The sequence below is a fragment of the Streptomyces umbrinus genome (assembly GCF_030817415.1).
Taxonomy (GTDB): Bacteria; Actinomycetota; Actinomycetes; order Streptomycetales; family Streptomycetaceae; genus Streptomyces; species Streptomyces umbrinus_A.
This window is the reverse complement of record NZ_JAUSZI010000002.1, coordinates 6,584,049-6,641,719: the sequence shown is the minus strand read 5'-3', so window position 1 is coordinate 6,641,719 and position 57,671 is coordinate 6,584,049. Positions and strand designations below refer to the sequence as shown.

At 72.1% G+C, this 57,671-nt stretch carries 41 protein-coding genes and 1 tRNA gene (2 of these 42 cut by a window edge); 12 read left to right on the top strand and 30 right to left on the bottom strand.

Features of this window, described 5'->3' with window-relative positions; translation table 11 throughout:
• The 3 genes from QF035_RS29305 to uppS form a co-directional block, all read right to left on the bottom strand.
• Window positions 1-639, bottom strand: the 5' portion of a protein-coding gene (locus tag QF035_RS29305) for a PadR family transcriptional regulator (protein WP_307523524.1). It extends 3 nt beyond the left edge of the window; the window shows 639 of its 642 coding nt (coding positions 1-639); its start codon is at window positions 637-639; the stop codon falls past the left edge of the window.
• 76 nt (window positions 640-715) lie between these two features.
• On the bottom strand, window positions 716-1,264 hold the full coding sequence (locus QF035_RS29300) for a DinB family protein (RefSeq protein ID WP_307523523.1): 549 nt from the start codon (window positions 1,262-1,264) through the stop codon (window positions 716-718).
• Window positions 1,265-1,405: 141 nt separating this feature from the next.
• Window positions 1,406-3,259, bottom strand: coding sequence for a polyprenyl diphosphate synthase (gene uppS, locus QF035_RS29295; protein ID WP_307523522.1), 1,854 nt, complete (start codon window positions 3,257-3,259; stop codon window positions 1,406-1,408).
• Window positions 3,260-3,593: 334 nt separating this feature from the next.
• On the opposite strand from uppS, the gene QF035_RS29290 reads away from it, so the two are divergent.
• Window positions 3,594-4,826: an FAD-dependent oxidoreductase gene (locus QF035_RS29290; protein WP_307523521.1), complete on the top strand. Its 1,233-nt coding sequence runs from the start codon at window positions 3,594-3,596 to the stop codon at window positions 4,824-4,826.
• An 80-nt stretch (window positions 4,827-4,906) separates the two neighbouring features.
• On the opposite strand, the gene QF035_RS29285 is transcribed toward QF035_RS29290, so the two are convergent.
• On the bottom strand, window positions 4,907-6,367 hold the full coding sequence (locus QF035_RS29285) for an aldehyde dehydrogenase family protein (RefSeq protein ID WP_307523520.1): 1,461 nt from the start codon (window positions 6,365-6,367) through the stop codon (window positions 4,907-4,909).
• Between the two features lie 105 nt (window positions 6,368-6,472).
• Window positions 6,473-7,297: a helix-turn-helix domain-containing protein gene (locus tag QF035_RS29280; protein WP_189843317.1), complete on the bottom strand. Its 825-nt coding sequence runs from the start codon at window positions 7,295-7,297 to the stop codon at window positions 6,473-6,475.
• 365 nt (window positions 7,298-7,662) lie between these two features.
• Between QF035_RS29280 and QF035_RS29275 the strand changes: the two genes are divergently transcribed.
• A complete protein-coding gene (locus QF035_RS29275; RefSeq protein WP_234048372.1) occupies window positions 7,663-8,139 on the top strand; it encodes an ATP-binding protein in 477 nt (158 codons plus the stop codon).
• A gap of 135 nt (window positions 8,140-8,274) precedes the next feature.
• Here the strand turns inward: QF035_RS29275 and QF035_RS29270 are convergent, their stop codons facing one another.
• From QF035_RS29270 to rpmG, 5 genes are all read right to left on the bottom strand, one after another.
• Complete coding sequence (locus tag QF035_RS29270) at window positions 8,275-8,493, bottom strand: DUF397 domain-containing protein (protein WP_307531508.1); 219 nt, start codon at window positions 8,491-8,493, stop codon at window positions 8,275-8,277.
• 370 nt (window positions 8,494-8,863) lie between these two features.
• Window positions 8,864-9,094, bottom strand: coding sequence for a 30S ribosomal protein S18 (rpsR, locus tag QF035_RS29265; protein WP_307523519.1), 231 nt, complete (start codon window positions 9,092-9,094; stop codon window positions 8,864-8,866).
• 2 nt (window positions 9,095-9,096) lie between these two features.
• Window positions 9,097-10,341, bottom strand: a complete 1,245-nt coding sequence (locus QF035_RS29260; RefSeq protein WP_307523518.1) for a GTP-binding protein — start codon at window positions 10,339-10,341, stop codon at window positions 9,097-9,099.
• Complete coding sequence (locus QF035_RS29255; protein ID WP_307523517.1) at window positions 10,341-10,640, bottom strand: type B 50S ribosomal protein L31; 300 nt, start codon at window positions 10,638-10,640, stop codon at window positions 10,341-10,343. The genes QF035_RS29260 and QF035_RS29255 overlap by 1 nt, the downstream gene beginning before the upstream one ends.
• A gap of 5 nt (window positions 10,641-10,645) precedes the next feature.
• Window positions 10,646-10,810, bottom strand: coding sequence for a 50S ribosomal protein L33 (gene rpmG, locus QF035_RS29250; RefSeq protein ID WP_307523516.1), 165 nt, complete (start codon window positions 10,808-10,810; stop codon window positions 10,646-10,648).
• Window positions 10,811-10,875: 65 nt separating this feature from the next.
• On the opposite strand from rpmG, the gene rpmB reads away from it, so the two are divergent.
• The 3 genes from rpmB to QF035_RS29235 all read left to right on the top strand — a co-directional run bounded on the left by rpmB (window position 10,876) and on the right by QF035_RS29235 (window position 12,027).
• Window positions 10,876-11,112 (top strand): 50S ribosomal protein L28, encoded by a 237-nt coding sequence (rpmB, locus tag QF035_RS29245; protein WP_307523515.1) that lies wholly within the window; start codon window positions 10,876-10,878, stop codon window positions 11,110-11,112.
• A complete protein-coding gene (rpsN, locus tag QF035_RS29240) occupies window positions 11,112-11,417 on the top strand; it encodes a 30S ribosomal protein S14 (RefSeq protein WP_307523514.1) in 306 nt (101 codons plus the stop codon). Before rpmB ends, rpsN begins: the two co-directional genes overlap by 1 nt.
• A gap of 91 nt (window positions 11,418-11,508) precedes the next feature.
• Window positions 11,509-12,027 (top strand): hypothetical protein, encoded by a 519-nt coding sequence (locus QF035_RS29235; RefSeq protein ID WP_307523513.1) that lies wholly within the window; start codon window positions 11,509-11,511, stop codon window positions 12,025-12,027.
• A gap of 125 nt (window positions 12,028-12,152) precedes the next feature.
• Here the strand turns inward: QF035_RS29235 and QF035_RS29230 are convergent, their stop codons facing one another.
• Entirely contained in the window at window positions 12,153-14,357 is a 2,205-nt protein-coding gene (locus tag QF035_RS29230; RefSeq protein ID WP_307523512.1) for an FUSC family protein, read from the bottom strand.
• Window positions 14,358-14,522: 165 nt separating this feature from the next.
• Between QF035_RS29230 and QF035_RS29225 the strand changes: the two genes are divergently transcribed.
• Window positions 14,523-15,086 carry a DUF4232 domain-containing protein gene (locus tag QF035_RS29225; protein WP_307523511.1) on the top strand — a complete coding sequence of 188 codons (564 nt, stop codon included), beginning with the start codon at window positions 14,523-14,525 and terminating at the stop codon, window positions 15,084-15,086.
• Window positions 15,087-15,110: 24 nt separating this feature from the next.
• On the opposite strand, the gene QF035_RS29220 is transcribed toward QF035_RS29225, so the two are convergent.
• The gene (locus tag QF035_RS29220) at window positions 15,111-16,262 is read right to left on the bottom strand and encodes a DUF2786 domain-containing protein (RefSeq protein ID WP_307523510.1); all 1,152 of its coding nucleotides are present in this window, start codon (window positions 16,260-16,262) and stop codon (window positions 15,111-15,113) included.
• A 91-nt stretch (window positions 16,263-16,353) separates the two neighbouring features.
• Between QF035_RS29220 and QF035_RS29215 the strand changes: the two genes are divergently transcribed.
• Together QF035_RS29215 and QF035_RS29210 are read left to right on the top strand one after the other, a co-directional pair.
• Window positions 16,354-17,085 carry a Clp protease N-terminal domain-containing protein gene (locus QF035_RS29215; RefSeq protein WP_307523509.1) on the top strand — a complete coding sequence of 244 codons (732 nt, stop codon included), beginning with the start codon at window positions 16,354-16,356 and terminating at the stop codon, window positions 17,083-17,085.
• A 151-nt stretch (window positions 17,086-17,236) separates the two neighbouring features.
• On the top strand, window positions 17,237-18,946 hold the full coding sequence (locus tag QF035_RS29210; RefSeq protein WP_307523508.1) for a bifunctional 3'-5' exonuclease/DNA polymerase: 1,710 nt from the start codon (window positions 17,237-17,239) through the stop codon (window positions 18,944-18,946).
• Window positions 18,947-19,048: 102 nt separating this feature from the next.
• On the opposite strand, the gene QF035_RS29205 is transcribed toward QF035_RS29210, so the two are convergent.
• From QF035_RS29205 to QF035_RS29195, 3 genes are all read right to left on the bottom strand, one after another.
• Window positions 19,049-22,525, bottom strand: a complete 3,477-nt coding sequence (locus tag QF035_RS29205) for a BTAD domain-containing putative transcriptional regulator (RefSeq protein ID WP_307531506.1) — start codon at window positions 22,523-22,525, stop codon at window positions 19,049-19,051.
• A gap of 374 nt (window positions 22,526-22,899) precedes the next feature.
• The gene (locus tag QF035_RS29200; protein ID WP_269652552.1) at window positions 22,900-23,790 is read right to left on the bottom strand and encodes a glycosyltransferase family 2 protein; all 891 of its coding nucleotides are present in this window, start codon (window positions 23,788-23,790) and stop codon (window positions 22,900-22,902) included.
• A gap of 77 nt (window positions 23,791-23,867) precedes the next feature.
• Entirely contained in the window at window positions 23,868-24,305 is a 438-nt protein-coding gene (locus QF035_RS29195) for a DUF3052 domain-containing protein (RefSeq protein WP_307523507.1), read from the bottom strand.
• Window positions 24,306-24,449: 144 nt separating this feature from the next.
• Between QF035_RS29195 and QF035_RS29190 the strand changes: the two genes are divergently transcribed.
• The gene (locus QF035_RS29190; RefSeq protein WP_307523506.1) at window positions 24,450-25,397 is read left to right on the top strand and encodes a M56 family metallopeptidase; all 948 of its coding nucleotides are present in this window, start codon (window positions 24,450-24,452) and stop codon (window positions 25,395-25,397) included.
• A gap of 245 nt (window positions 25,398-25,642) precedes the next feature.
• On the top strand, window positions 25,643-28,432 hold the full coding sequence (locus tag QF035_RS29185) for an alpha/beta hydrolase family protein (RefSeq protein ID WP_307523505.1): 2,790 nt from the start codon (window positions 25,643-25,645) through the stop codon (window positions 28,430-28,432).
• 78 nt (window positions 28,433-28,510) lie between these two features.
• Here the strand turns inward: QF035_RS29185 and QF035_RS29180 are convergent, their stop codons facing one another.
• The 11 genes from QF035_RS29180 to tmk all read right to left on the bottom strand — a co-directional run bounded on the left by QF035_RS29180 (window position 28,511) and on the right by tmk (window position 50,322).
• Window positions 28,511-30,436: an amino acid adenylation domain-containing protein gene (locus QF035_RS29180; protein WP_307523504.1), complete on the bottom strand. Its 1,926-nt coding sequence runs from the start codon at window positions 30,434-30,436 to the stop codon at window positions 28,511-28,513.
• A gap of 33 nt (window positions 30,437-30,469) precedes the next feature.
• Window positions 30,470-31,252 carry a thioesterase II family protein gene (locus QF035_RS29175; protein ID WP_307523503.1) on the bottom strand — a complete coding sequence of 261 codons (783 nt, stop codon included), beginning with the start codon at window positions 31,250-31,252 and terminating at the stop codon, window positions 30,470-30,472.
• A gap of 51 nt (window positions 31,253-31,303) precedes the next feature.
• On the bottom strand, window positions 31,304-32,608 hold the full coding sequence (locus QF035_RS29170; RefSeq protein WP_307523502.1) for a M18 family aminopeptidase: 1,305 nt from the start codon (window positions 32,606-32,608) through the stop codon (window positions 31,304-31,306).
• Window positions 32,605-38,484, bottom strand: a complete 5,880-nt coding sequence (locus QF035_RS29165; protein ID WP_307523501.1) for a MupA/Atu3671 family FMN-dependent luciferase-like monooxygenase — start codon at window positions 38,482-38,484, stop codon at window positions 32,605-32,607. Before QF035_RS29165 ends, QF035_RS29170 begins: the two co-directional genes overlap by 4 nt.
• A complete protein-coding gene (locus QF035_RS29160; protein WP_307523500.1) occupies window positions 38,481-41,888 on the bottom strand; it encodes a type I polyketide synthase in 3,408 nt (1,135 codons plus the stop codon). Before QF035_RS29160 ends, QF035_RS29165 begins: the two co-directional genes overlap by 4 nt.
• Window positions 41,833-43,257, bottom strand: coding sequence for an MFS transporter (locus QF035_RS29155; protein ID WP_307523499.1), 1,425 nt, complete (start codon window positions 43,255-43,257; stop codon window positions 41,833-41,835). Before QF035_RS29155 ends, QF035_RS29160 begins: the two co-directional genes overlap by 56 nt.
• Window positions 43,258-43,486: 229 nt before the next feature.
• On the bottom strand, window positions 43,487-44,662 hold the full coding sequence (locus QF035_RS29150; protein ID WP_307523498.1) for an ATP-grasp domain-containing protein: 1,176 nt from the start codon (window positions 44,660-44,662) through the stop codon (window positions 43,487-43,489).
• 360 nt (window positions 44,663-45,022) lie between these two features.
• Window positions 45,023-45,096: transfer RNA gene (locus QF035_RS29145), tRNA-Thr, on the bottom strand.
• A gap of 102 nt (window positions 45,097-45,198) precedes the next feature.
• Window positions 45,199-46,803, bottom strand: a complete 1,605-nt coding sequence (locus QF035_RS29140) for an alpha/beta hydrolase (protein ID WP_307523497.1) — start codon at window positions 46,801-46,803, stop codon at window positions 45,199-45,201.
• 181 nt (window positions 46,804-46,984) lie between these two features.
• Window positions 46,985-48,190: a DNA polymerase III subunit delta' gene (locus QF035_RS29135; RefSeq protein WP_190230608.1), complete on the bottom strand. Its 1,206-nt coding sequence runs from the start codon at window positions 48,188-48,190 to the stop codon at window positions 46,985-46,987.
• A gap of 215 nt (window positions 48,191-48,405) precedes the next feature.
• Entirely contained in the window at window positions 48,406-50,322 is a 1,917-nt protein-coding gene (tmk, locus tag QF035_RS55890) for a dTMP kinase (protein ID WP_373466987.1), read from the bottom strand.
• Window positions 50,323-50,761: 439 nt separating this feature from the next.
• Here tmk and QF035_RS55885 point away from each other — a divergent pair, with 439 nt between their 5' ends.
• Entirely contained in the window at window positions 50,762-51,112 is a 351-nt protein-coding gene (locus QF035_RS55885) for a hypothetical protein (RefSeq protein ID WP_373466744.1), read from the top strand.
• Window positions 51,069-51,485, top strand: a complete 417-nt coding sequence (locus QF035_RS55880) for a hypothetical protein (protein ID WP_373466743.1) — start codon at window positions 51,069-51,071, stop codon at window positions 51,483-51,485. The genes QF035_RS55885 and QF035_RS55880 overlap by 44 nt, the downstream gene beginning before the upstream one ends.
• Before the next feature lie 435 nt (window positions 51,486-51,920).
• On the opposite strand, the gene topA is transcribed toward QF035_RS55880, so the two are convergent.
• The 4 genes from topA to QF035_RS29110 all read right to left on the bottom strand — a co-directional run.
• The gene (gene topA, locus QF035_RS29125) at window positions 51,921-54,749 is read right to left on the bottom strand and encodes a type I DNA topoisomerase (protein ID WP_307523496.1); all 2,829 of its coding nucleotides are present in this window, start codon (window positions 54,747-54,749) and stop codon (window positions 51,921-51,923) included.
• A 368-nt stretch (window positions 54,750-55,117) separates the two neighbouring features.
• The gene (locus QF035_RS29120; protein ID WP_266761973.1) at window positions 55,118-55,315 is read right to left on the bottom strand and encodes a hypothetical protein; all 198 of its coding nucleotides are present in this window, start codon (window positions 55,313-55,315) and stop codon (window positions 55,118-55,120) included.
• A gap of 380 nt (window positions 55,316-55,695) precedes the next feature.
• Window positions 55,696-57,228, bottom strand: coding sequence for a DUF7059 domain-containing protein (locus QF035_RS29115; RefSeq protein ID WP_307523495.1), 1,533 nt, complete (start codon window positions 57,226-57,228; stop codon window positions 55,696-55,698).
• A gap of 219 nt (window positions 57,229-57,447) precedes the next feature.
• Window positions 57,448-57,671, bottom strand: the final stretch of a protein-coding gene (locus tag QF035_RS29110) for an oligoendopeptidase F family protein (protein WP_143640322.1). Its footprint extends 367 nt past the window's final position; the window shows 224 of its 591 coding nt (coding positions 368-591); its start codon lies off the right edge, out of view — the gene reads right to left on this strand; its stop codon occupies window positions 57,448-57,450.

Genomic DNA, 57,671 nt, shown 5'->3' with positions numbered 1-57,671 from the left:
GCCCGCATCCCCTGGATGGGACTCCCCCGTCGCGTACGGGTTCTCCTCGTCCTCCGCCAGCACCCCCACGAACGGATCCCCCTCGCCGGAGAAGACGTACGCGCCGCCCCTGATCCGCTCGATCAGGCCACGGGTCCACTGGGCGCCGGTGTCCGCGGAGGTGACCCAGAAGTTCATGATCTCGCCGATGTGGCCCAGCTGTTCGGGGCCTTCCTCGGGCGTGTAGTACTCGGTGACGCCCTTGCGCCACTCCTCTATGGCGCGCACTCGCTCCTCGAGCAGTTCGAGGACCTCCTCGCGGTCCAGATCGACCATGAATCCGAGCGCGGCGGTGAGCACGTCCGGCTTCTGGTCGTACGCGGTGAGGTAGTGGCGCACCAGCGTGAGGTACTCCTCGGTGCCCGCCTCCGTGATCTCGTACTCGGTGCGCGGCGGGCCGCCGGCCGTGGAGGGCGCGATCTCGTGGGCGAGCAGCAGTTCCTGCTTCGCCATCTGCTTGAGCGCGTGGTAGATCGAGCCCGGCTTGGCGTTGGACCACTCGTGCGCGCCCCAGTACTCCAGGTCGTTGCGCACCTGGTAGCCGTGGGCCCGGCCGTGCTGGCGCACGGCGCCGAGCACGAGGAGACGGATCGCTGACATGGAGCCAGCGTATGGCCCGCCTCCCCGGGGCCGGGTGGCGCCTCACCCCCAGGCCACCCCCCGGCGCCCCCCGGACTCACCCCCAGGAGGCTCCCTGCTCCTGCGCGACCAGTTCGAAGGCGGTCTTCCCGTCCAGGGACTCGCGGATGACGTCGGCGTGGCCGGCGTGCCGGGCCATCTCCGCGATCAGGCGGAGCATCACCCAGCGCATGGACACGGTCTCGTCGTCCGGGAACCAGGGCTCGTCGGGCAGCGGGAAGGTGTCGTTCAGGCTGGGCACGGTCCGGATGAAGTCCTCGGTCTGCCGGGCGATCTTGTCCCAGTGGGCGAGCATCGACTCGACGGTCTCGTCGCCGACGAGCCGGAAGCTGTCGCCCCAGTTCTCCTCGGAGCGCTGGATGTCGGGCGCCACCTGCCGGGCCCGCGACAGCCAGCCCTGCTCGGTCTCGGCGACGTGCTTGAGCAGCCCGGAGAGCGAGAGTTCGCTGGCGCTCGGCCGGGTCGCGGCCTGCTCGTCGGTCAGGCCGAGCAACGTGCGGCGGATGCCCCCGCGCTGCTCGTCCAGGAAGGCGAGCAGCGCCCCGCGCTCGTCGCCGTGAGCCTCCGCGTGCACGTGCATGACCATGGGTGGCCGCCTCTCATCGGGTCCTCTTGCCTGCTGACATCAACCAAGTTACGGACCCTTGCGGACAGCTTCTGTCCTCAAAAAGAGCCGACTCCGGGCGGAATTCCGGGACTCCGGGACTCCGGGCGGAATGCCGGGACTTCAGACCCTCGTGCCCTCCACGACCGGCGCGGCCCCGTGCCGTCGCCTGCGCTGTGTGTACGTGCCGACCGCCCGCCACAGGTCCCGGCGGTCGACCTCGGGCCACAGCGTGTCGGTGAAGTGGAGCTCGCTGTAACTGAGGTGCCAGGGCAGGAAGTTGGAGATCCGGTGTTCACCGCCGGTGCGCCACAGCAGGTCGACCTCCGGGAGGTGGGGGTGCGGCAGATGGGCGGCGAGGAGGCGTTCGTCGATATGGTCCGGGTCCAGCTCGCCCGCCGCTGCCGCGCGGGCCAACCCCGCCGCTGCCTGGACGAGTTCGGCGCGGCCCCCGTAGTTGACGCACAGCGTGAGCGTCAGCCCGGTCCGGTGACGGCTGTCGCGCGCGCTCTGCCGGAGCGCGTCGACCAGGTCCACCGGGAGCCCCTCGGGACTGCCCGCCCAGCGCAGACGGACGTCCAGGGAGCGCAGGTCCGAGTCGCGCAGGGTGTCGTGCATGGTGCGGAACAGCCGGGCGACCTCGCTCGCGTCGCGCCGCCAGTTCTCGGTGGAGAACGCGTAGAGCGTCAGATGGCTCAGACCGAGCTCCAGCGCCCCGTGGACGACGTCGCGGGTGGCGTCCGAGCCGACGCGGTGGCCCTCGCTGCGCGGCAGTCCCTGCTGGGCGGCCCAGCGGCCGTTGCCGTCCATGATGACGCCCACGTGCCGGGGAAGCCGCTCCGCGGGGATGTCCGGCGCGCACTCCCCGCTCGGGTGGGGGCGGGGCGGGACCGGCGGGAGGAACGCCGGGTCGGCCTCGCGCCTGGGCTCGGGCAGGACCACCACGGGCTCGGCCGGCTGTACGAGCGCGGCCCGGCGCCAGGCGCGTACGGCACGGACGCGGGCGGGGGCGAGCAGCCGCAGCCGTACGGCCGGGGACAGTTCGGCGGTGCGGTGCAGCAGCGCGGGGCCGAGCCGGCGGGCGGTGCGGACGCGGGCCCGGAAGAGGTCGGTCGAGGTGCGGAGCAGGACGGCCATCCCCGGGTGCACGCCCCGCTGCAGCGCGGGCTGCTCCAGCCAGTCGTCGGCCCGTTCCGTCAGGCCGGCGATCAGTGCCTCGACGGGCGGTGTCCAGCGGCGGGCGAGGAGGTCGGCCTCGGGGACCCCGTGGGCCGCGAGGGCCTCCTCCGGGAGCGTCAGGATGCCGCGGCCGAGGTCGGACGCCAGATCGGTAAAGGTGTCGGTGAGGTAGAGGCCGTCGAGGAAGGCGGGCATGGCCTCCAGGTGTTCCTGGCGGACCGTGGTGGGAACTCCGGCGCGGGTCAGGAGAGTCAGGCACCACATCGCCCACGGGGTGTTCTCCGCCTGGGTGCGCAGGCTCCACTCGCGCCAGGTCTGTGGGCGGCGGCCCGAGGCGTCCTCGCGCAGCGCGGTGAAGACGGGCGTCAACGTCTCGACGTCGAGTTGCCACGTTCGGATGGTGTCCGCGAGTGCGCGGCGGACCGGATCGCCACGGTCCGGGTCATCACCCCCGGGCCCGTGGGACCGCCCCGCGCGGGAGGGCCCCCCGGCCGACGGTCCTACAACTGAGGACCCCGTCTCCGCGAGCTCCGCGCGCAGGGCGTCCACCCAGGCCTGCAGTCTCGCGGCGCGCTCGGCCGGGCTGCCCTCCTCGTCGTCGACGAGGGCGTCGGTCGTCACGGCGGCCGCGTACATGGCCCAGCACGCGGGGCGCAGCGCGGCCGGCATCAGCTGCATGACGGAGTACTCGACGGAGCGGGAGGACCTCACCAGCCGTCGGCAGGACGCGTAGGCGGCGGCGATGTCGGGGGCGGAGGCAGGGTCGGGGGCGGCGGGCTGAGGGAGAACGGGGGACAAGGAGCCCTTCTTTCACAGCCGTCACGTCGTACGTCACGCCTGGCGATAGGTCGGAAAAGCGGTCGCCGTCGGCCCCGGAACGGCCCACGGACCGGCCTGGTGCGGCACTCTCTCAACGACCCTGCACGGCCCTCGGAACGGCCTGGTGCGCCACCCGACGGTGCCCCCTTCCTACCGGTCCCGTCGACGCGCCGCGCGGGCTCGGCGACCTTCTCGCCCGATCGTGGTACGCCGCCGGGGCGGAGAACGGACATGGGTTAGGTTCCGTAGGCGATCGGTCACAAACAGTGACGCACCTTCAACACAGGGCGCCAGCCCGGGATGTGAGCCAGGCATGAGCGATTCCGTGGACGCGATCGTCGTGGGGGCCGGCCCGGTCGGCTGCGCCGCCGCGCACGCGTTGGCCGACCGCGGTGCCCGGGTTGTGGTGGTCGAGCGCATGGAGCGGGGGCCCGCCTCGCCGTTCGCCGTGGAATGGCTGCATCCGTCCGCGGCGGACGTGCTGCTGCGCTGGGGCCTGGTGCTTCCGGAGGGCGGCCACGTCCGGGGTACGGGCGTCAGCATGCACCTGGCCGACGAGGGGCACGAGCCGGTCGTGGTGCCGTACCGGCGGGGCATGCGGGCCGTGTCCATGCCCCACGCTGAGCTGGTGGACGCGCTGCGGGACAGTGTCGTGGAGCGGCCCGGGGTGGAGGTGCTCACCTGCGCCCGTGTCACGGCGGCCACACCGGACGGCACGGTCCGGCTGACCCGCGACGGGCAGGAGACGCGGCTGCGCGCCGATCTCGTGGTGGCGGCGGACGGCCGCTCCTCCGGTGTCCGCCGCGCGCTGTTCGGGCACACCCCGCAGACCGTCGTGTCGCACTCGGCCGGTGTCGTGCTCGAAGGGCCTGGGCTGCCGGTCTACGAGTTCTTCCAGGTCGCGAGCGAGGTGCCCGGGCACGGTGTGGCCATCTATTCCATCGCTCCCGACGCGATCCGGGTGGTCCTCGACGTACCCCCGACGCATCCGCGACCGCCCGCGCTGCACGCGTATCTGCACCGTCATTTCGTGCCGCTGATGCCGGAGGTGCTGCGGCGGCCGCTGGCCGACGCCCTGGCGGCGGGCCGGCTGACGTGGTCCGCGACCGGATTTCGCCCCCGCGTGCACTACGGACAGGGCCGGCTCGCGCTGGTCGGTGACGCGGTCGGGCACATCCACCCGATCCTCGCGGCCGGCACGACCCTCGGCATCCAGGACGCGCTGAGCCTCGCCGCGCACGGCTCTGCCGAGGCGTACGCCCGGGAGCACGCGGGAGCGGGAGCGGCCACCGGGCGGGTGGCGATGGCGCTCTACCGCCTGCTGAGCCGTCAGGAGCCGGGCACCGCGCAGACGGCCAGGATGGCCGTCGACCAGCTTCGCCTCAGCCCCGCGCTCCGCGACGCGGTCGGGGACCTCCTCACCGGTGACGAGCCCGGCGCGGCCCATCTGCCGGTGGTGACGGCGTTCTCCACGATGCTCGGCATCCCGGCGCAGGACATCGCCGCCGCGTACGGGCCGGACGCCTACCTGCTCAGCCGCCGCTGAGGCGGGCCGTGCACACCGAAACGCGGCACGGGGCGCCCCCGCCGAAGCCGGCAGGGGCGCCCCGTAAGGGAGTTGGCAGGTCAGAACGGGAAGAAGCTGCGCCCGTGCTGTACCGAGATCCACTTCTGGGTGGTGAAGGCGCCGACCGTCGACTCGCCGTTCAGCCGGCCGACGCCCGAGGACTTCTCGCCGCCGAAGTCGACCAGCGGCTCGTCGTGCACGGTGCCGTCGTTCACGTGGAACATGCCCGTGTCGATCTGCTTGGCGAAGGAGACACCGCGCTCGACGTCGGCGGTGTGCACGGCGCCGCTCAGCCCGTACGGGGTGTCGTTGACGATCCGCACGGCCTCCTCCTCGCCGTCGAACGGGACGAGGAGCGCCACGGGTCCGAAGATCTCCTGGCGGAGGATGTCCGAGTCGGCGGGCAGGCCGGTCAGGACGGACGGCTCGACGAGGTTGTCGGTGGCGGTGCCGTGCACGAGGGCGGTGGCGCCCTCGGCGATCGCCTGGGTCACGACGCCCGAAACGGAGTCCGCCTGCGAGGAGTTGATGAGCGGGCCGATGACCGTCTGCGGGTCGCTCGGGTCGCCGACCTTGAGGGTCTTCACCTTGGCGACGAACTTCTCGGTGAACTCGGCCTCGATCGAGCGGTCCACGAGGACGCGGTTCGCGGCCATGCAGACCTGGCCCTGGTGCACGTACCGGCTGAAGACCGCGGCGTCCACGGCGTAGTCGATGTCCGCGTCGTCCAGGACCACCAGCGCGCTGTTGCCGCCGAGTTCGAGGACGGAGCGCTTGAAGTTCGCGGCGCAGACGGTGGCGACGTGGCGGCCGACCTTGTCGGAGCCGGTGAAGGAGATGACCTTCGGGACGGGGTGCTCGATGAAGGTGTCGCCTATCTCCGCGATGTCGGTGATCACGACGTTGAGCAGACCGGCCGGAAGGCCCGCGTCCTCGAAGATCTTCGCGACCAGGGAACCGCCCACGATCGGGGTGTTCTGGTGCGGCTTGAGGACCACGCCGTTGCCGAGGGCCAGGGCGGGAGCGACGGACTTCAGCGACAGCAGCAACGGGAAGTTGAAGGGGCTGATCACACCGACGACGCCGACGGGGACGAGGTAGAGGCGGTTCTCCTTGCCGTCGACCGGCGAGGGGATGATCCTGCCCTCGGGCCGCAGCGCCAGGTTGACCGACTCGCGCAGGAACTCCTTGACGAGGTGCAGTTCGAAGCCGGCCTTCAGACGCGTGCCGCCGAGCTCCGCGATGATCACCTCGGCGATCTCCTGCTCGCGCTCCTCGATGATCCGCAGGGCCTTCTCGAACACGCCACGACGCGCGTACGGGTTGGTCGCGGCCCATTCCTTCTGGGCGCGGGCGGCGGCCCGGTAGGCCTGATCCACCTCGTCGACCGTGGCTATCGTGATCGACGCGAGCTTCTCACCGTCGTACGGGTTGAAGTCGATGATGTCCCAGGAGCCGGTACCGGGACGCCACTCGCCGTCGATGTACTGCTGGGCCAGGTCGGTGAAGTAGGACGACATGTGATCCCTCAATCCCTTGCTGCCGCAGCAGACACCCGATCGATCATCTTCACGGTCTGATCACACGTCATCGTACTGGTGTCTCAAGGGAGTTGGAGAGCGGATTCAGGAGAGCTGCAGCAGACCCCTGAGCAAGTCACGGCTCTCGTCGGGACCGGGGCTGTCCTGCTGGAGCTCCTTCATCGCCTTCTCGTACTGGGTGACGTCCTCGCGCTTGTCCAGATACAGCGCACTGGTGAGCTGCTCCAGGTACACGACGTCGGACAGGTCGGACTCGGGGAAGCTGAGCACCGTGAAGGCCCCGCTCTCGCCCGCGTGCCCGCCGAAGCTGAACGGCATGACCTGCAGCCGCACGTTGGGACGCTGGGAGATGTCGATGAGGTGCTGGAGCTGACCCCGCATCACCTCCCGGTCGCCGTACGGGCGTCGCAGCGCGGCCTCGTCGAGTACGACGTGGAAGTCCGGGGCGCTCTCCGACACCAGGTACTTCTGGCGCTCCAGGCGCAGTGCCACGCGCCGCTCGATGTCCGCCTCGCTCGCGCCCTTCATGCCCCGCGCCACGACCGCGTGCGCGTACGCCTCGGTCTGCAGCAGGCCGTGCACGAACTGGACCTCGTAGGAGCGGATCAGGGACGCGGCGCCCTCCAGACCGACGTACGTCGGGAACCAGCTGGGCAGGACGTCCGAGTAACTGTGCCACCAGCCCGCGACGTTGGCCTCCTTGGCGAGGGAGAGCAGGGAGGTGCGCTCCGCCTCGTCGGCGATCCCGTAGAGCGTCAGCAGATCCTCGACGTCTCTCGTCTTGAAGCTCACCCGGCCCAACTCCATACGGCTGATCTTCGATTCGGAGGCGCGGATCGAGTAGCCGGCCTTTTCCCTGGTGATGCCGCGCGACTCCCGCAGCCGCCTCAGGTGCGAGCCGAGCAGCATGCGCCGTACCACCGATCCCGACTCCTGCGCGCTCACGTTCGTCCGCCTCCCCAACCCGTCTTCAAGGGCCGCAGTCTGCCACTAAAACACTCCAAGCAGTACTCGTTCGATTACAGAAACGGCAAGGTTTCAGCGGGGACACACAGGAATCGACAAGGAGAAGACAAGCCAGACACAAAAAAGCGGCAAGAAGGTCGCGGAAAAAATGACCAAGAAGCGGTATGGGAAGGTCCAATTCGGGCACGTGCACGTGCATCTGCCCTTGCATCTGCCGAACGCATTCGGAACGATGGTCTCGCGCCACCGCTGCATCGCAACGACCGCGAACCCCGGGAGTGCCTCGCATGGGGACGAATGGATCGACCATGCTCGAGCCGTTACGGCAGGGGCTTCCGCCACTGGACCCCGCGTCCGTGTCCAACGCCGCCTCCTGCGCCCTGCCGCCCCGCTACGAAGCGGTGCGCGACGCGCGGCAGTTCACCCGCCGCACGCTGGACCAGTGGGACATTGGCAACCGCTTCGACGACGTCTGTCTGGTGGTCTCGGAACTCGTCACCAACGCGCTGCGGCACGCCCTGCCCGCGGACACTCCACGCCCCTGCGACCAGGACGCGCCCGTGCGGCTGCACCTGATGCGGTGGACCGAGAGACTCGTGTGCGCGGTGCGCGACCCCAGTCACGACAGCCCGGTCGCGGGCGACTCCGAGGACTTCTCGGCGGAGTCGGGCCGCGGGCTGTTCCTGGTCGACTCGTTCGCCGACGGCTGGGGCTGGCACCCGCTCGCCGGCACGCTCAACGGCAAGGTCGTCTGGGCGCTGTTCCGGCTGGGCCCTTCCGCATGAGGAACCGCGGCGCTTTTTCGCGCCGCGGTTCTACGCGCGTTACCGACCGCCTACGGTCCGTGAACATCCCTGAATGGGGCGAGTTGCCCACACCGGCCGGCCCTCTGCCCGCACCGGCCGATCACCTGCCCTGCGTCAGCCCGCGACCAGGTGGTCGAACTCGCCGTCCTTGATGCCCAGGAGCATGGCCTCGATCTCGGCAGGCGTGTAGATGAGGGCGGGGCCGTCGGGGAAGCGCGAGTTGCGCACCGCCACCTCGCCGCCCGGCAGCCGGGCGAACTCCACGCAGGAGCCCTGCGAGTTGCTGTGCATGCTCTTCTGCCAGGCCGCTCCGCGCAGCTCCGTGGCAGCCATGCCGTTGTACACGTCGTGGTCCACAGGTCGCTCCCCGGTGGTGCATTGGCGTCTGTTGCCAGTGATGCAGTGTTGGTCAACTGCCCGGATCATAGCCGCTCTTCACATGCAGCTGCATGAGCAGATGCACGTGCACGGGGGGTGGTCCTACGGTTACACGTTTGACGGTCCCGCGGGCCGAATCGTTCCAACGCATGCCCCCGCATGGACATGAGACGCGTACCGGCCCCTTTGTGTTCCGAAACGGCCCGCCCCACCCACGGACTGAATGGGTGGAACGGGCCGCGACCCCCGCCCTCCAGGGGCGCGAGGAACTGCGCGACCAGCCACAGCCGACCCGCAGCCAGACAACTTCGCTCCCAGCGGAGCGCTATCGCGAAGAGTACGGAAGCAAAGCCATCTCCCGAGCGTTCTTGATCGCCCGCGCCAGCAGCCGCTGCTGCTGGGTGCTCACACGCGTGACCCGACGACTGCGGATCTTGCCCCGGTCGGAGATGAACTTCCGCAGCAGATCCGTGTCCTTGTAGTCGATGTACGTGATCTTCGCCGTGCCCAGCGGATTGGGGCGGGGCGCCGGCTTGCGGTCGGGTTTGCGGGGCATGGTCAGACCTCCAGGAGGGAGTCGAAGGCGGGCGGGAGCTGTTTCCAGGCGGTGCGGCCGGCGGCGTACTCCGCGTCCGTCAACAGGCAGGACTCCAGGAGCAGTTCGAGTCCGTCGCGGTCGAGGCCCGGTGACGTGAAGACGAGGTGCTGGCAGCAGTCGCCGTGCTCCGGGTGCCAGTCGAGCGCGGCCGCGGCACGGCGAACCGGTGGCACCAGCTCCCAGGCCGCGTCGGGCAGGGAGGCCAGCCAGGGCCCGGCGTTCTCCACGCACAGGGCGCCTCCCGCGGCGTCCCAGTGCAGCAGCGTGTCGGGCCGGTCGGCGAGCCAGAACCGCCCCCGGCTGCGCGCCGCCGCGCAGCACAGATCCTCCAGCGCCGCGTACAGCCGCTCCGGATGGAACGGCCGCCGCCGGTGCCAGACAAGCGTGGAGACCCCGCACTCGTCGGCCTCGGCCGGCAGCAACGCGCAGGCCGGATGCTGAGCGGCGGCGGCCGCCTCCACGTCGAAACCGCCGAACGCGGCCTCCGCGAGCGGGGACCTCCGGGGCTCCGAGTCCGCCGAGGCGAGTCCCGCCTGCCCCGCGAGGCCCGGCTCCTCGGCCGGTCGCCTCTCGAACCACGACTCCCGGTCGCCGTCCCCCCGGCCCGACAAGTCGCCGTCGCCTATCGGAACTTGGCGGGCCGTCGGGTGGAGCTGGGCCAGGAGGGCGCGGTCCTCGTCGTCGGCGTCTTCCGAGGTGGCGAGGGCCAGGACGGGCGCGTACTCCAGTTGGCGGGCGAAGGTGTCGGCGACCGTGCGCTGGTCGGTGGCGGCAGCGGCGAGGCCCGCTTCGGCGAGGTCGTCGCCGTTGCCGAGGTAGGGCAGCACCAGGGCGGGGTCGACCGCCGTGATGACGCCGGTCAGGCGGAGGTCCGCGCTCGCCACGACCTCCGCCATCGCCTTGGGCTCGACCGAGTCCCAGAGCTCGACGACCGCGAGCCGGGTCAGCCCGTCCGCCGCGAGCCGCTCCAGCTCGGGGACCAGGTCCTCGCGCAGGGCGCAGCACGCGCAGTCGTTGACGAGGGACGCCTCACCTGCGGAGACGATCCCGGTGCGGTCGCGGACCGTACGAACCACCGTGCCCCGTACGGCTGTTGCCAGGTCGTGGTGGAGCGCCACCGACCCGGGCACCTCGGCGAGCAGCCGGTCCACGGCCGCCCGGCGGGCGTCGGCGTGCAGCCCGCCCACGATGGCGACGGACAGCATCACCGCTCCCCGCGCCGGTCACCGGGCCGGTCGTCGCGCTCGCCGCCGCGCCTGCCGAACCGGCGCTCGAAGCGCTCCACGCGGCCGGCCGTGTCCATGACGCGGGCCGTCCCCGTGTAGAAGGGGTGGCTCACGTTCGAGATCTCGACGTCGACGACCGGGTAGGTGTTGCCGTCCTCCCACTCGATCGTCTTCCCGCTCCCCCCGGCGACGAGGGTCGAGCGGGTCAGGAAGGCGTGGTTGGCGGCCCGGTCCCGGAAGACGACGGGACCGTACGCCGGATGGATCTCCTCGCGCATGACGCTCAGCGCTCCTCTCGGAAGTCGACGTGCCGGCCGGCGAGGGGGTCGTACTTGCGCAGGGTCATCCGGTCGGGATCGTTACGGCGGTTCTTGCGGGTGACGTACGTGTAGCCGGTCCCGGCCGTGGACCGGAGCTTGATGACCGGACGGAGTTCGTTGCGTGCCATGTGGCTAGTATATGAAAACGAATCCCATTATCGATAACGAGGAAACAGAGAGGTACGTCACTCATATGTCCGCGCACTGCATGCTGACCGGAGCCCGGCCGGGCTTCGGGAACTCCATCTCCCACTCGCATCGGCGCACGTCACGCCGCTTCGACCCCAACATCCAGAGCAAGCGCTACTGGCTGCCGGGCGAGGGCCGGTACGTACGGCTGAGGCTGAGCACGAAGGGCATCAAGACGGTCGACGTCATCGGTGTCGAGGCCGCCGTGGCCCGGATCCGGGCCCGTGGGGTGAAGGTCTGATGGCCAAGAAGAGCAAGATCGCGAAGAACGAGAAGCGGCGGGAGATCGTCGCCCGGTACGCCGAGCGGCGGGCCGAGCTGAAGGAGATCGTCCGCAGGCCGTCCTCGACGGACGCCGAACGGTCCGCCGCCCGGCGCGAGTTGGAACGGCAGCCGCGTGACGCGAGCGCCACGCGCGTACGCAACCGGGACAGCGTGGACGGGCGGCCGCGCGGCTACCTGAGGACGTTCGGGCTCTCGCGGGTGAACCTGCGGGACCAGGCGCACAAGGGGTTCCTGCCGGGGGTCCGGAAGTCCTCCTGGTAGCTTGCTGGCGGTCGTTCCCGGTTGCATCGGCGCCACCGGCGGTACCCGGCGGGTACCGGCGACTCGTCCGGCCAGACCCTTGGGGGCTTCAGTGACTTCGGCGACCATCTCGCGCGGGCAGGCGCGGATCGCGGCCGCGGCGGCGGGGCTGGCTGCCACGCTCGTCCTGACGACCGGTTGCAGCAGCGACGACGGTGGCGGGGGCGACGACTTCCCCTCCTCCACCGGCTCGGCACCGACCGGGTCGGCCGACACCGGCGGCGGTACGGGCGGCTCCGGCGGGAGTACGGGCAAGGCCGGGCCGCTGGAGGGCAGCTGGCTGGCCACCAAGGGCGGCAAGGCCGTGGCGCTGGTGGTCACCGGCGAGGAGGCCGGGCTGTTCTCGACGGGCGGGTCCGTGTGCAGCGGCACCGCCGGTGAGACCTCGGGCATGCGCATGATCAAGCTCAAGTGCTCCGACGGGAACAAGGACCGGACCGAGGGCATGGTCGACTCGGTCGGCTCCACGACCCTGAAGGTCACGTGGGAGGGCTTCGGCGAGGAAACGTATACGAAGGCGGAGGGCGGGACGCTCCCGACCGGGCTGCCCACGGCGAGTCTGGGGTCCTGAAGGGCGGGGTCCGCGGCTCTGAAGAGCCGGCTGCGCGGTTCTGAAGGGCCGGCTGCGCGGTTCTGAAGGGCCGGTTCACATCGCGCGGGTTCACCTCTCGTCGCCTCACGTCACGACGGTTCACGTCAGCGGGTCGCGGAATCCTTCGGGTTTCGCGGCCCGTCCGGCTTTTCGGGTGCCGTTCCGTCGAGCGTCATGGGCGGTACGGCCGTGTCGAGGGCCTCGGAGAGCTCGGTGAGGGTGTCGAGGACGAGGGTCGCGGTGTTGCGCACGACCTTGTCGGTGTCCTCCGTCTCCCAGGCGTCCAGGGCCTCGCGTACCGCGTCCCAGGTGGGGACCCGGCGCTCGCGGATGGCCTTCGCGCCCTTGTGGGTCGACTCGCGCAGGGCGTCGGCGAAGCGGGCGGCGGGCGGTACGGGGGTCGCCCCGCGTTCCGGGAGGTGGGCCTCCAGGAGCATGGCCACGCGGCCCAGCTGGGCGAGCGCGTCCTCGGCGTCGTCGGCCGCGGTGCGGGAGAGGCCTCGGTGCCGGACCGGTTCGGCGGTGGCGCGGGCCACCGCCGCGTGCCAGGCCGCGCGGGCCGTGCGGGCGGTGAGCAGGGCCCCGCGGACGTCCGGGGCGTTGCTCCCCGACGGGTCCGCGTAGGAGTCGAAGACGGCTGCCACGTACGGGCCCTGCGCGGCCAGCCAGTCCGCGAGGCGGGTGCGCAGGCGCGGGGTCTCCCAGGCCGGGTAGACGGCGTACGCCAGCATCGCGAGGAGTCCGCCCATGAGGGTGAGCAGGACGCGTTCGGGCACGGTCTGGGTCCACTCCTCGCCGCCCATGCCGAGCAGGAAGACGACGTACGCGGCGATGCAGGCCTGGGTCGCGAACTGGCCCGTGCGCATGAGGAGGTACATGAGGGCGGCGCTCGCCACCGCGAGTGTGCCGGACTGGAGCGTGCCGGGGGTCGCCGCCTGTACGACGCCCGTGGCCACGGCCACGCCGATGACCGTGCCGGCCAGGCGGGCCACGGCCCGGCTGTAGGTCTGGGAGAAGTCCGGGCGCATGACCATGACCGAGGTCAGTGGGGCCCAGTAGCCGTGGCCGAGGGGGAGCCAGGTGCCGAGGATGTAGCCGGTGGCGGCCACCGCGGACACGCGGGTGGCGTGGCGGGTGATGGGGGAACCCCGGCGGAGTTCGCCGCGCATGGCTTTGAGGGCTTTGGGGATCAGGGCGAGGAAGGTGGGGCGGCGCCTCAGGGGGTGGTGGGGGGCTGTTTTCGGGCGGGTGCGGGTCTGTTGTGGCCGGTCGCGCAGTTCCCCGCGCCCCTTTGGGGCGCCTTCCTGCGGGGTGTCCTCCTGTGGGGTGCCGCCCGCCGTTTCCACCACGTCCTGGAGGAGGGTGTTGAGGCGGGTCATCGCTCGATAGGGGGCTCCGGTGAGGATGCTGCCGGTGTCCGGGGTGCGGAAGGTGGCGAGGGCCGCGGGTGGGGCGGCGACGGGCTCGCCGTGGCGGATGGCGTGGGCGGCGGCGTCGAGGAGGGCGGCGGCGGAGGCGAGGAGTTCGCGGACGCGGTCGCGGGCGGGGCCCTCGGCCGGGACGCCCATCGCGGGGTCGGCGAGGGAGGCGAGGACCGGGCGGATGCGTTCGGCGATGCCGCGGGCGCCGTGGAGTTCGGCGGGGCGGCGGCGGGCCTGGCGCGGGGTGACGGCGGCCGCGTTGCGCGCCTCCATCAGGGGCTGCGGGTCGAAGGACGCGACCGGCTCGTGGCGCAGCCTGCGCGCGTAGTCGGCCTCGGCGGCCAGGGCGTCGGCGAGCGCGTCGCGGTGGGCACCCCAGCGTCGTACGGGGAAGAGGATGATCAGCGCGGCCTGCACCAGGCCGCCCACGATCATCATCGCGGCGTGGCCCGCGGCCTGGGCGACGGAGGTCGGCAGGGTGACCGTCACCAGCATGATCGCCACGTTCGAGGAGGCGATCAGGCCGATGGTCGGGCCCGCGGCCCAGCTCATCCCGGCGGCGAAGGTCCACACCACGAGCAGCGCGAGGAAGAGCGGCTCCTTGGAGATGGTGAGGTAGCCGAGGAACGTGGACACGGCGAGGCTCGTACCGGAGGCGATGGCCAGTTCGGGGCGGGGACGCCAGCTTCGCTGGAAGGTCGCGATCGCCGCCTGGAACGCGCCGAAGGCCGAACTCGCGGCGGCCGCCGGGCCGAAGAGCCACAGGCTCAGCGCGATCACGATCGCGAGTCCCGCGGCTCCGCGCACCGCGATGAGCGGTTCGAGCCGCTTCTTCTCCACGGCGATGCCGGAGCGCGCGGTGTCCTTCAGCGCCCGTCGCCAGCTCACCGCGCCAGCGTACGCCGCGCGATGACCGATACCGGTGACCGATACCGATACCCGTGACGGTGACGGTGACCGATACCGATGACGGATGATCTACGAGCACCGCCACGCACCGGAAGTCCCCGCAAGCCGGACCCAGAAGCAGGTCCCGGAAGTCAGAGGTAAGCCATGCGCGCCCGACCCATAGCCGTCTCCGCACTCACCGCCCTCGTGGCGACCCTCGCCCTGACCGCCTGTGACGACGAGGGCAGCGGTGCCAAGGGGAACAAGGGGAACAAGAAGGCCGACAGCTCGGCATCCGCCGCCCGCTCCACCGCGTGCAAGGCGGACCAGGTCGGACAGGAGGTCGCCGCGAGCGAGGCCCCGGCCGCCGGCGACACCGGGAGCGTCTCGGTCACCCTCACCAACCGTTCCGGCGGCGACTGCACCCTGGAGGGCTTCCCCCGCGTCGACCTGAACGCGGGCGGCACCACCTGGTCCCTCACCCCGGAGGAGTCCGCGAAGCCGGAGAAGCTGACTCTCAAGCCGGACGAGACCACCGCCTTCACGATCACGTACGTACGGGGGCCCGCGGGCGACGCGACGAAGGGTGCCGCCGTGAAGACCGTGAAGTTCGGCCTGCCCGGCGCGGGCACCGACCTCTCCTTCCCCTGGAAGTACGGCGAGGTCGCGCTGCTGAGCGAGAGCGAGCCGGATGCCTCGGTGGGCCCGCTCCAGCGCGCCGGCGACTGAGCCGCCGCCCCGGGATCGCCGGGGTCACCGCAGTGGCGGCCGTGCCCTCACCTGGGCCCGGTCCGCCGCGGCGGCCCCTTCCTCCCAGCCGGCCGCGTCGTTGACCCCGCGCAGCCTGGTCGTGACGGTCGCCGGGAACATCCGCTCGGTCTCGTCCGTGACCGCCACGTCGCGGGCAGCCAGAACGGGCAGCAACTCCCCCTCGCCGGCAGTCACTTGCCCCTCCGCCGCCTCCGCCAGCCGGTCGCCTGTGCGATGGGCGTACGCGGCGAGGAACGACTGCCGGAAGGACTTCGTACGCTTCCTGCCGCCCGCCCGCTGTGCCGCCTCCGCCTTCGTCATCGCGGCGGTGGCCTGCACGAGGAGTGAGGTGTAGAGGAGTTCGACGGCCTCCAGGTCGGGTTCGAAGCCGACGACGGTCGAGAAGCCGAGGGCCTCGTTCCAGACCGCCCGGCAGCGGTTGGCCCCGGACACCGCGTCGAGGAGCACCGCCTTGGCCGTCTCGTAGGGCGGGTCGACGCCGATGCGGCAGGCGCCGGGCGCATCCTTGGCGTGCGTACGGGCCGCCAGCAGCGCCTCGTCGATGCTGTGCCGCGCCATCAGCTCCTGCGCCTTGGCGCTCAGTGCCTCCGCCTCCTCCGGGAACCCGGTCGCCTCGGCCTTGGCGAGCAGCGCGCGGATACGGGTGAGCATGCGGGAGTCCTTCGGGGCGCCGGCCGCCGCCCTGGGCGCGTCCACGTCCAAGGGCTCGATGGAGGGCAGGCGGAGCAGCAGCCGGTACAGCCCCAGTACGGCGGTGGCGTACGAGAAGCGGTCGGTGCGGGGCGGGGCCTTCGTCCCGGAGGCCCCGGCAGCCTCGGCGGTCAGCTCTTCGAGCTGCGCCGTCCAGCGCGGGCCCCGGGTCTGCTTGTTCCGGCCGCTCTCGTCGAGGATCAGCGCCGAGACCAGGCGTACGTGCGTGTCGTCCAGCTCGCGGCGCACGATCCGTACGACATCGGCGGGCTGCCAGCCGCGCCGCCAGGCTCCCCCGACGAACTCCTCGCCGCGCCGGGCCAGTTCGGCGTCGGACGCGGGGTCGGAAGCGAGGAGCGAGGCGCCGGTGTCGAGGGCCGCGTCGGAATCGGCGTAGAGGGCGGCCTCGAAGGCGCGCTCCACGGTGCTGGGCGTACTGCTCATTCCTCGATCGTGTCACGCGTCGGGGCGGGGTCGGCCCGGCGGTTGTCAACTCGGGGTTGACACCCTTTCACTGTCAACCTACGGTTGACACATGACCACGAATCCATGTGCCACCACCTCCGTACGCCTCGACGATCTGATCGAGGCCATCAAGAAGGTTCACGAAGACGCTCTCGACCAGCTCCAGGACGCGGTGATCGCGGCGGACCACCTCGGCGATGTGGCCGACCATCTGATCGGTCACTTCGTGGACCAGGCCCGGCGTTCGGGTGCGTCCTGGACGGACATCGGCAAGAGCATGGGGGTCACCCGGCAGGCGGCCCAGAAGCGGTTCGTGCCGAAGGCGGAGTCGGACCTCGACCCCAGCCAGGGCTTCAGCCGCTACACGCCACGGGCCAGGAACGTGGTGATCGTCTCCCAGAACGAGGCCAAGAGCGCGGGCAACGACCTGATCCGCACCGAGCACCTGATCCTCGGTCTGGTCGCCGAGCCGGAGGGCCTCGGAGCGAAGGCGATCACCGCGCAGGGCGTCACCCTGGACGCCGTGCGCGAGGCCGCGACCGCCGCCCTCCCGCCGAGCGCCGAGGACGTACCCGCACTCATCCCCTTCGACAGCAACGCCAAGAAGAGCCTCGAACTCACCTTCCGCGAGGCCCTCCGGCTCGGCCACAACTACATCGGCACGGAGCACATCCTGCTCGCGCTGCTGGAGCACGAGGCCGGTGCGGGCCTCCTCAGCGGGCTCGGCGTCGACAAGGCGGCGGCCGAGGCGAACGTCGCCGAGGCGCTGGAGAAGGTGCGGAAGTCCCTCCAGGAGGACTGACCGGACCCTCTGGGAAGAATGGCCGGTCTCTCCGGGGGGGGAGTGACGGGCCGCGCCCTGTGCCTGGCGCCGGACACGGCCCTGCACTGCACTGCACTGCGAGACTCGCGGTTCAGGGCCGTTGTCAGACCCTCCTGCGAGACTCGCAGTCATGACCGACCGGTGGGCTCTCGCGCCGGCCGAGGACGGCGGCGCCGAGCTCGCTCCCCTCGGCCCCGACGGGCTGCCCGCCGGACCGGTCCTGAGGGAGCCGGATCTCGCCGAGTCCGTACGGTCCCGGCCGGACGTCACCCGCTGGGTGTGGCGGGCGACGGCCGAGGTCTATCCGCGGCTGCGCGAAGCGGGCGTCCGTGTGGAGCGGTGTTACGACATGGAGGCCGCCGAGACCCTCCTCCTGGGCCACGAGGGTCGGCTCGGCGAGCCCCGCTCGGCGGCCGCCGCCCTGGCCAGACTGCGCGGCGGCCCCGTACCGCCCGATCCCCCGCAGCGCTCCGCCGAACCCGGCTCGCAGTCCTCGCTCTTCGAGCCCCGCCCCGTCCACGTACCGCTGGAACAGCTCATCGACGTGTACGGGGACCAGCAGCGAAGACACGACGCGGCCGAGCACCCCGGGCGGATGCGGCTGCTGACGGCCGCCGAGTCGGCGGGCATGCTCGTGGCGACCGAGATGAACGCGTCCGGGATGCCGTGGAGCGCGGACGTGCACCGGGACGTGCTGCACGAACTGCTCGGCGAGCGGTACACGGGCGGGGGCGAGCCGCGCCGCCTCGCCGAGCTCACGGACGAGGTGTCGGCCGCGTTCGGGAGACGGGTGCGGCCCGATCTGCCCGCCGATGTCATCAAGGCCTTCGCGCAGGCGGGCATCAAGATCAAATCGACCCGGCGCTGGGAGATCGAGACGATCGACCACCCGGCCGTGAAGCCACTCGTCGAGTACAAGAAGCTGTACCGCATCTGGGTCGCGCACGGCTGGTCGTGGCTCCAGGACTGGGTGCGGGACGGGCGGTTCAGACCAGAGTACCTGCCGGGCGGGACGGTCACCGGGCGCTGGGTGACCAACGGCGGGGGCGCGCTGCAGATCCCCAAGGTCATCCGTCGCGCCGCGGTCGCCGACCCCGGCTGGCGGCTCGTCGTCGCGGACGCCGACCAGATGGAGCCGCGGGTGCTGGCCGCGATCTCCCGCGACCCCGGTCTGATGGAGGTCGCCGGTCGGGAGACCGACCTCTACCAGTCCGTGTCCGACCGTGCCTTCTCGGGCGACCGCGCCCAGGCCAAGCTCGCCGTGCTCGGCGCGGTCTACGGCCAGACCTCCGGCGACGGCCTCAAGAACCTCGCACTGCTGCGCCGCCGCTTCCCCAAGGCGGTGGCGTACGTGGACGACGCGGCGCGGGCGGGCGAGGAGGGGCGGCTCGTGCGGACCTGGCTGGGGCGGACGTGCCCGCCGGCGGCGGGGTCGGACTCCTCGGGGGAGGAAGCGGGGATTCCGGAGAGCGAGCAGGTCGGCGTGCCGGGCGAGGGCACCGAGCCCGGGGACGCCCAGGACTGGGTGCCGGGGTACGCCTCCACCAACTCCCGTGCCCGGGGCCGCTTCGCGCGCAACTTCGTCGTGCAGGGCAGCGCCGCCGACTGGACCCTCCTCGTGCTCGCCGCGCTCCGCCGAACCTGCCGGGACATGGCGGCCGAGCTGGTCTTCTTCCAGCACGACGAGGTGATGGTGCACTGCCCGGCGGCGGAGGCCGACACCGTGGTCGAGGCCATCCGGGAGGCGGCGGAGCTGGCGGGGCGGCTGACGTTCGGGGAGACGCCGGTGCGGTTTCCGTTCACGACGGCGGTGGTGGAGTGTTACGCGGACGCGAAGTGAGGGGGAGCCTGAACCGGGTCGTGAGCTTGAGCGAGGTCGTGAGCTTGAGCGGGAACAGGGGTCCGAGTGGGTGCGCTCCCCGCCCGGTTGCGATGAGGCCGCTCAACTCCCCTGTAGTGAAGGCCCGTTGAGCCGGATGAGCAGCAGCTCCCGCAGTTCGTCGGTCACCGTGCTGTCGGTGCCGTCCAGGTCGTCGAGGGCCAGTTCCCACTGCTCGTACGCCTCGTCGTTGCGGCCCGCCGACCGGTGCAGCAGGCCCTGTTGGTGCCGGGCGAGACCGGCGGTGTAGCGGTCGGCGCGCAGTTCGGCGCGGGCCAGCAGCAGGGCGCACTCGCGGGCGGCCCGCTCGGTGCGGTCGAGGCCGCGCAGCGCACGGACGAGACCGAGGCGGGTCTGGGAGCCGCTCTGCCAGTCGACACCGTCCGAGACGCTCAGGGCGCGGTCGAAGTGCTCCAGCGCACGGGCCGGTTCGCCGAGCGTGAGGTGGGCGTACCCGATGTTGCAGTGCCCTGACTCACGGACCCGGGAGTCGCCCATGGTCTCGCCGAGCGCGAGGCTCCGCTCGTGCCACTCGATGGCGGCGCGCGGATCGGAGTGCTCGTAGAGGTTGCCGAGATTGCTGTAGGCGACGGCCTCGCCGTCCAGGTCGCCCAGCTCCCGCGCCAGCTCCAGGCTTTCCCGCAGGGCGAGTTCGCACTCGACGTACCGGCCCAGGCTCTCCAGCAGCAGCCCGCGGTTGTTCAGGCAGCGCTGGATGCGCGAGACGACGCCGAGGCCTCGCCAGCGCGTGAGGGCCTGGTCGGTGAGGACGAGCGCCTTGCCCGCCTGTCCCTGCATGAAGTAGAGACCCGCCAGGTCGGACAGCGCGATCGCCTCGGCGGCGTCGTCCCCGAGCAGCCGCGCCACCTTCAGCGCCCGCCGCCCGAGCACCGACAGCTCACGCAGCCGGCCGCGGCGCTGCAGATACGGGAAGAGGGCGCGTACGAGGACGGGGATCAGCGGGGACGCGGCGGCGTGGCCCTCGACGAGCGCGACGACGTTCGCCACCTCGCGGTCCCCCCAGGCGACGGCCTCGGCGGCCGTCGCGAACGGCACGGCCTCGCTGCCGGTGGCGCCCGAACGCTCCGACTCGGCCGGTGTCGTACCCAGCCGGTTGTCGCGGTCGACGCCGGAGGGGATCAGGGCCGGTACGCACCGGCGGGCGGAGGCGATGTACCAGTGGAGGGCGATGTCGGTGGGATCCGGGTCCGTGGAGCTGGACCCCGTGGGGACGGAAGCCGTGAGCTCGGAGTCCGTTGGGCCGGGGGCCTCCCCCTCCGCCGCCTCCCGGGCGACCTCGCGGGCGAAGTCGCGTACGAGGTCGTGCGGGGCGTAGCGGCCGTACGCCGTCTCGTCGAGGAGGGCGACGTCGACCAGGCGGTCGAGGGCGCCCTCGGTCCGGCGTTCGCCGGTGCCCAGGAGCCGGGCGAGGAGCGGGACCCCGTACGTCGGCAGGTCGAGCGCGCCGATCCGGTGCAGGGCGCGGGCGGCGTCCCGGTCGGCCTCGCGGTCCGAGGCCCGCAGCGCGTCGAGGGCCACCGCGAGCGAGCGGCGCACGCTGAGGTCGTCGTATTCGAGGTGGTGCAACCGTCCGTCACTGGCGGCCAGTTGACCGGCGAGCGCGTCCGGTGTGAGGACCTGGCGGGCGGCGAGCCGGGCCGCGACGATCCGCAGTGCGAGCGGCAGCCGTCCGGTGAGGCCGACGAGAGGGTGCGTACCGTCGAGGCCGTCCCGTCCGGAGACGGCCCGCAGCAGTTCGGCGCTCTCCTCGTCGGAGAGGGGGGCGAGCGGGAAGCGGGTCACGCCGTCCAGCGCGGTGAGGGGCGAGCGGCTGGTGACGATCACCGCACAGCCGGGGCCGGCGGGCAGCAGGGGGCGGACCTGGGCGGCGTTCACCGCGTCGTCGAGTACGAGCAGGGTGCGGGTGGGCGCAAGGAGTGAGCGGAGCAACGCGCTTGCCGCGTCCGGGTGTTCGGGGGCGCCCCGCGGTTCCACGCCCAGGTCGCGGAGCAGCGCGGCGAGGGCCTGCCCGACGGTGAGCGGCGGCACGCCGGGCGTGGCCCCGTGCAGTCGTACGTACAGCTGGCCGTCCGGGAACTCGGCCCGCAGCCCGTGCGCCACCTGCACGCCCAGCGCACTCTTCCCGACGCCCGCCATGCCACTGACCACGGCCACGCGGGGGTGCCCGTCTCCGGCCGGGACGAGCGTGGCCCGCAGGCTGCCGATGGTCTCGGCGCGACCCGTGAAACAGAGGGGAGCGGGAGGGAGTTGGGCGGGGCGGGGGACGGGGACGAGGACGGGGCCCTTCGGAGGGGCGGGGGTGGCAGGGATGCCAGGGGTCGATGGAGTCACCGGGGCGGACGTGGTGTCCGGGGCGGCCGTAGCGGCCGAGGCAGCGTGGGCGGCTTCCGCGGAGGGCGGGTGGTCGGCTCCGCGCGGATCAGGATCAGTACGGGTGGACGCCGACTCGGCGGGCAGCGGGGCGGAGACGCCATCGCCTCCGATGGCCTGCCGCCCGGCGGGAGCCGCTGTCTCGGCAGGAGCCGCCGCCTCAGCGGGAGCCGTTGTCTCGGCGGCACCGGTCTCATCGCGGGCGGACGCATCCGGGCCCGATCCGGATCCCGGTCCCGGACCCGACCCTGCCGCTGACGCCGGCCCTGAACGCGAGCCCGGGCCCGATCCAGATCCCGGCCCCGGCCCCGATCGCGAGCCCGACCCCGCCTCTGCCCCTCCCCCTGCTCCAGTCCCCGCCCCCGCCCCCGTCCCCGAATCCTCGTCCCGCAAGATCTCCAGGTGGGCCTCCCGGACCGCGAGGCCCGGTTCCACGCCGAGTTCGCGGACGAGGGTGCGGCGCAGGTCGCGGTGGACGGCGAGGGCCTCGGCCCTGCGGCCCGTTCGGTGGAGGACCATCATCAGCTGGCGGTGGAAGGCCTCGCGGAGGGGGAACTCCGCGACCAGCGCGGCCAGTTCGGGTGCGAGACCGGAGAGCCGTACGTCCCCGTCGGACACCCCGCGGCCCAGCTCCAGTTCCGCGTCGTACCGGCACTCCAGGGCGAACAGCCGTGCCTCCTCCAGCCGTTGGACGAGGGAGAGTCCACCGAGCCCGGGAGGCATGCCGGTCAGCGGGGTGCCGCGCCAGAGCCCGAGTGCCGCCATGGCCTCGGTCACGGCCCGCTCCCAGTCCCGCCGCGCGTGTGCCGCCCGGGCCGCGCCGATCCGGGTCTCGAAGAGGCGTACGTCCAACTCACCCTCGGAGACGCGCAGTTGATAGCCGGGCGGTACCGACCGCAGCCGGTCCGGGTCGTCCAGGAGGCGTCGCAGACGGGTCACGTGGTTCTGCAGCGACGCGTGCGCGGAGGCGGGCGGTGTCCCGCCCCACAGCGCGTCCTTGAGCACGTCGACGGAGACGACCCGGCCCGGTTCCAGCAGCAGAGCGGTGAGCAGTACCCGCCCCTTCGCGCTGCTGACCGGCCGTGGCACACCGTCTGCGTCGTACACGACGGTCGGCCCCAGGAGCCCGAAACGCAGCCCGGATCGCAGCACGGACCGCACTCCGGAACCCGGCTCGGGCGAGGACGCGGGTATCGCCCCAGGTGACGGTCCGCCCGGGCGGCCGGGCGATCGACCGCGGCGCAGCCTGGCGCCCCGTTCCGACCGCTGTCCGCCGCCCACGTGTCCGCCTCTTCCCATCGGCGGCCGTCAACGGCCTGAACTCGCCGCTCCCGCCACCTCCCAGGCGAAACTCTGTGCCTCGCCACACCGTTCGCCCCATGTTAGCGATCGGTTGGCGTGGCCTGATTTGATCACCGTTCGGACCTGGTCGTTCCGGTACGCGGTTGGCGTCGTAGGTCGCCGCGGCTCGGGGGAGTGTCGCCGTAGCGGCCGGGTCCGAAAACCCGTGGGTGGGGGCTGGCTCAGACGACCGGTGGCCGCCCCAGGCGCGTGAGCCGCCAGACAGTCCCCCAGCGCATCGGCCGCCGTTCCCCCGCCGAGACCCGTAGCCCCTCCACGAAGCCGCCGAACCATGCCCGCAGCCCGCCGACAGAGCGTGTCCGCAGGAGAGTCAGCGCGATCCAGACCGCCAGGTGGACGGGGATGAGCGGGAGCGGCAGGCGGCGCCGGACCAGCCAGACACGGTTGCGGGCGGTGACGCGGTAGTAGATGGCGTGCCGTGCGGGCGAGGTCTTGGGGTGCTGGAGCAGCAGCTCGGGCTCGTACCGGATGGTCCACCCCGCGTCGGCCGCCCGCCACGCCAGGTCGGTCTCCTCGTGCGCGAAGAAGAACTCGGCCGGCCAGTCCCCGGTCTGCGCGAGCATCTCCATGGAGAGGGCGTGTCCGCCGCCGAGGAAGCCGGTGACCTCCCCGCCCCGCATCGGGTCCTTGGCGCCGAGCCGGGGCACGTGCCGCCGCTGGGTCTCGCCGTGCTCGTCGGCGATACGGAATCCGACGATGCCGAGGCGCGGATCGGCGGCGTACAGGTCCCGTACGCGCCGCAGGACGTCCGGGTCGACGAGCAGACCGTCGTCGTCCAGGTCGACGACGACGTCCACGTCACCGAACTCCCGCAGCCGGCGCAGCGCGACGTTCCGGCCGCCCGGGCAGCCGAGGTTCTCGTCGACCTCGATGGCGGTGACCTCGCCGGGCAGCCCCAGCCGGTCGGCGAACTCGGGCAGCGGACAGCCGTTCCCGACGATCACGATCCGCGTGGGTGCGACGTCCTGCTTGGCCACCGACGCGAGCAGCGCGTCGACCTCCTGGGGCCGTGTGCCCATCGTCACCACGGCCACCGCGATCCGCGGCTCCATCGGCACGGCGCCCACCCCCACCACTCGACCTCGTTCGACAACAAGGGGCGATGCTAGCCGTTCACGGTAAGGACTCTTCAAATACGCCGATTCTCCTTGCGGCGTACGAACTTCAGCCCCGACCAGTCGTCCCCGAGCGCGGCGACCTTCACATCGACGACACCCAGCGGCAGGAACAGCTCGCGCAGCCCGTTCTCGGTGAGGTCGCTGACGTGGCCGGCGGCCTTCCGCGGCCAGGCGATCCAGAGCATCGCGGAGTCGGCGAGCGCCTCGACCAGGCCCGGTCCCTCGGCGGACAGAACGGTCGCCTCCCGGTAGAAGGCCACGGTGACGTCCGCCCCCTTCGGCCCTCCTTCGGCGACCTCGCAGCCCTCGGGCAGCCCGGGGATCGCCCACCCCTCCCCCGGCGCGTGCAGCAACCGCACCCGCTGACCGGCCTTGATCCCGATCTTCTTGGCCAGGGGCGTACCGGAGTACCCGCCGCTCGCCCCGCGCCCGGCACTCGCCCCGCTCACCGCGCCACCACCGTCCATGCCCTCATGCGCTCACGTGCTCATGCGTCCATGGTTACTCGCGGTTCGCAGTCGTGCCGGTCATTGCCGTCATGACCCCGCTGGCAGGTAGCGTGTCCACGGCCGCTTCCCGAAGGAGCCCGCGACATGACCGTATCGATCTCCCTCCTCCTGATGGCGGTCGTCGCATTGGCGGCGGCGGTCGCGGCGCCCCGTGTCCTGACCCGTGCGGTCTGGCCCGACCGGGAGCCCGTGCTCGCGCTGTGGGTGTGGCAGTGCCTGGTCGCCACCGTGCTGCTCTGCTGCCTGACGTCGCTCGTGCTGAGCGCCTCGGCGGTCTTCCACACCGTCCGTGTCCATGTCTTCGCGCCCGCGCCGCCCAGGGTCACCGCGGCGTACGACCTGGCCGCCGCCCCGCCCTGGACCACCGCGCTGACGCTGCTGCTGGCCGGCGGTGCCGCCTGGACCACGGCCATGCTGGCGCGGGAGGTGGCGGAGGCCCGCAGGCGCGGGCGGCTGCGCCGCGAGCACCTGCGCGAACGCGCCCCCGAGCTGCCGGCCGGGCTCAGCGACTCCCGCGGCCCGCTCCTCGTGCTGGAGGACGAGTACCCGGACGCCTGGTGGATGCCGGGCAGCCCGCCCCAGCTCGTCGTCACCACGGGCGCGCTGCAGCGCCTCACCGACCACCAGCTGGACGCCATCCAGGCCCATGAGCTGGGTCACGCCCGGGCCCGCCACGACTGGCTCCTGCACCTCTCCCAGGCCCTGGCCTCCGGCTTCCCGGGCATCCCGCTCTTCACCCACTTCCGCGACCAGACCCACCGCCTGGTCGAGCTCTCCGCCGACGACACGGCCTCCCGCCGCTGCGGCCACCTCACCACCGCCCTCGCGCTGATCGAGCTGAACCAGCACCGGGGCGTCCTGTCCTGCGCCACTCCCCGCCCCCTGCTCCACCAGCGGGTGGAGCGCCTCCTGGACCCGCCGCCCCGCCTGCCCCGGACCCACCGCCGCGGTACGACGACGGCCGCGGCCCTGGCCCCGCTCATCCCGTTGCTCATCGCCTTCGGCCCGGCCCTGGCGACGCTCGGCTCCTAGGGCCCGGCCCGGCCACTCCCACCCCCGCAGTCCGCCGACGGCCCCGCACCGGGCGCACCGGCGCGCCGGGTCAACTCCGCTTCTCCAGGCTCCACTTGAGGCACCCGCCTGCCTCGACCCGACGTCGACTCCGAGCAACCCCGTGGCCCCGATTCTCATCTTCTTCTCAGGGACGAGAGAGATGCCCGGGACACCTGGGGCGACTGAGATGCCCGGGCGCAGGAGCCAACAGGAGGAGAAGGACGTTGATCCATGCCCGGCGCACATTGGTCGCCGCTGCGGCGTTGTTGGCGGTGGTGGTGGGGTCGCAAGGAGTCGCGCAGGCCCGGCCTGCCGCCGAACCCGTACCGCCCACGGCCTCGGCCGACCCCGACGGCAGACTGCCGGCGGGCTGGCAGATCACCGAAACGAGATCCGGTCAGCACCTGACCTGGCGTTCGACCACACCCGTACCCATGGGAGACGCCGCCGTCGAGTTCTACTCCGGCGACCGGTTCCTGGGCCGTCCCCTCGCCGCCAAGGACGGGCACACGTTCAAACTGCCCCTCCAGGGCGTGGAGCTCGGACCGGCGAAGGACCTGCGGGTCCGGGCAGCCGGTCGCCGCCTCGACGAGGCCGGCATCGAGGCCGACTCACGACGACGTTCCCCCAAGGTGCCGGTGAAGCCGTCGGCCCTGCCGCCGGCCAACCCCGTGGACCCCGGCGTCCCCGGCCCGTACCGCACGGTCAGCGGCGAGTACGAGCTGAAGTCCGTGAAGCTGCCCGACTTCCCCGAACCGGTGGAGATGCGCGCGGTCGTGGTCGCACCGGCCGGCGCCCAGGGCAAGCGCCCGCTGGCCCTCTTCCTGCACGGCCGCCACCCCACCTGCTACACCGGGGGCCCGGACGGCGAGTTCGTCGGCGACTGGCCCTGCCCCACCGGTTCGAAGCCGATACCGAGCCACCGCGGCTATCTGCACGACCAGAAACTGCTGGCGTCCCAGGGCTATGTGACGGTGTCCATATCCGCCAACGGCGTCAACGGCCAGGACTTCGCGGCGGAGGACGGCGGCGCACAGGCCCGCTCGTCCCTCGTACGGCAGCACCTCGCCCGCTGGGCGAACTGGTCGGGAGCCGGACGGACCTCGGCACCGGAGATCGTACGGAAGGCCGCGCGGGCCGACCTGCCGCGCGTACTGCTGGTCGGTCACTCGCGGGGCGGCGAGGGCGTGAACCGGGCCGCGATGGACAGCCTCTCCAAGCCTCCCGCCGACCGGGACGGCTACCGGGGTCCGGTGCGCTGGAAGATCCGGGGGACCGTCCTCATCGGCCCCACCATCTTCGGGCAGAACCCCGCTCCCGAGGTGCCGTCGATGACGATCCTGCCCGGCTGCGACGGCGATGTGTCCGATCTGCAGGGTGAGATCTACGTGGACGGGACCCGCGGTGTCAGCCGTGGTGCCGCCCTGCACAGCGCGGTCTACATGGTCGGCGCCAACCACAACTACTTCAACACCGAGTGGACGCCGGGCCAGGCCCAGGCGCCCGCCAACGACGACTTCTGGAACGACGAGGAGTCGCCGGACGCGGTGTGCACACCGGGCACCGCGACGCGCCTGACCGCCAAGAAGCAGCAGGCCGCCGGCTCCACCTACATAGCCGCCGCGGCCCGGGTGTTCGTCGCGGGCGACGACCGGGTCCGGCCGCTGCTGGACGGCTCCGGCGTACGCGCGAAGTCCGCGGGTTCCGCGCGCGTCCTCACCCACGCCGTCGGCGCCCGTCGTGGCGGCGCGTTCGTGCCGGACCCCTCGGTGAAGGTGGACGGCGGCCGGCTGTGCGAGCAGGTCGACCCCGACCCGGCCACGGCCTGCCTCAACCCCGACGAGCCCGGCGGGTCACCGCACTTCGCCGGCTGGGAGACGGACCGGGAACCGGGCCGCAACGCCGTGGCGCTCGGCTGGTCGACACCGGGTTCCGCGGTACGGGTACAGCCCGAGCGACCGGTCTCGGTGACCGGAGCCAAGTCGCTGGCCCTGCGGGTCGTCGTGCCCCCGAACACCACCGGCACCCGCATGGACGTGTCCCTCACCGACACGGCGGGCCGACGGGCGAAGCTCGGCGACATCCGCCTCGACGGACTGCCCGGCACCGAGCGGACGACCTCGTACTGGGGCCAGGAGGTACGCGTACCGCTGACCGCCGCGACTGCGGCCGGGCTGGACCTCAAGCAGGTGAAGTCCCTGGAACTGACTCCCCGCAGCGGATCCGGAAAGGCATGGCTGATCGACGCCTGGGGCTGGCGCCCCGGCATGGCGGACGTACGGCCGGTCTCGCCGCCCCGCGTCGACATCGGCCGGCTGACCGCCGACGAGGGCGACTCCGGAGTCAAGACCTACCAGGTGCCGGTACGGCTCTCCGGGCAGGGCAGTGGTCAGATCCGGCTCTTCGTCGCGGACCCCGAGACGCGTGAGACCACGTCCCGGGTGGTGACCGTGCGCCCCGGCACCGAGAGCATCGACGTGCCGGTCGACGTGCCCGGCAACACCCGCTACAGCTACGGCACGGCGTACAACGTGTTCGCGAAGGCCGTTCACGACACGGTGGTCGGCAACCACCTCGGCGGCGTGACCGTGAGGGACGACGACCCGATGCCCACGTTCAGTGTGACGCCGGTTCCGAGCCGGGTCACCGAGGGCCAGAGCCTGACCTGGCGGATCACCCAGTCCGCGGTCGCCGACACGGAGATCTGGATCGACTCCGCGTTCGCGCCGGTCGGCGGCGCCGAACTGTCCACCACCGACGTCGCCCCGGCCTGGCTCGAGGAGACCACCGGCGAGTCACCGAACCCCTCCCGGCCGCTGTCCGGGCTGGAAGGGCTCTATCTGCCCCTCGCCATCCCCCAGGGCGAGCTGAGCACCGACGTGACCATTCCCGTCGTCGCGGACGGCGTGACCGAGCCGGAGGAGTCGCTGCGGATCCAGCTGTCCCTCTGGACTGCGGAGGGCGAACAGGTGGAGGGGCCGGTGCTCGACGGGACGGTGACGGACGCGCCGTAGCAGCTCAGTAGCATCTCCGTACGGAACGAGACGCGGGGGCCCGGGAGTTCCGGGCCCCCGTTTCGCGCTCCTGATTCCTTAGAGCTCCCGGGTTCGGTCCGTGGGCCCGTGCGCCATGATGCGGCGCAGTTCGTCGCTGAAGTCGGCCGCTGTCGGCTCCAGCAGCAGCGCCGCCAGGGGGATGTCCGCCCGCAGCCGTTCCCGGAGGGTCTCGACGACGCGCAGCACCTTGAAGGAATCGCCGCCCAGGTCGAAGAAGTCGTCGTCCCGGCCGACCTCGGAGACCTGGAGGACCTCGCACCACACCTCGGACACGACGCTCTCCACGTCCGGATCCGCGTGCACGGACGCGTCGATGGGGGCGCTCTGCACGGGCCGGGCGGGCGCGGATTCGGCCGACCGCTTCGCCGCCCAGGTCTCCAGGAGACGGCGGTCCAGCTTGCCGTTCGCCGTCAGCGGCAGTTCGTCCGCCACCTCGATGGCCGACGGCACCATGTACGGCGGGAGCCAGGTCCGCAGAGCCTCGCGTACGGACGACGGCAGGCTGCCCGGTTCCGTGCCGTTGTCGGGCACCACGAACGCGGCGAGACGCTTCTCGGCACCCGAGCCGTGTGCCACGACCGCCGCCTGTCCGACCCCCGTACAGCGCTTGGCGGTCTCCTCGATCTCGCCGGGCTCGATGCGGATGCCCCGGATCTTCACCTGCCGGTCGGCCCGGCCCAGGAACTCCAGCGCACCGCCGGGCCGCGCCCTGACCAGGTCACCGGAACGGTAGAGGCGGCTGTCCGGGCTCACCGCGGGGACGTTGGGAAGACGCTCGGCGTCGAGAAAGCGCTCGGCGGTGAGTTCGGGCCGGTTCAGATAGCCGAGGGCGACGCCCGCGCCACCGATGTGGAGCTCGCCGGGTTCCCCGTCGGCGACCGGAGTGCCGTTCTCGTCGAGGATCCACAGTTCGGTGTCCTGGACGGCGGGACCGATGAGTACGGTGTCCAGGTCGGGATCGCGCGGCAGCACCCAGGCCGTGCAGTAGATCGTGCACTCACTGGGCCCGTAGATATTGGTGAGCGACGCGGTGGAGCGCGAGTGGAAGCGCTTGACCAGGTCGGGACCGAGCACTTCGCCGCCGGTGAGCACCTGCCGCAGCCCGTCGTACCGCTCGGCGGGATCGCGGGTCAGCAGGAAGAGTTCGAGCTGGGACACACCGAAGTAGACCGTCGTGATCCCCTGGTCGCGTATCAGCTCCGCGAGATGGTCCGCGTCACGGTGACGGCCCGGGGCCGCGATGACGACGGTGGCGCCGGCGAGCAACGGCCAGTACAGCTCGCCGAGATGCATGTCGAACGTGCACACCGTGTGGTGCATCATCCGGTCGCGCTCGTCCATGCGGTGCGTGGTCTGCAGGGCCGTGATCCGTGAGACGAGAGCGCGGTGGCTGATCAGCGAGGCCTTGGGGCGGCCGGTGGATCCCGAGGTGTAGATGACGGCGACGGGGTCGTCCGCCGAGGCATTCCTCCGTACCGGTTCGAGTGTCGGCGGGTACGTGGCGCACTCCTCGTCCGTCAGGACGACCAGGTCCGGCAGGCCCGAGGGATTCGACAGGTCCAGTACATCCGAAAAGCGGTCGCGCAGCGCCGAGTTGGTGAGCACGGCCCGGGGCGCGCAGTCCTGGACGGACCGCAGGATCCGTTGCGGCGGGTCGTCCACGCCGAGTGCCGCGTGGGCGGCGCCCGCGAACATGGCGCCCAGCACGGCCACCACGAACTCGACGGAGCGATCGTGGTGGATCACGACGCGGTCACCGGCCCGTACGCCGTGCGCGCGAAGGGCCGCGGCGGTCCGCAGGACCCGTTCCCGCAACTCGCCCACGGTGAGGACGGTGTCGCCGGAGACGATCGCGGGGAGTCCGGGATCGCGCTCCCACCGTTCGAGCAGGAGTGCGTCGAGCCGGTGGTCCGCATCGGTCGACGGGCGGTCGGCGGAGGCGGAGGCCTGGACGGTCGTCATGGAGGTCAACCTCGGTCGGTCCGGATGCGGGAGCTAGGACTGTTCTGCCGCGAACTGGTCGAGATTGCCGACGACGGCGTCCACCACCAGGGCGGGGCTCTCCGTCAGCAGCATGTGTCCACCCGGCAGCCAGACACTGCGGGTGTTCTCGCTGAACAGGGCCCAGTCGGCGGTCCGTTCCTCGGGGCACAGCGGGTCCTCGTCCCCGAACACGGTGAGGAGCGGACATCTCAGAAGGGGGTCGGGGCCCGACGAGTAGTCCTCGACGGCACGGATGTCGGCCACGATCGTCGGCAGCACCAGCTCGAGCATCTGCTCGTTGGCGGCGAGTCTCTCCGGGACTCCGCCGAACCCGTCGAGGATCGCCAGTACGCCGTCGGTGTCGTCCGTGTCGCGCAGCAACCGGCGCTCGGGGTCGGGCTTCTCGGTCACCGCCCACTGCGAGACGGCCACCATGCCGGCGACGCGGACACTGTCGTCCCGCTGCACTGCGCGCACGGCTTCCAGGCCGACGATCGCGCCGAAGCACACCCCGACGACCAGCAAGGGGGCGGTGCCGGGCAGCGCACGGGCCGTGGCCACGACGTCGTCGACCAGACCGGGCAGCTCAGGAACGCTCTCCCGGATCCGCGTCTCCCTGCCGGGCAGCCGGGCCGTGGCCACCAGCCAGTCGGCCGGGGCGTGCTCCGCGAAGCCCTGGCCGCTCGCCGCCCCGGCGCCGGCGTGCGGAACGATCAGCACGCGTATCGAGGCGTCCTGGGGGTCGGCGCCCTTGAGCGCGAAGGTCTTTGCCGACAACGTTCTGTCACTCTCCATGGTTGGTGTCCGGTGCCTCGTGCCTCGTGTCGGATGCCCGACGTCCCGTTCTCAGCTCGTCGTGACGAACTCGGCGAGCGCCTGCGCCAGATAGCCGGGGTCCCTGGCCCCGACGAGTTCCCGTGCGGAGTGCATGGACAGGCCGGGCACGCCCACGTCGACCGTCGTCACGCCCAGGCGGGCCGCGGTGATCGGCCCGATCGAAGTACCGCAGGGCATGGCGTTGTTGGACACGAACCGCTGCAACGGCACCCCGGCCCGCTCGCACGCGGCGGCGAACGCGGCGAGCCCGGTGCCGTCGGTGGCGTACCGCTGGTTGACGTTGACCTTCACCACGGGGCCGCCGTTGGGCAGCGGGTGGTTGTCCGGGTCGTGCCGCTCGCTGTAGTTGGGGTGGACCGCGTGGGACATGTCGGCCGAGACGCAGAGCGCGCCCGCGAGGGCCCGCGACCAGTCCTCGCCGCTGCCGCCGCGGGCGGCCACCGAGCGGTTCAGTACGCGCTCCAGGAGCGGGCTCTGGGCGCCGGTCTCGGAGCCGCTGCCGACCTCTTCGTGGTCGAAGGCGGCGAGCACCGGAACCCGGAACGACTCGGCGCCCGCGTCCTGCGACCAGGCCTCGGTGGCCGCCGTCAGCGCGGTGACCCCCGCGTGCACGGACACCAGGTTGTCCAGGCGCGACGACACCAGGAACTCGCGCTCCGCGCCCAGGTGTCCGGGTGCCTGGATGTCGTGCAGCATCAGGTCCCAGCCGAGGATCTCCGTGGGTTCCAGATCGGCCTCGTACGCGATCCGGCGCAGCAGCGCGCCCTGTTCGGGTCTGCCGAGGGACCAGATCGGCTGTGTCTGGCGCTGGCGGTCCAGGGCCATGGACTCGTTGACCGAGCGGTCGAGATGGATGGCCAACTGCGGTACGCGGAACAGCGGTTCGTCGACCTTGACGAGGGTGGAGGTGCCGTCGCGCAGTGTGAGACGCCCCGAGATTCCCAGGTCGCGGTCGAGCCAGGTGTTGAGCGGGACGCCTCCGTAGATCTCCACGGCGACCTGCCGCCACCCCGCGGAACCGGTGTCGGGCCTCGGCTTGACCCGCAGGTTGGGCGAGTCGGTGTGCGCGCCGACGATCCGGAAGGGGGTGTGGGCGGGCGCGCCCTCGGGGACGTACCAGGCGATGAGCGCACCGCCGCGGGCGACGAAGCAGCCGCCGCTGCGCCCCGTCCACTCCTCGGTCTCGCTCAGCTCCGTGAAGCCCGCCTTCTCCAGGCGGCGCGCGGCCTGGGACACGGCGTGGTAGGGCGAGGAGCTGCCCTGGAGGAAGGCGAGCAGGTCCTCGGTGTGGCTGGGGTCGGTGGCCAGGGTCATTCGGCGTCCGCCTTCCGGGGCGTTGTGTGCGGGTCGAGCAGTGCGGCGACCGGACGGTCGGGCTGCGCGCACAAGTCTCCGATCACCGAGACGTACTCGGCGAGCAGGTCTTCGGCCGATTCCCGATCCCAGAGATCGGCCGAATACTCGAGGAAGGTCCGGTAGCCGAGGCCCGGATCACGACGCGGCGCGAGGCCGAAGACGAGTTCGGCCCGGGCGACCGGCGGGGCCACGTCCTCCACTTCGACGTCGAGGCCGGGGATCTCGATGTCGGAGTCGGCGTAGTTCTGGAAGGCGAGGCCGTTCGGCACCCGGTCGGGGACCTCGGTCGCGCCCGCGTCCCGCATCGCCTGGAGGATGCGGGCGGTGGGCAGCACGTTCGCCATGATTCCGAGAGCGCCCGCGCCGGTACGGGTGACCAGCTCGGCGACGGTCTCGGCCGGGTCGATCCGCACCCGGACCAGGACGGCCGTGGAGACCACCGACACGAGCGACTCGCAGTCCAGGTCCTCGCGGTTGGCGTACGGGACGCTGAGCAGGACGTCCCGCTCCCCGGAGAGCCGGGCGAGGTGGATGCCGAGCGCGGCGGCCGCCACCGCGAACGGGGTCACGTGCCGGTCGGCCGCCAACTTCTCCATGGCCGAACGGAGTTCACCGGACGCGGATCCGCGTGCGGTGCCGCCGTCGCCGCTCAGCCGTTCGGGCCTGGGGCGGTCGGTCGGGGTGTCGAGCCGGCACGGGACCCCCTCCAGATAGGCGGCGCAGTGTGCGGCCCGCCGGTCCTCGGCCGACGGGTCCTTCGACTCAAGCTGGCGGCGGGCGTAGTGCGTGGCCTGGACCGGGGGCGCGTCGAGTGCGTGCGCGGTACCGGCCGCCGCGGCCGTGTAGAGCTCGGCCAGCTCCGCCAGGAGCACGGAGTGGGCCCAGCCGTCGGCGCAGATGTGGTGCATGACGAACATCAGCACCCACTCGTCGTGCTCGACCCGGAGCAGCCTCAGCCGGGGCAGCGTCGGACGGGTGAGGTCGACGGGTGCCGCGGCCATCGCCCGGCACACCTTGTCGACACGGGCGGCACGCTTCCCGGGTTCGAGCCGGGTGAGGTCGTCGATCTGCAGCCGCAGCGGCGGCGCGGCGACCACCTCCTGCCACCAGACTCCTTCGCCGGACCCGGACCCGGACCCGGCTCCGGCTCCGGCTCCGGCCTCCCGCACGAAGCGGGTACGCAACGAGTGGTGGCGCTCGATCAGTTCGGCGAGGGCCGAGCGCAGGGCGTCCGGGTCCAGGGCGCCCCGGAAGCGGATCCTGGTCGGCACGTTCCAGACCTGCGCCTGGGGAACGGCGTAATGGCCTGCGATCATCCGGTTCTGCTGGTCGCTCGCGGGGGCGCGGTCTACGACCTCGGGGTTGTCGGAGGGGGTGGGGGCGGGCTCCTGGAGGCCGGCGCCGCCCAGTTGACGTGCCATCGCGCCCAGGGTCGCTTCCGCGAAGAAGTCGGCAAGGGCGATGTCCACGTGCAGCGCGTCGCGTACGCGGTTGACGAGCCTGATCGCCGCGATCGAATTGCCGCTGAGATCGAAGAAGTTGGAGTCGTCGGCCACATCGTCGACGTCGAGGACCGACTTCCAGACGGTACGGAGTGTCTCCAGGACGGAGGGGGCCGATGGGGCCGAGGCCGGAGCCGGGTCCGGGGTGGGCGAGGCCGGCCGCGTCACGTCCCCGGGCTCCGGCGGCCGCACGGCGGTGTCCCGCACCAGTACCGCCCCGCCCGACATCATGGCGCCCAGGATCCGGTCGAGGTCGCCCAGACAGTCCCGTACCGTCGCCGCGTCGAAGAGATCGGCGTCGTAGCGGATGCGCAGCCGCAGCCCCGAACCCGTGCGGACGGCCATCAACCCCATTTCCAGCGGCGCCGATTCGGAACCGCCGTCGACCGCTTCGGCGTACAGCCCCGGCAGCCGGATCCCGGCCAGCGGAGCGGTGTCCAGGTCCGCCGAGACGGTGATCAGCGGGCGCGGGTTGCCGGGGTCGGGGTTGACGGTGGCGAGGAGCGCGTCCAGGTCGACGTGTTGATGGGCGTCCGCCGCGAACAGCGCGTCCCGGGTGGCCCGTACGGCGTCGGTCAGCGGTGTCGACTCCGTGAGCGTGGCCCGCAGCGGGAGGAACGCGACGTGGAATCCCACCGTGCCGGTGGTCTCCGGAGTGCGCCGCCCGAAGGTCGAGCCCACGACGAACTCGTCCTGGCCCGAGCGCTCGCGCAGCACCAGTTGCCAGGCGGTGAGGAGCGTGGCGAAGAGCGTGACGCCCTGTCGGCCGCTCCACTCCTGCACCTCCGCCGTACGGACACCGTCGAGACGGATCTCGGTGGCGGCCCCGCTGCCCGCCACCCGACGGCCGCGCGGGCGCCGGGTGGGCAGCGCGGGCACCGGCGGCAGCGGGTCGAGGTACCCCCGCCACCACTCCAGGTCTGCCGGGTCCCTGTCGGGTTCGGCGGCGCCGACGGTACTGCCCGCGGACGCCGCGAACCGCGCGGGACGGCCCTCGACCGCGGCCTTGTAGAGCTCCTCCAGATCGGCCGCCAGGATGCCGGCCGAGTGGGCGTCGGTGACGATGTGGTGCAGCCCGAGTACGAGCACGTGGTCGTCGTCCGCGAGTGTCAGGAGCCGTGGGGTGAACAGCGGCCCCTCGGCAAGGTCGTACGGCCGCGAGCTCTCTTCCCGCAGCACGGCCGCGACGACCGCGTCGGGCTCCGGCCCCTGAGCAGGCCCCTGGGTAGACCCCTGAGCATCGGTCAACCGCCCCCGGACATCGGTCACTTGGAGCGGAACGCGCCGTCCGTGCCGTACGACCTGCAGTACGGTCTCGTCGCCGCCGCCCGGGCGGAACACGGTCCGCAGGCCCGCGTGCCGCTCGACCAGCCCGTCGACCGCGGCGGCCAGCGCCTCCGCGTCCAGCGGGCCGCGCAGCCGCACCGCCTGGATCTCGTTGTACGCGGCCGGGTCGCCGATCAGCTGGGAGGCGAGCCAGATCCGGCGCTGGGCGTCGGTGGCGGGCGCGGAGACATCGTTGCCGGGAGGGGTGGCCGCGGGCCCCGCGCCCTGGTGGCGCTCGCGCAGCGCGTCGAGGTGTTCGAGCCCGGAGCGCATCAGGTCGGCGGGCATGCCGAAGTCGACGAGCGCGGCGATCTCGTCGACGCCCGCCTCGTAGAGCGCGTCCACCACGGGCGCGCAGGTCTCCGGCGTACCGATCAGGGCCCGCTCGTCGCAGTACCCGTCGTACGCCCGGCGGAAGAGGTACTCCAGGTCCTCCTCGCTCGCCGTGGCCACGTCCCGCGGATCGCCGCCCAGCGTGCTCGCCGCGGAGCGCATCTGCAGCGAGGAGCGCAGATAGCGGGTCATCGGCTCCAGCGCCTGAGCGCGTGCCGTCGCGTGGTCGTCGCCGAGGTAGGTGTGCAGGAGTACGGTCACCCGGCCGGTGTCGGGGTCCAGACCGTGCTGCTCGCGGGCCTTTCGGTAGTGGCCGATGTTCTCGGCGAGTTCGGCGACCGTCTGGTTCATCAGGTTGGTGACGATGCCCAGACCGCGCCGCGCCGCCTCCTCGTACGACTCACGCCGTCCCGAGGTCGCGAGGAACATGGGCGGCATGTCCTGCACCGGGCGCGGGTGGATACGTACCGCGGTCTCCCCACCGTCACCGGTCCGCCGCGAGAGCGTGCCACCGCTCCACAGCGTCCGTACGTCGTCGAGGTGGGCGAAGCCGATCTCCTTGCGGCGGGCGAAGCGGTCCGGGTGGAGGGCGAAGTCCTGCGCGTGCCAGCCGGTGGCGCAGCCGATGCCGACCCGGCCGCCGGAGAGGTTGTCCACGACCGACCACTCCTCGGCGATCCGGACGGGGTCGTGCAGCGGCAGTACCACGGAACCCGCGTTCAGCCGGATCCGGCCGGTCTCACGGGCCAGCGCGGCCGCGAGCACGGAGGGGTTGGGGAAGAGACCGCCGAAGGAGTGGAAGTGCCGCTCCGGCACCCAGAGGGAACTGAAGCCGCGCTCGTCGGCGAAGCGGGCCGTTTCCATGATCTGGTCGTAGGCGTCGGAGGGGCGGGGGGCGCTCGGTCGGCCGTCCACGGTGCCGCCCTCGTCCCCGGCGGGCTCCGCATCCGGGTAGTCGCCGAAGAAGTACACGCCGAAGTCGGCAGCCGGGCGGGGGCGCGTCGCCTTCGGCCGCGGGCGGGAGTTCGGGCTGGGGTTCAAGCTGGAGCTCGGGCGGGTCGTGGGGAAGAAGCCGCCCTCACGCAGGGCGCGCAGGGAGTCCTTCACGGCGTCCGAGACGCGCTCGACGTCCGCGTCGGTGTGGGCGGTGGACAGATAGAAGCTGCGCCACTCCCACACGTGGATGCCGCGCAACAGCAGGTGCTGGTAGAGCAGTTCCATGTCGGCGCGGTGCGTGAACCGGAACATGGACCCGAAGTGGCTGAGTTCCAGGGGGAATTCCTCGGCCCTGAAGAACTCGTTCAGGCCTTCCGCCAGTATGTCGGTGCGGGCGTTGAGCCGTTCCTGGAGGGCGGGGCCCTCGGCGGCGAGATGGGTGAGGACCGCCTTGGCCGCCGCCATGGACAGCGGGTGCTGCATGTACGTACCGCCGAAGAACGTGGTCTCGGTCTCCGGCCGGCTGTCGTCGCCGTACCGCCAGAAGCCGCCGTCGACTCCGTCCAGGATGTCGGCGCGGCCCGCGATCGCGCCGATCGGGAAGCCGCTGCCGAGCGCCTTGCCGTAGGTGGCGAGGTCCGGAACGACGCCGAAGTGGTGCTGGGCGCCGCGCGGATGGGGGCGCAGGCCGGTGAGCATCTCGTCGAAGAGGAGCACGATGCCGCGGCGCCGCGTGAGGTCGCGCAGTTCCCGCAGGAACGCGACCGGGCGCAGGGCGGGGTTGCGGCACTGGACCGGCTCTACGAGGACCGCCGCGATGGTGTCGCCGAGTGCGTCGACGGTGTCGAGGGCTTCCTGGCTGCCGTATTCGAGGACGATCACCTCGGAGACGGCGCTGTGCGGGATGCCGTGCGAGACGGGTACGGCGCGCACGCCGTCCGGCCCCGGGCGGCCGAGCACGGAGTCGATGTGACCGTGGTACGAGCCGCGGAACATGACGATACGGTCGCGGCCGGTGGCGGCGCGGGCCAGCCTGATGGCGGCGGAGTTGGCCTCGGTACCGGAGCCCGCGAACGCCACGCGGTCCATGCCCGTCAAGTCGGCCAGCAGCTGGGCGACTTCACCGGCCTCGACCGGCCGGGCGCCGAAGCGCAGGCCCTGGGCGAGTTGCTCCCGTACGGCCTCCGTGACCACCTCCGGCTCATGGCCGAGCAGCAGGGCGCCGAAGCCCATGGTGATGTCGGTGTACTCGTTCCCGTCCACGTCGGTCAGGCGCGCGCCCCGGGCCGAGCGGGCCGCAAGGGGGTACAGCGTCTCCTTCGTGGAGCGACGGAACCCGACGACGGCCCGGCTGTCGGCGAGCACGGCACGCTGCCGCTGGGCCAACTCCTTGGATGTACTGGTCTGTTCGGACAGCCTGCGCCCCAGCTCGACGGCGTACGCCCGCTGACCGGCGTCGGCACCGTCGCCGACCATGCCTGAGCCTTCGGGGAGGGTTACGCGGGGGCCGTGGAGGGTGGGTTGCTGTGCGGGGGTGGAGAGGGTGTCTGGTGTGGAGGTGGGTGCGCCGGAGGTCGGGGCCGCGGGTGCGGTTGCTGCCGGGATCGGGGCCTGGGCCTGAGGGGGCGTCGAGGTTGCTCCGGGCGGCCCCGCCGCCGAGTGCCGCTTGGCCGCCGCGAGTTGCGCCGTGAGTTTCCGGGAGAGTTCCGCGGCCCGGTCCGCCGCCGTCGTACTCATCGGACACGCTCGGCGCCGAGCAGGGCTATCGCCTCGGAGAGCTGGGTCAGCATGGCCGCCTGCGTCTCGGCGAGCAGGTCGATCTGCCGACGCAGCTCGGCGACCTCGGCGCGGAGCGCGTGGTCCGGGCCCATGGGCGCTGGGCCCACAGGCGCCGGGTCGGTCGCCGCCGCGGGCGCTGCGGCAGGCATGGGCGCTGGTGCGGGCGCGGGCCCTGCGGCAAGGGCCGACGCTGAGGCAGGCCCAGAAGCAGGGGCAGCCGCAGGAGTAGACGCGGGAGCGGCAGACGCAGGCTCGGCCGCAGGCCCCGTGCCAATCTGGACGGGGTGCCCACCCTCCGGCTCCGAAGCCGGCCGCCCCGCCCTCGCGGCGATCAGACGGGCCGTGAGCTCAGGAGTGCCCGCCTCCTCAAGGACCTCCCGGACGGACGTCCGCACGCCGAACTCGTTCTCCAACTGCCGCAGCAACCCGATGAGTTGCAGCGAGTCCGCACCGAGGCCGACGAAGGTCTGCCCGGCGCCGAGCTCGTCGGCGCGGTAGCCGAGATGCCGGGCCGTGAGCTCCCGTACGCGTTCGAGTACTGCCTGTTCGGTCATGCCGTCCTCCACTGAACCTTCCTTTGCAGGTAATCGGCCCACTGCCGGACCGGGATGCGGTGGCGGGCCGGTCCAGTACGACCGGTGCTGGAACGGGTAAACGGGCAGCGGAATCCGGCGTCCCCCACAGCCGTCCAGGAGGGCCGCCCAGTCGAGGTCCACCCCGGCACAGTGCAGACGGGCCGCCGCAGTCCACAGGCCGTCGGTGTCCGCGCCGGGGCCCTGCGTCGGCACGCAGAGGGTCTCCGGCACGGCACGGCGGGCCATGCCGGTCAGCGGCGCACCGGGCCCCAGTTCGACCAGGGCACCCCTGGGCGCGAGCGTGCGCAGCACGGCGTGGAAGTCCGCCGTGTGCCGCGCCTGCCGTACGAGATGGTCGGCGTCGGGCAGCCAGCCCACGGGATACGCCGTACCGTCCAGTCCGCTCACGAACTCCACCTGTACGGGCCGGAGTTCGGCCTTGCCGACGGCGGCGCGCAGCTCGTCGAGCACCGGGTCGAGCAGCGCCGTGTGGAAGGCACGGTCGACGGGGAGCGGCTCGCCCGCCACCTCGTGCTCGGCCAGCCAGGCCCTGGCCGCCTCGACCGCGGCCGGCGGACCGGCGACGACGTGATACGCGGGACCGTTGGACACCGCCAGTTCGAGACGCCCGTACCGCGTCTCGTCGATGTCCCCGAGCAACCGCCGTACGCGGTCCGGCGGGGCGAACACGGCCAGCATCGCGCCGGGTTCGGTGTCCTGCATGAGCCGGCCCCGGCGGCAGACGAGCCGCATGCCGTCCTCCGGCGACAGGGCTCCCGCGACACACAGGGCCGCGTACTCGCCGACGCTGTGCCCGGCGACGGCCGACGGTCGCACACCGAACGCCTGCCAGAGCCGTGCCTGCGCCACCTGCAGGGCGAACAGTGCCGGCTGGGCGAAGTCGGTGCCCCACCGCTCCGGGCCCTCGCCGCCGACGATCCGGTCGAGGAAGTCCGGCTCCCCGGTCTCCTCCTGGTGGATGCGGGCGCACCTCTCCAGGACGTCGGCCACCACGGGGAAGCGGCCGGCGAGCGCCGCGGCCATTCCGGGCCGGCCGCCGCCCTGCCCGCTGAAGACGTACGCGGGCGTGACCGGGATCGGGGCCGGGGTGTCCACGGTTCCGGTGTGGTACGCGGCGGTGGGAGGCGCGGGACGCCCCGGATCCGCCAGGAAGGCGTCGAGGCCGCGGACGAGCCTTCCGACAAGGTTGTCGGCCGGGTCATCGACGGGCGTGGAGACGGCAGCCGGGGTGACGTCGGGTGCGGTGACGACCAGCCGGTGGCGCAGGTGGCGGCGTCCGAGCGCGGCCGTCGTGAGGAGGTCGGCCGGTGCCGTGTCCGGGCGCCGCACCAGGGCGTCACGGAAGGAACGGGCGTACTCCTCCAACGCCTTGGGGCTGTGCGCCGAGAGCGGCAGGAGTGCGGGCACGGTGGCGCCCACAGTCCGGCCCGGGACAGCCGGTGCCTCTTCCAGAATCACATGGGCATTGGTGCCGCCCATCCCGATGGAGTGCACGCCCGCCCGCCGGGGCCCGTCGCCCGGCAACGGCCAGGGCATGGCGCGTCGAGGGAGCGTGAACGGGCTTTCATCGAGGCCGAGTCGAGGGTTGGGCCGGGTCAGGTTCACCAGCGGCGGAACAACACCGTGCCGCAGCACCAGAACCGCCTTGACCAGCCCCGCGAGCCCCGCCGCGCTGTCCAGGTGCCCGATGGCGGGCTTGGTGGACCCGAGCGCGCAGAAGCCCTTACGGTCCGTGTGCCGCCGGAACGCCTCGCTCAGCGCGGCGAATTCGATCGGATCACCCTTGTAGGTGCCGGTGCCGTGCGCCTCCAGATAGCCGATCGTCCCGGCCCCGACACCCGCGCGGTCCAACGCGCCGAGCACGGCGTCGCGCTGGCCCGCGACACCCGGAGCGGCGAAACCCGCCTTGTCCGCACCGTCGTTGGTGACCGCGGAGCCCAGGATGACGGCGTGCACGGTGTCGCCGTCGGCGAGCGCGTTCGCCAGCGGCTTGAGGAGCACGGCGGCCACCCCGTTGCCGCCGACCGTGCCGTCCGCAGCGGCGTCGAAGGCCCGTACCGCACCGGACCTGGAGATCGTCGAGCCCTTCACATGGCGGTGCCCGGTGACCTGCGGCAGATGCAGGGCGGCCGATCCCACCACCATGAGGTCCACGTCGCCCGCGAGCAGCGCCTGACAGGCCAGATGGACCGAGACGAGCCCGCTGGAACAGGCGGTCGCGACATTCACCGCCGGACCGTCGAGTCCCAGCCGGAACGCGGCCCGGTTGGCGGTGAAGTCAGGGTAGTTGCCGACCTGGATCTGCTTCACCGTGGTCCAGTCGTCGGCGCGGCTCGACTCACCGATGTTGGAGGCCAGATAGCTGTGCAGGGAGTAGAGCCGATAGCCGACGCTGGCGTAGACCCCGATCCGTACGCTCCCGGACCGGCCGCTTCCACCCCTGCCGGCGTAGCCACCGTCCTCCAGCGCATGGTGAGCGCACTCCAGGAACAACCGCTGCTGGGGATCGGTCAGGGTGGCCTCCCGGCCGCTCATCCCGAAGAACCCGGCGTCGAAGCCGTCGACGCCGTGCAGCAGCGCGCTCGCTCCGGTGAAGTCCGGGGCCCGGTAGAGCTCCTCGGGCAGGCCCGCGGCGGCGAACTCGGAGTCCGTGAAGGGCCGTACGTGGGACACGCCGGACCTGATGTCGTGCCAGTACTCCTCGGGTGTGTCAGCCCCCGGAAACCTCAGCGCCATCCCGATGACCGCCACGCGCGGGTCCTGCACCGCTCTCCCCCTTCCCGTTCTTCCCCTCCCGCTCCTCGCTCTCCGGCACGGCCTCCTGCGCTTCCCGCGCTTCCTGTGCCTGCGCCGCTCCGCGCCCCCGCAGCACCCGGGCCACGTACACCAGGGCGAGGACGATGGCGGCACCGTGCGCGACGCCGACGACCGACAGCGGCGTGAAGACGTCGAGGGCCGCGGCGACCACGATCATGCCGACGCCGAACCCGAGGTTCTCCACCGTGGCGGAGAGCCCGAAGGCGTGGGTGCGCAGGGGGCTCGGCAGGGTCTGCAGATGCGAGGTGTACGACACCTCGGTCAGACCGTCGGCCGCGCCGGCCAGCAGCGCTACCAGCACCGTCGCGGCCCAAGGGAGCCCGGCGAAGGCCAGGATGAAGGTCCCCGACATGGCGATGGTGCCGAGCCCGAAGCCCAGGGCACCGACCGAGCGCCCCGTCCGCTTGGTGTACCTCTGCAGTACCTGCTGGACGAGGACGTTGCCGAGCGCCCAGACGCACCAGAAGACGCTGACGAACACGGCCGGGTTGTCGGCGTCGAGTTCGGTGGAGTACACGGGCAGCGCCGCGTTGTGCGACGAGGACCCGAGCGCGTCGATACCGCGCAGCGCCACCATCAGCCCGAGCACCGGAACCGCGCCGAGCGCCACGAGCGCGGCGGGCACCCGCCGCCGACCGTCCCGGCGCCCCTGCCCGTCGGCACCCTCTTCTTCCTGACTGCCCTGGCTGTCCTCTGCTTCCTTGCCCTGGCTGCCCTTCTCCTCGTTGCCGCGCGCCGGGCCCATGGGCATCGGGAGGAGCAGGACGGTCAAGGCGCAGACGAGGAAGGTGGCCATGTCCACGAGGAAGGCAGCGGTGTAGCCGAGCAGTGACACCACCACGCCCGACGAGGCGAACCCGGCCACCATCGCCATCGAACGCCCGCTGACCATCAGCGAGTTGGCCCAGGTGTGGCGCCCCTCGCCGACCATGTCCGGGATGGAGCTGCGCAGGGTGACCATGAACAGGGTGCCTGAGGCCCCGACCACCGCGGAGACGGCGAACAGCGTGCCCGTACGGAATCCGTCGGGGGCCAGCACGAGCAGGAGCAGCGCCGCCGCCTGGGCCACGTTGGCCCAGAACATGACGCCCTTCGCGGACCAGCGGGCCAGGACCGCGGCCGCGGCGAGCCCCGCGACGAACCCAGCGGCGAGTCGTACGGCCATGAACACACCGACGGCCAGCGCCCGGTCCGTGACAGCGTAGACGTACAGGCTGAGCGCCACGACGTTGAGGAAGGTGCCGTACGAGGAGATCGCGTAGCCGGTGACCAGGATCCGGTACCGGCGTTCCTGAAGCGCTGCCGTACCGGACGTCACGAACGAACCTGCGCCAGGACGTCCTCGTGTCGTACAGAGTCAGACATGGCGGCATCCTTTGCGAACACATGGGCGAAGGGGCTCCGCGCACCATAGGCAACCGGGCCCGCCGTTCGCAGGCAGAACCCTGAACTCATGATTGTTATGCGGCAGTTGCGAGGCATGACGACTTCCGCGCCGCACGACAACGGTGCGAGTCCGGGGAGTTCACGGGGTCCGGCACGTGGCCCTACCGTCCCGTCCGCTGCCGGAGTTCGTCGAGGATCGCGGGGATCGTGTCCGGGTCCTGTGCCGTAACGAGCACCACTACCTCGTCCTCGGGGGAGGGCCACTCGGCGGCGATCCGTACGGACGGGTGGTCCGCGAGGCGGGACAGCAGCGCCGGGAGGTCACTGTCGGCGGGGACCAGCAGCAGGTGCATCGCCGCGGTGGTCACGAAGGGAGCGGGGGACGGCAGTTCACCGTCCACGAGGGTCTCGACGAGAGAGCGGTACGGCTGCGTGGCGCCGTCGGTGGCGAGCGGCACGAGATGGGAGTTGATCAGGTCGCCGCCGAGCCGTGCGCCGATCTCCAGGACGACAGGGCCCTCGGGCGAGTAGCGCAGATCCACGTGAAAACCGCCGGTCGCGATGCCCACGGCGCGCACCGCGCCCTCGGCCGCCTCGTGCACCCGGGCCAACTGCTCCGGAGTGAGCGCGGAGGGGACGACCGTGGTGGTGGTACGGAGTTCGCCGGGCGCCAGGTACTTGTCGGACACGGCGAGGATCACCACCTCGCCGCCGTGCACGAGCCCGGAGACCGAGTGCTCGCTGCCGTCGACGAGTTCCTCGACCAGGAAGGCGGCGGAGTCCTCGTAGTTGAGGGACGTCAGCTTCATCAGCTCGTCCGGATCCGTGTCCGCGTCGATCACGGCGGATCCGCGGCCCCCCGAGGAGTGGGCGAGCTTGAAGATCAGCGGAAGGCCCAGCTCCCCCACCGCGGCCTTCAGCTCGTCGGCCGTGGTTCCGCTGCGCCAGCGGGGGTTGAGGCCGTGCGGTTCGAGGGCCCGGCGCTGCGCGGACTTGTCGAGGCACACGGCGGCCGCGGCGACCGAGGGCCCGCGCAGGCCCAGTGCCTCGGCGACCCCGGCGGCGACGTCCACGTACCGGTCGCCCCAGCACAGCACCGCCGCGGGCTCGTGCCCGCCGTCCCGTGCCTGCCGCAGGGCGCGGGCCGCCACGTCCTCGGCGGACTCCGCCCTGGTGAAGGCGGCGACCCGGTCGTCGGGCAGCCCGGTGTGACCGAGGCCGGAGTCGGAGTGGACGTACACGGCGTGGCCCAGCTCCGCCGCGGCGTCGATCTCGGGCCGCCACTCCAGGGGGGAGCGGCGCAGGCCGAGATGGAGGACTGAACGGTCGGGGGACATGCGGGGGGCCTTCCTGAGGTGGGTGCACCGGCGGAAGTTGGAAGGCTACGGGAGCACGGGCCACAGCAAGGCCGCGGCGGACACGTAGCGCCACGGGTACCGGATGTTGCCAAAGCCCGAGACGACGAGGGCGGGCCCGGTCCGCTCCGACCGATTCGCGTGCGCCTGTCAGAGGCTCTGCAGGCCCCGGCCGACGACGGCAACGGCGGCGCACAACTCCGGGATGCCGTGCCGGCCGCCGTTCGCGCTTTCCGGGGCACAGTTGTCCGGCGTGCACGGCACTCACCCGGCGCCGCAGGCCGCACCCCGCCAAAAGCAAAAGCCCCAGGTCACGGCGAGTGAGTCCTGAGGCTTCCACAGAGCCGCCTTCGGGATTCGAACCCGAGACCTACGCATTACGAGTGCGTTGCTCTGGCCATCTGAGCTAAGGCGGCGTGCTGCCAGAACTATGGTGCGATCGGCAACGTGCGTAAGTCTACACAGTTTCGTGGGGTGCTCCGTACAGGCCTGGGGAGCACCCCCGGCGGACCGCGTGATCATGCCCCTGAGCAGCGCTTTCCGCTCTTCGGAGGGGTGCCTTCGAGGAGGTATTCGTTGATCGCGGAGTCGATGCAGGCGCTGCCCCTCCCGTAGGCCGTGTGGCCGTCGCCGTCGTAGGTGAGGAGGGTGCCGGAGGAGAGCTGGGCGGCGAGGGCCTGGGCCCAGCGGTAGGGGGTCGCGGGGTCACGGACCGTGCCGACGACCACGATGGGGGCGGCGCCCTTCGCCTCGATGCTGCGGGCTTCGCCGGTCGCCTTCACGGGCCAGTACGCGCAGTTCAGGGAGGCCCAGGCGAGGCTCTCGCCGAAGACCGGGGAGGCCTGCTCGAAGGAGGGGAGCGCGTCCTTCACCTCCTCGGGGGAGGAGAAGGCGGCCGGCAGGTCCAGACAGTTGACCGCCGCGTTGGCGAACATCAGGTTCTCGTACTTGCCGTCGGAGTCGCGCTCGTAATAGCTGTCGGAGAGGGCGAGCAGGCCCGCGCCGTCCTTGTCCTTCATGGCCATGTCGAGGGCGTCGCGCAGTTGGGGCCAGGACCCTTCGTCGTACATCGCGGCGATGACGCCCGTCGTGGCCAGCGCCTCGCCCAGCTTGCGGCCGTCCGCGTCGCCCGTCCCGATAGGGGCGCCGTCCAGTTGCCGGAAGAAGGCCTTCAGGTTCTTGCCGACCTGCTCCGTCGTCGTGCCCGCGCCGCCCAGCGGGCAGTCCGACTCGTGCACGCAGTCCTTGGCGAAGGACTGGAACGCCGTCTCGAAGCCCGCCGTCTGGTCCCGGTTCGTCCTCCGCGCGGGCAGCGACGGGTCCAGCGCGCCGTCCAGGACGAGCCGGCCGACCCGCTCCGGATACAGGCCCGCGTACGTCGCCCCGAGAAACGTGCCGTACGAAGCACCCACGTACGTCAGCTTCTCGTCGCCCAGCGCCGCGCGCACGAGGTCCATGTCACGGGCCGCCTCGACCGTGGACACATGGCGCAGCAGGTTCCCCGCGCGCCGCCCGCAGCCCTCCGCGAACCCCTTGAAGGCATCGACCAGTTCACCGGTCTCGCGCGCGTTGTCGGGGGTCGTGTCCGTCTGCGTGAACGTGTCCATCTCGCGCCCGGTGAGGCATTCGACGGGCTCGCTGCGGGCGACACCGCGCGGGTCGACCGCGACCATGTCGTAGCGGGCGCGGACCTTCGCCGGGTACCCGATTCCTGCGTACGCCTGGAGGTAACCGACCGCCGAACCGCCCGGCCCGCCCGGGTTGACCAGCAGCGAACCGAGCCGCTTGCCGGGACCCGTGGCCTTCTTGCGGGAGACGGCCAGCCGGACGTCGCCCTTGGCCGGCTCGGCGTAGTCGAGCGGGGCCTTCAGCGTCGTGCACTCGAAGCCGGCGACACCACAGGCGCGCCAAGCCGGCCGCTGACCGTAGTACGAGGCCAGCGCCGAGGGGGTGGCCTCAGGCAGCGCACGCAGCGCGGCCTCCGCTCCGGCAGGGCTCGCGGAGCTGGTCGAACTCCCCGCGGAGCAGGCGGAGACGAGCAGTCCGGCGACGGCGAGCAACGTGCCGCACGCGCGAAGGGATCGGTTGGCCCGAGGTGACCTGGGCCGGCGCCTGGTGTACATCGAGCGAGCGTAACCCTGCGCGATGAATCGGTCGCTCAGAGTCGTCAACCCGACCTCGTACGAGTGACACCGTCAACTAGTGACGCCGTCGACTCCGGACGGGACGTGCAGGGCGGGCAGCGTGCCTTCACGAACTCCGGGCAGGACGCGCAGGACGGGCAGCGTGCGTCCCGGGGCGGCGTCAACCCGCCCGCAGCGCCATCGTCATCGCCTCCACCGCAAGCAGCGGCGCCACATTCCGGTCGAGGGCCTCGCGGCAGGCGGCGATCGCCTCTATCCGGCGCAGGGTGGTCTCGGGCGACGAGCCGCGCGCCAGCCTGTCCAAGGTGTCCCGCATCTCCGTGTTGGCGAGGGCGAGGCTGGTGCCGAACTGGAGGGCCAGCACGTCGCGGTAGAAGGCCGTGAGGTCGATCAGGGCCAGGTCCAGGCTGTCGCGCTGCGTACGCGTCTTGCGGCGCTTCTGCTTGTCCTCCAGCTCCTTCATCACGCCCGCGGTGCCGCGCGGCATCCGGCCGCCCTGGGACGCGCCGAGCGCCGCCTTCATGTCCTCGGTCTCCTTGACGTCGGTCTCCTCGGCGACCTGTTTGGCGTCCTCGGAGGCCGCGTCGATCAGCTCCTGGGCCGCCTTGAGGCAGGCACCCACGTCGTCGACACGGAGGGGCAGTTTGAGGACGGCGGCGCGCCGCGCGCGGGCGCGCTCGTCCGTGGCGAGACGGCGGGCCCGCCCGATGTGCCCCTGGGTGGCGCGGGCCACGGCGGCCGCCACGTCCGGCTCGATGCCGTCGCGGCGTACGAGGACATCGGCGACCGCGTCCACGGGAGGCGTCCGGAGCGTGAGGTGACGGCAGCGGGAGCGGATGGTGGGCAGTACGTCCTCGATGGAGGGCGCGCAGAGGAGCCAGACCGTGCGGGGGGCGGGCTCTTCGATGGCCTTCAGCAGGACGTTGCCCGCGCCCTCCGTGAGGCGGTCGGCGTCTTCCACGATGATGACCTGCCAGCGGCGGCCCGCCGGGGACATCTGTGCCCGACGCACGAGATCGCGGGTCTCCTTCACGCCGATGGAGAGGAGGTCGGTGCGGATGATCTGCACGTCGGCGTGGGTGCCGATCAGGCTTGTGTGACAGCCGTCGCAGAACCCGCAGCCGGGGGATCCGCCAAGAGCCCGGTCGGGGCTCACGCACTGGAGAGCCGCGGCGAAGGCCCGCGCGGCGGTGGAACGGCCCGAGCCCGGCGGCCCCGTGAAGAGCCAGGCGTGCGTCATCTTCGACGCCTCGGCGACCGGGGTGTGGTCCGCCACCGCCGTGACCTGCGCGTCGGCGTCCCGGGCGGCGGCGTCGAGTTGCACGCTCACCTTCTCCTGGCCCACCAGGTCGTCCCACACGGTCATGGGATGCCGCCCTTCCGTCGCACCGGTGCCTTGCGCATCCCATTGTGCGGGAGGGGACTGACAACGCGGTCCACACGGCCCACGCACTCCCCGCCGGCACCTACCGCACGGGCCACATCACCGCCGACGCCGCCCCGGCCACAAACCAGCGGCCTCAAACCAGTGAGCACAAACCGGCACGCACAAACCAGCGGGCACAGGCCTCGATCCGCCCGTCAGCGCCGCCGGCGCCCCCGCCCCTCGTCCGGCTCGTCGTCGTCACGGGGACCCAGCAGTTCGTCGGCCAGCGTCGGGAGGTCGTCCAGCGGGGTCTCCTCCGCCCAGTCCGAACGGGGACGTCGCCGAGGCGTGCCGTCCTCGTCGACCTGAGGCAGCTCGCGCGTACGGGCGTCGGTGCCCTCGCTCCCCGGCCGCTCGTCACGGAAGTACCCCGGGGGCACCCGGTCCGCCGGACCACTCCCCTGCTCGCCGCCGCCACGGTCGTCCCGTACGGGAGGAAGCACAGCCGTCTCGTCCGCGGCGGAGCCCTGCCCGACCGGCGGCAGCACGGCCGTCTCGTCGGCAGCCGATCCCGGCCTCACCGGGGGCAACACGGCAGTCTCATCGGCAGCGGAACCCGGCCGCACCGGCGGCAACACGGCGGTCTCGTCGGCCGCTCCCTGCGGCGCCGGGGGCTGCGGCAGCACGGTCGTCTCGGCGTCGTCGGGCCCGGCGTCGCGAGGCGGCACCGGAGGAAGCACCGCCGTCTCGTCGGCCGGTCCGCCGGACGCGTTCGTGGGTGTCACGACGGGCGTCGGCACCGTCTCGTTGTCACGGCCGCCCGCCGAACCACCGGAACCAGCCCCTCCGGAAACACCGGAAGCACCGGGAGCTCCGGAATCCGCCGCACTCGCAGCCGCCGCCGCAGCCGCGGCCGCGCTGGAAGCCTCTGCTTCCCTCTGCGCCTCCGCCGCCCGCCGAGCCTGCTCGGCCCGGAGCAACGCCTCCTCGGCCTTCCGCTGCTTCTCCAGCCGCCGCTCCTCGGCCTCGGCCCGGAGCCGCGCCTCCTCCTCGGCCTGCTTGCGCCGGCGCGCCTCCTCGGCCGCGCGGGCCTGCTCCTCCGCGAGCTGCCGCGCCTGTTCCTGCTCGGCACGCACGCGTGCCGCCTCGGCGCGCTGCCGGGCCTCCTCGGCCTGCCGCTCGGCCTCGCGCCGCTGGGCCTCCTCCAGCTCGCGCTGCTTGCGCTCCTCTTCCTCCGCGCGCAGCCGGGCGAGCTGCTCCTGGCGCTCGCGCTCCAGCCGCTCCTCCTCGGCCTTGCGGGCGGCCTCTTCCTCGGCGCGCCGACGCGCCTCCTCCTCGGCCGCCTTGCGGGCCTCCTCCTTGGCCTTGATCTCGGCCTCGGAGAGCGGGAGCACCACATCCAGCCGATGCCGGATCACGGTCGTGACCGCTTCGGGCTCCTGCCCGGCGTCGACGACCAGATAGCGCGCCGGGTCGGCGGCCGCGAGCGTCAGGAAACCGGACCGCACGCGCGCGTGGAACTCGGCGGGCTCCGACTCAAGGCGGTCCGGCGCCTCGGTGAACCGCTCACGGGCGGTCTCCGGCGCCACGTCGAGCAGCACGGTCAGATGGGGCACCAGCCCGTCGGTCGCCCACCGGTTGATACGGGCGATCTCGGTCGGGGACAGGTCACGCCCGGCCCCCTGGTACGCCACGGAGGAGTCGATGTAGCGGTCGGAGACGACCACCGCGCCCCGCTCCAGGGCGGGCCGCACGACGGTGTCGACGTGCTCGGCGCGGTCGGCGGCGTACAGCAGCGCTTCCGCACGGTGCGAGAGACCGGCCGACGACACGTCGAGCAGGATCGACCGCAGCCGCTTCCCGACGGGCGTGGCACCCGGCTCGCGCGTCACCACGACCTCGTGCCCCTTGGCGCGGATCCACTCCGCGATCGCCTCGGCCTGGGTCGACTTCCCGGCCCCGTCGCCGCCCTCCAGGGCGATGAAGAAGCCCTTCGCGGCGTGCGCCTGCACGGGATCGTCCCCGCCGCGCAGCGCGTCCAGCAGGTCGTGCCGCAGCGGAACTCCGGCGCGGTCGTCGGCCTTGGCCAGCACCAGCGCGGCGACCGGCAGCAGCAGCGCGCCGACCAGCATCAGTGTGAAGGCCGCGCCGCCGTGCGCGAACACGAACTTGCCGGTCTCCAGACGGTGCCGTCCGATGGCGCCGGCCACCACAGGGGCCACCAGCGCACCCAGTGCCACAGAGACCCGTACGACCGCGTGCAGGTGTTCCGTCGTACGCGTCCGCCGGTACTCCTCGGCCTCCTGGTCGAGCAGGGCGTGCCCGGTGTTGGCGGCGACGCCCGCGCCGACGCCCGCCAGAGCGACGATCAGGATGACCGTGGTGACGTCCGGGACAAGGCCCGCGGCGAGCAGCGCGATCCCCGTGAAGGCGATCGCCAGCGTGAGCAGCCGGCGCCGCGACAGGGACGGCAGCAGCCTGGCGGCCGTACGGATGCCGAACACGACACCGCCGGTCAGCGCGAGCACCAGCAGCCCGTACGTCACGGGCCCGCCCGCCCAGGTCCTTGGCGTGCAGCACGGAGACGGCGACGGCAGCCGCGATCGCCGCGGCGACGGCGGCGCAGGCGAGCACCAGGAGCGGGATGGCCCCGGTACGGCCCTTGTCGATGCCGGTGCCCGTCTTGGGGCGGCGCAGCCCTTCGAGCGGCGACCGCGCGCGCGGGGTTCGCGCGTCGGGCAGTTCGAGGAAGGTGAGCACCGAAAGGGACGCGGCGAACAGGCCCGCAGAGACGTACGAGGCGAGCGCGGCCTGGTGCTGCGCGAACCATTCGAGCCCGGCGCCCAGCAGGTTGTTGACGAGCGAGGCGACGACGAGCGTGGCCCCCGCGAGAGGCACCGCCACGAATCCCGTACGCAGTGACAGGCGCCGCAGCGCGTCCATGTGGTCCGGCAGCGGGCGTACCGTCGCGCCCTCCAGCGGCGGCGCGGGCAGCAGCGCGGGCGCCGCGCTCTCGCGGCACACCATCCAGAAGCGCTCGGCGACCCCTATGACGAAGGCCGTCACCAGGAGCACGGCCAGCGCGTTCTCCGGCGTCCAGTCGATCCACAGGGGGGCGATGATCAGCAACGCGGCCCGCACACCGTCCGCGCCGACCATGGTCCAGCGGCGGTCGAGCGGCCCCTCCTGGGAGGTGAGGGACGTGAGCGGGCCGAGCAGGACCGCCCCGAAGAGCAGAGTGGCGAGAATCCGTGCCCCGAAGACCGCCGACACGGCGAGGGCCACTCCGCGGTAGCCGCCTCCGAAGGAACCGTCGGAGACCGCCGCCTGGAGGGCCAGCAGGACCAGCACCAGCAGCGCGAGGGCGTCGCCGACGCCGCCCACCAGCTGGGCGCTCCACAGGCGCCTCAATTGCGGCACGCGCAGCAGCGCCCGGACGGCGCGCTCCCGTGAATCTGCGACCAGGGCGTCGTCGGGGGCCGGGTTGTGGGCCGTTGGCTGCTCGGCTCGCGTCATCCTGCCAGCCTATCGGGAGGGACTGACTCCCCGAATAGGCCCCCGAACATGCGAACGCCCCCGACACCAAGTGGTGCGGGAGCGTTCGTTTCATGAACCAAAGGTGAAGAACTCGATCCCGAGCCGGAGACGAGACCAGAAGGCCGTCACCGGAAGCGGGGACCCGAAGGCCGTCACCGGAAGCGGGACCCCAGGGCCCCGGTCCTCGTCGGCCTCAGTCCTCCGCCGTCGCCTGGGAAGCCGTCGCCTTCTTTGCGGTCGTCTTCTTGGCAGTGGTCTTCTTTGCCACCGTTTTCGTGGCCGCGGTCTTCTTGGCGGCGGTTTTCTTCGCCGGCGCCTTCTTGGCCGGGGCCTTCTTGGCGGCCGTCTTCTTCGCCGTCTTCTTGGCGGGCGCCTTCGCACGCTTCTCGGCGAGCAGTTCGAAGCCGCGCTCCGGAGTGATCTCCTCGACGCTGTCGCCGGACCGCAGGGTGGCGTTGGTCTCGCCGTCGGTGACGTACGGACCGAAGCGGCCGTCCTTGACGACGACGGGCTGCCCGCTGACCGGGTCCGCGCCGAGCTCCTTCAGCGGCGGCTTGGCCGCGGCCCGCCCGCGCTGCTTGGGCTGCGCGTAGATCGCCAGGGCCTCGTCGAGGGTGATCGTGAAGAGCTGGTCCTCGGCCTGGAGGGAGCGCGAGTCGGTGCCCTTCTTCAGGTACGGCCCGTAGCGCCCGTTCTGTGCGGTGATCTCCACGCCCTCGGCGTCCTTGCCGACGACGCGCGGCAGCGACATCAGCTTGAGGGCGTCGGCCAGCGTCACCGTGTCGAGGGACATCGACTTGAACAGCGAGGCCGTACGCGGCTTCACGGCGTTCTTGCCGGTCTTCGGGGTGCCCTCGGGGAGCACCTCGGTGACGTACGGGCCGTAGCGGCCGTCCCTGGCGATGATCTGGTGGCCCGACTGGGGGTCGGCGCCGAGCTCGAAGTCACCGCTCGGCTTGGCGAGCAGCTCCTCCGCGAGCTCGATGGTCAGCTCGTCGGGTGCCAGGTCCTCGGGCACGTCGGCGCGCTGGTGGTTCTCGGAGTCCTTCTCGCCGCGCTCGACGTACGGGCCGTAGCGGCCGACGCGCAGCATGATGTCGCTGTCGTGCACGCGGAACGACGACACCTCGCGGGCGTCGATGGCACCGAGGTCGGTGACGAGCTCCTTGAGACCGCCGAGGTGGTCCCCGTCGCCGTTGCCCGCCTCCGCGGCGCCGGTCGCGTCGCCCTCGCCGAAGTAGAAGCGCCTGAGCCACGGAATGGCCTGGGCCTCGCCCCGCGCGATGCGGTCGAGGTCGTCCTCCATCTTGGCGGTGAAGTCGTAGTCGACGAGCCGCCCGAAGTGCTTCTCCAGGAGGTTGACCACGGCGAAGGACAGGAAGGACGGCACGAGTGCCGTGCCCTTCTTGAACACATAGCCGCGGTCGAGGATCGTGCCGATGATCGACGCGTACGTCGACGGGCGGCCGATCTCGCGCTCTTCGAGCTCCTTGACGAGGCTGGCCTCGGTGTAGCGGGCCGGGGGCTTGGTCGCGTGGCCGTCGACCGAGATCTCTTCGGCGGACAGCGGGTCGCCCTCGTTGACCTGCGGAAGCCGGCGCTCGCGGTCGTCCAGCTCGGCGTTCGGGTCGTCGGCGCCCTCGACGTAGGCCTTGAGGAAGCCGTGGAAGGTGATGGTCTTGCCGGACGCGCTGAACTCGGCGTCACGGCCGTCGGAGGCCGTGCCCGCGATCTTCACGGTGACGGAGTTCCCGACCGCGTCCTTCATCTGGGAGGCAACGGTCCGCTTCCAGATCAGCTCGTAGAGCTTGAACTGGTCACCGGTCAGACCCGTCTCGGCCGGCGTGCGGAAACGATCACCCGAGGGGCGGATCGCCTCGTGCGCCTCCTGCGCGTTCTTGACCTTCCCGGCGTACGTACGCGGCTTGTCCGGCAGATAGTTCGCACCGTAGAGCTGCGTGACCTGGGTCCGGGCCGCGCTGATCGCGGTGTCCGAGAGGGTCGTGGAGTCCGTACGCATGTAGGTGATGAAGCCGTTCTCGTACAGCTTCTGCGCCACCTGCATCGTGGCCTTCGCGCCGAAGCCGAGCTTGCGGCTGGCCTCCTGCTGGAGCGTCGTCGTACGGAAAGGCGCGTACGGCGAACGGCGGTACGGCTTCGACTCGACGGACCGTACGGAGAAGTTCGTGTTCTCCAGGGCGGCGGCCAGCGCTCGGGCGCCCGCCTCGTCGAGGTGGAGCGTGTTCGCGCCCTTGATCTGCCCCAGCGAGTCGAAGTCACGGCCCTGGGCGACGCGCTTGCCGTCGACCGTGGTCAGGCGGGCGACCAGGGAGGCCGGGTCGCTCGCGTCACCGGCGCGGCCGGTGCCGAAGGTGCCGGTGAGGTCCCAGTACTCGGCGGAGCGGAAGGCGATGCGCTCGCGCTCCCGCTCGACGACGAGGCGGGTCGCCACGGACTGGACGCGGCCCGCCGACAGACGCGGCATGACCTTCTTCCAGAGGACCGGCGAGACCTCGTAGCCGTAGAGGCGGTCGAGGATGCGGCGGGTCTCCTGGGCGTCGACCAGCTTCTGGTTGAGCTCGCGCGGGTTGGCGACGGCGGCCTGGATCGCGGCCTTGGTGATCTCGTGGAAGACCATCCGCTTGACCGGGACCTTGGGCTTGAGCACCTCCTGGAGGTGCCAGGCGATGGCCTCGCCCTCGCGGTCCTCATCGGTGGCGAGGAAGAGCTCGTCGGAGTCCTTGAGCAGGTCCTTGAGCTTCTTGACCTGGGCCCGCTTGTCAGCGTTGACCACGTAGATCGGCTGGAAGTCGTTGTCGACGTCCACGCCGAGGCGGCGCACCTCGCCTGTGTACTTCTCGGGCACCTCCGCGGCGCCGTTGGGGAGGTCGCGGATGTGCCCGACGCTCGCTTCGACGACGTAGCCGGGGCCGAGATAGCCCTTGATCGTCTTCGCCTTGGCGGGCGACTCGACGATGACGAGTCGGCGGCCGCCGTGTGCGGTCTCGCTGGTCGGGGACAACTTCGCTCTTCTCTCCGGTCGACGCAGGGGGTCTCGCCCCAGGCCTTGAACCCGGGGTCGGGTCATGCTGACGCTGCGGAGTGTGACGGTACATCCCGCCCCCGTGTCAAACGGGAAAAGCCCGCAACGGCCACTCGAACGGTAACCCGACTCCCGCCATTCCTGCCGCCCGGAGTGCCGACCTGCCGTTTCCGACCTATCCGGAGGGTGACCTCTCAGTTACTGGAGGCCTGCGTTCCGGAGGGCTCCGGGCCTGGTCCGCGACGGCCGACTGCCGTCGATTCCCGGACACCGAAGGTGACCGTTCCCGGCCGGCCCGGCCGGCTCGGCCGAGGGGACCCCGGGGGTGTCGCCGGAAGGAGCGGCGCTCAGGTACGAGTGAAACACCACACGGCGAGGAGCAGCGCGGACGTCCCGGCGAAGGCCGCGACCGCGGCGGAGGCCACGGGATGAACCCCGTGGGCGACAGGGGCGCGCTGCCGCAGCCGGACGGCCGTCCACAGCAGGAGACCACCCCCGAACAGGGCGAACACCGATCCCGTGAAGATCGCCGGTCCGCTCTCCATGGTTCGTCTCCTCCGCCCGTTGGTACCCAGCACGGGGACGCTGACACCCCCGGGCAGCCGGCACACCAACCCCGGGTGAACGCGGGGCGGACAGCTCCGTGCGCCCGGATGCGGAATCGGTCACACCGCTCTCTGTTGGCCGGTTTCACGTCCCGGTGCGGGATCCCGGTGCGGGATCCCGGTGCGGGATCCCGGTCCGGCGCGCTCGGTCGGAGACCGGCGGAGCTTCGGGCACTCCGAGCCCGATCCGGAGCCCTCGTGCATCAACCCGATCCAAGCCCCTCGTGCATCAACACCTCGTGCACGGTGGCCACATGCGGGCCGACTCCTCGTCGTACGCGAGCCGGTCCGGGAAACTCTCCCGCCGGGCCCGGGAAGGCTCACCGGGCGGGCTCGATGAACCCCTGCTCGACCAGCAGCCGGATCTGGGACGGGGTCCGGTCCCGCAGCAGGACCGGGTCCTCTCCGACCAGTTGGGCGATGGCGTCCAGGATCCGGCCCGCGCTCAGCGTGCCGTCGCAGACGCCCGCGAAGCCCGCACCGACCGTGTCCACCTTCGTGGCCCGCCGCATCCCGCGGTGCTGGCGCAGCACGACGTGCTCGGGGTCCTCGGCGCCGGGCAGCCCGACCTGCTCCTGCACGATCTCGCCCGCGAGCCTGAAGTGCCCGGCAAGCAGGGCCGCGTCGTCGTGCGCCCGCAGATAGTCCACGCGGTCGAAATGCGCGCGCACGGTGTCGCCGAGCGGCTGTTCGACGGGGTGCGGCCACTCCTCCACGACGACCGAGGGCTGGGCGGCCGCCGACTTGCGCAGGCTGATCCAGCCGAAGCCGACGGACTTCACCTTCCGCGCCTCGAACTCGTCCAGCCACGCGTCGTACCGCGCCTGGTACTCCACCGGGTCGGAGCGGTGGTCGCCCGCGTCCCGCAGCCACAGCTCGGCGTACTGCGTGACGTCCTGGACCTCGCGCTGCACGATCCACGCGTCGCAACCGCGCGGCACCCAGGAGCGCAGCCGGTCCTGCCAGTCCTCGCCCTCCACGTGCTGCCAGTTGGCGAGGAACTGCGCGTACCCCCCGTCGTTCAGCCGGTCGCCCGCCTCCTGAACGAGCGTGCGGCACAGATCGTCCCCGCCCATCCCACCGTCGCGGTAGGTGAGCCGGGCGCCGGGAGAGATCACGAAGGGCGGGTTGGAGACGATCAGGTCGTACGACTCGTCGTCGGCGATCGGTTCGAAGAGGGAGCCCTCGCGCAGGTCCGCCGCCGGGGCACCGGACAGGGCGAGCGTGAGCGCGGTGATGTGCAGCGCGCGGGGGTTGAGGTCGGTCGCGGTCACGCGCGTGGCGTGCTGCGCGGCGTGCAGGGCCTGGATCCCGGAGCCGGTGCCGAGATCGAGGGCCGAGCCCACCGGCGTACGCACCGTGATGCCCGCGAGGGTCGTGGACGCACCGCCCACACCGAGTACGACTGCTGTGTCTGCCGGGCGGCCCTGGCTGCCGATGCCGCCGGCCCCGCCGACCGCGCAGCCGAGGTCCGAGACGATGAACCAGTCCTCGCCGCCCGGGCCGCCGTACGGCCGTACGTCGACCGTCGCCGCGACCTCCTCCCCGCCGGTCCGGGTCAGCCAGCCGCTCTCCAGGCAGTCCTCCACCGGCAGGACGTCCGCCACGCGCGCGTGCGGCACGGGCTGCTGCAGCAGGAAGAGCCGGACGAGCGCCTCCAGCGGTGAGTAGCCCCGGGTGGCCCGGAGCGCGGGCACGGTCTCGCTGCGGGCCAGCGCCGCGTACGCGGGGGCGCCGAGCAGGTCGAGCAGCCCGTCGGCGCTGAAGGAGGCGCCCAGGAGGGCCTCCCGCAGGCGTGTGGTGACGTCGGTGCGGTCGGACGAGGGCAACGGTGCCAGGCTGCTGTTACTCACGCCTCCATTGTGTCCGCTCCCGCCGCCGTGGCGCGCGCCCTGTGGACAGACGGACCGGCCCGGGCAGACGGATCGGCCGGATCAGCTGGACAGCCGGAGTCGGCGTCCGCGGGTGGCGTCCGTGGAGACAGGCCGAGGGCCCGGTACGCGCGCGTACCGGGCCCTCTTTCGGTTGACGAACGATCGATGCCCCTGGGGGGCAGGTCTCGTTCCCAGGTCTCAGGCCTTGCTCGCCGACGGCGACGTGGAGGCGGACTTGCAGCTCTCCTGCTTGGCCATCGCCTTGCCCACGTCACCCTCCTCCAGCTTCTTGAGGGCGTCGTTGCCGCTCTGGCTGAGCTTGTCGAGCTGGGTGGCGATCCCCTTCAGACCGTCGGCGAACTTCGCCTGGTCCTTCGTGTCGAGGCCGTCGACCTGCTTCTTGAGGTCGGCGTACGAGGAGG

What these genes read in the sequence shown, in the direction of transcription:
- QF035_RS29220 (WP_307523510.1), bottom strand. Translation starts at nt 16,262, where the DNA reads ATGAGCAGTACGCCCAGCACCGTGGAGCGCGCCTTCGAGGCCGCCCTC.
- QF035_RS29270 (WP_307531508.1), bottom strand. Translation starts at nt 8,493, where the DNA reads ATGGCTGCCACGGAGCTGCGCGGAGCGGCCTGGCAGAAGAGCATGCAC.
- QF035_RS29215 (WP_307523509.1), top strand. Translation starts at nt 16,354, where the DNA reads ATGACCACGAATCCATGTGCCACCACCTCCGTACGCCTCGACGATCTG.
- QF035_RS29225 (WP_307523511.1), top strand. Translation starts at nt 14,523, where the DNA reads ATGCGCGCCCGACCCATAGCCGTCTCCGCACTCACCGCCCTCGTGGCG.
- QF035_RS29140 (WP_307523497.1), bottom strand. Translation starts at nt 46,803, where the DNA reads ATGTACACCAGGCGCCGGCCCAGGTCACCTCGGGCCAACCGATCCCTT.
- QF035_RS29280 (WP_189843317.1), bottom strand. Translation starts at nt 7,297, where the DNA reads ATGCTGCTCGGCTCGCACCTGAGGCGGCTGCGGGAGTCGCGCGGCATC.
- QF035_RS29290 (WP_307523521.1), top strand. Translation starts at nt 3,594, where the DNA reads ATGAGCGATTCCGTGGACGCGATCGTCGTGGGGGCCGGCCCGGTCGGC.
- rpmG (WP_307523516.1), bottom strand. Translation starts at nt 10,810, where the DNA reads ATGGCACGCAACGAACTCCGTCCGGTCATCAAGCTCCGGTCCACGGCC.
- rpmB (WP_307523515.1), top strand. Translation starts at nt 10,876, where the DNA reads ATGTCCGCGCACTGCATGCTGACCGGAGCCCGGCCGGGCTTCGGGAAC.
- rpsN (WP_307523514.1), top strand. Translation starts at nt 11,112, where the DNA reads ATGGCCAAGAAGAGCAAGATCGCGAAGAACGAGAAGCGGCGGGAGATC.
- QF035_RS29170 (WP_307523502.1), bottom strand. Translation starts at nt 32,608, where the DNA reads ATGACCCTGGCCACCGACCCCAGCCACACCGAGGACCTGCTCGCCTTC.
- QF035_RS29150 (WP_307523498.1), bottom strand. Translation starts at nt 44,662, where the DNA reads ATGTCCCCCGACCGTTCAGTCCTCCATCTCGGCCTGCGCCGCTCCCCC.
- QF035_RS29180 (WP_307523504.1), bottom strand. Translation starts at nt 30,436, where the DNA reads ATGACGACCGTCCAGGCCTCCGCCTCCGCCGACCGCCCGTCGACCGAT.
- tmk (WP_373466987.1), bottom strand. Translation starts at nt 50,322, where the DNA reads ATGCTGGTCGGCGCGCTGCTGCTGCCGGTCGCCGCGCTGGTGCTGGCC.
- rpsR (WP_307523519.1), bottom strand. Translation starts at nt 9,094, where the DNA reads ATGCCCCGCAAACCCGACCGCAAGCCGGCGCCCCGCCCCAATCCGCTG.
- QF035_RS29175 (WP_307523503.1), bottom strand. Translation starts at nt 31,252, where the DNA reads ATGGAGAGTGACAGAACGTTGTCGGCAAAGACCTTCGCGCTCAAGGGC.
- QF035_RS29135 (WP_190230608.1), bottom strand. Translation starts at nt 48,190, where the DNA reads ATGACCGTGTGGGACGACCTGGTGGGCCAGGAGAAGGTGAGCGTGCAA.
- QF035_RS29300 (WP_307523523.1), bottom strand. Translation starts at nt 1,264, where the DNA reads ATGGTCATGCACGTGCACGCGGAGGCTCACGGCGACGAGCGCGGGGCG.
- QF035_RS29255 (WP_307523517.1), bottom strand. Translation starts at nt 10,640, where the DNA reads ATGCGCGAGGAGATCCATCCGGCGTACGGTCCCGTCGTCTTCCGGGAC.
- QF035_RS29120 (WP_266761973.1), bottom strand. Translation starts at nt 55,315, where the DNA reads ATGGAGAGCGGACCGGCGATCTTCACGGGATCGGTGTTCGCCCTGTTC.
- QF035_RS29210 (WP_307523508.1), top strand. Translation starts at nt 17,237, where the DNA reads ATGACCGACCGGTGGGCTCTCGCGCCGGCCGAGGACGGCGGCGCCGAG.
- QF035_RS29165 (WP_307523501.1), bottom strand. Translation starts at nt 38,484, where the DNA reads ATGAGTACGACGGCGGCGGACCGGGCCGCGGAACTCTCCCGGAAACTC.
- QF035_RS29260 (WP_307523518.1), bottom strand. Translation starts at nt 10,341, where the DNA reads ATGCTGTCCGTCGCCATCGTGGGCGGGCTGCACGCCGACGCCCGCCGG.
- QF035_RS29275 (WP_234048372.1), top strand. Translation starts at nt 7,663, where the DNA reads ATGCTCGAGCCGTTACGGCAGGGGCTTCCGCCACTGGACCCCGCGTCC.
- QF035_RS29285 (WP_307523520.1), bottom strand. Translation starts at nt 6,367, where the DNA reads ATGTCGTCCTACTTCACCGACCTGGCCCAGCAGTACATCGACGGCGAG.
- QF035_RS29200 (WP_269652552.1), bottom strand. Translation starts at nt 23,790, where the DNA reads ATGGAGCCGCGGATCGCGGTGGCCGTGGTGACGATGGGCACACGGCCC.
- QF035_RS29190 (WP_307523506.1), top strand. Translation starts at nt 24,450, where the DNA reads ATGACCGTATCGATCTCCCTCCTCCTGATGGCGGTCGTCGCATTGGCG.